Origin of the sequence: Sinomonas flava (genome assembly GCF_039531875.1) — a bacterium.
Taxonomy (GTDB): Bacteria; Actinomycetota; Actinomycetes; order Actinomycetales; family Micrococcaceae; genus Sinomonas; species Sinomonas flava.
Genome location: NZ_BAAAQW010000010.1, coordinates 57,672 through 113,118 on the forward strand (window position 1 = coordinate 57,672; position 55,447 = coordinate 113,118).

The 55,447-nt window shown below is 71.3% G+C and carries 51 protein-coding genes, 1 tRNA gene and 2 riboswitches (1 of these 54 running past the window's edge); of the genes, 31 read left to right on the forward strand and 21 right to left on the reverse strand.

Annotated elements, in window-relative coordinates:
• Positions 1-57, forward strand: partial view of a threonine/serine exporter family protein gene (locus ABD298_RS15340; RefSeq protein ID WP_344300631.1) — the end only. The gene continues 1,671 nt to the left of window position 1, outside the view; 57 of the gene's 1,728 nt are visible here — the last part of the coding sequence; its start codon lies off the left edge, out of view; the stop codon is at positions 55-57.
• An 83-nt stretch (positions 58-140) separates the two neighbouring features.
• Here the strand turns inward: ABD298_RS15340 and ABD298_RS15345 are convergent, their stop codons facing one another.
• Both ABD298_RS15345 and ABD298_RS15350 read right to left on the reverse strand, forming a co-directional pair.
• On the reverse strand, positions 141-1,007 hold the full coding sequence (locus ABD298_RS15345) for a siderophore-interacting protein (protein WP_344300632.1): 867 nt from the start codon (positions 1,005-1,007) through the stop codon (positions 141-143).
• A gap of 58 nt (positions 1,008-1,065) precedes the next feature.
• The gene (locus ABD298_RS15350) at positions 1,066-1,845 is read right to left on the reverse strand and encodes a uracil-DNA glycosylase (RefSeq protein WP_425564457.1); all 780 of its coding nucleotides are present in this window, start codon (positions 1,843-1,845) and stop codon (positions 1,066-1,068) included.
• A 111-nt stretch (positions 1,846-1,956) separates the two neighbouring features.
• On the opposite strand from ABD298_RS15350, the gene ABD298_RS15355 reads away from it, so the two are divergent.
• The 4 genes from ABD298_RS15355 (at position 1,957) to groL (ending at position 6,093) form a co-directional block, all read left to right on the forward strand.
• Complete coding sequence (locus ABD298_RS15355) at positions 1,957-2,280, forward strand: DUF3263 domain-containing protein (RefSeq protein WP_344300633.1); 324 nt, start codon at positions 1,957-1,959, stop codon at positions 2,278-2,280.
• Positions 2,281-2,329: 49 nt separating this feature from the next.
• Positions 2,330-2,932, forward strand: coding sequence for a LytR C-terminal domain-containing protein (locus tag ABD298_RS15360; protein WP_344300634.1), 603 nt, complete (start codon positions 2,330-2,332; stop codon positions 2,930-2,932).
• Positions 2,933-2,967: 35 nt separating this feature from the next.
• The gene (locus ABD298_RS15365; RefSeq protein WP_344300636.1) at positions 2,968-4,191 is read left to right on the forward strand and encodes an ABC transporter substrate-binding protein; all 1,224 of its coding nucleotides are present in this window, start codon (positions 2,968-2,970) and stop codon (positions 4,189-4,191) included.
• A 273-nt stretch (positions 4,192-4,464) separates the two neighbouring features.
• Positions 4,465-6,093 carry a chaperonin GroEL gene (gene groL / locus ABD298_RS15370; protein WP_344300638.1) on the forward strand — a complete coding sequence of 543 codons (1,629 nt, stop codon included), beginning with the start codon at positions 4,465-4,467 and terminating at the stop codon, positions 6,091-6,093.
• A 150-nt stretch (positions 6,094-6,243) separates the two neighbouring features.
• Here the strand turns inward: groL and ABD298_RS15375 are convergent, their stop codons facing one another.
• The 7 genes from ABD298_RS15375 to ABD298_RS15405 all read right to left on the reverse strand — a co-directional run bounded on the left by ABD298_RS15375 (position 6,244) and on the right by ABD298_RS15405 (position 12,289).
• Complete coding sequence (locus ABD298_RS15375; RefSeq protein ID WP_344300639.1) at positions 6,244-6,840, reverse strand: hypothetical protein; 597 nt, start codon at positions 6,838-6,840, stop codon at positions 6,244-6,246.
• A 311-nt stretch (positions 6,841-7,151) separates the two neighbouring features.
• Complete coding sequence (locus ABD298_RS15380; protein WP_344300729.1) at positions 7,152-7,772, reverse strand: DUF6318 family protein; 621 nt, start codon at positions 7,770-7,772, stop codon at positions 7,152-7,154.
• Between the two features lie 294 nt (positions 7,773-8,066).
• On the reverse strand, positions 8,067-8,978 hold the full coding sequence (locus ABD298_RS15385) for an RNase H family protein (RefSeq protein WP_344300640.1): 912 nt from the start codon (positions 8,976-8,978) through the stop codon (positions 8,067-8,069).
• A gap of 79 nt (positions 8,979-9,057) precedes the next feature.
• Positions 9,058-9,348 (reverse strand): WXG100 family type VII secretion target, encoded by a 291-nt coding sequence (locus tag ABD298_RS15390; RefSeq protein WP_208711702.1) that lies wholly within the window; start codon positions 9,346-9,348, stop codon positions 9,058-9,060.
• A gap of 148 nt (positions 9,349-9,496) precedes the next feature.
• Positions 9,497-11,050 (reverse strand): sensor histidine kinase, encoded by a 1,554-nt coding sequence (locus tag ABD298_RS15395; RefSeq protein WP_344300642.1) that lies wholly within the window; start codon positions 11,048-11,050, stop codon positions 9,497-9,499.
• A gap of 2 nt (positions 11,051-11,052) precedes the next feature.
• The gene (locus ABD298_RS15400) at positions 11,053-11,766 is read right to left on the reverse strand and encodes a response regulator transcription factor (protein ID WP_208711704.1); all 714 of its coding nucleotides are present in this window, start codon (positions 11,764-11,766) and stop codon (positions 11,053-11,055) included.
• Between the two features lie 58 nt (positions 11,767-11,824).
• Positions 11,825-12,289, reverse strand: a complete 465-nt coding sequence (locus ABD298_RS15405) for a MarR family winged helix-turn-helix transcriptional regulator (RefSeq protein ID WP_344300644.1) — start codon at positions 12,287-12,289, stop codon at positions 11,825-11,827.
• Positions 12,290-12,330: 41 nt separating this feature from the next.
• Here ABD298_RS15405 and ABD298_RS15410 point away from each other — a divergent pair, with 41 nt between their 5' ends.
• Positions 12,331-13,452 (forward strand): phosphotransferase, encoded by a 1,122-nt coding sequence (locus tag ABD298_RS15410; protein ID WP_344300645.1) that lies wholly within the window; start codon positions 12,331-12,333, stop codon positions 13,450-13,452.
• A gap of 13 nt (positions 13,453-13,465) precedes the next feature.
• On the opposite strand, the gene ABD298_RS15415 is transcribed toward ABD298_RS15410, so the two are convergent.
• The 6 genes from ABD298_RS15415 to ABD298_RS15440 form a co-directional block, all read right to left on the reverse strand.
• On the reverse strand, positions 13,466-15,397 hold the full coding sequence (locus ABD298_RS15415) for a multicopper oxidase family protein (RefSeq protein WP_344300647.1): 1,932 nt from the start codon (positions 15,395-15,397) through the stop codon (positions 13,466-13,468).
• Positions 15,398-15,420: 23 nt separating this feature from the next.
• Positions 15,421-15,882, reverse strand: a complete 462-nt coding sequence (locus tag ABD298_RS15420; RefSeq protein ID WP_344300648.1) for a hypothetical protein — start codon at positions 15,880-15,882, stop codon at positions 15,421-15,423.
• Between the two features lie 246 nt (positions 15,883-16,128).
• Positions 16,129-17,928, reverse strand: coding sequence for a prealbumin-like fold domain-containing protein (locus ABD298_RS15425; RefSeq protein WP_344300649.1), 1,800 nt, complete (start codon positions 17,926-17,928; stop codon positions 16,129-16,131).
• Positions 17,929-18,070: 142 nt separating this feature from the next.
• A complete protein-coding gene (locus ABD298_RS15430) occupies positions 18,071-19,792 on the reverse strand; it encodes a DNA repair helicase XPB (RefSeq protein ID WP_344300650.1) in 1,722 nt (573 codons plus the stop codon).
• A gap of 49 nt (positions 19,793-19,841) precedes the next feature.
• Positions 19,842-22,244: a helicase-associated domain-containing protein gene (locus ABD298_RS15435; RefSeq protein ID WP_344300651.1), complete on the reverse strand. Its 2,403-nt coding sequence runs from the start codon at positions 22,242-22,244 to the stop codon at positions 19,842-19,844.
• 1 nt (position 22,245) lies between these two features.
• The gene (locus ABD298_RS15440; protein ID WP_344300652.1) at positions 22,246-22,527 is read right to left on the reverse strand and encodes a hypothetical protein; all 282 of its coding nucleotides are present in this window, start codon (positions 22,525-22,527) and stop codon (positions 22,246-22,248) included.
• A 184-nt stretch (positions 22,528-22,711) separates the two neighbouring features.
• Here ABD298_RS15440 and ABD298_RS15445 point away from each other — a divergent pair, with 184 nt between their 5' ends.
• Together ABD298_RS15445 and ABD298_RS15450 are read left to right on the forward strand one after the other, a co-directional pair.
• Positions 22,712-23,086: a cold-shock protein gene (locus ABD298_RS15445; RefSeq protein ID WP_208712837.1), complete on the forward strand. Its 375-nt coding sequence runs from the start codon at positions 22,712-22,714 to the stop codon at positions 23,084-23,086.
• A gap of 2 nt (positions 23,087-23,088) precedes the next feature.
• The gene (locus ABD298_RS15450; protein ID WP_344300653.1) at positions 23,089-23,607 is read left to right on the forward strand and encodes a DUF3027 domain-containing protein; all 519 of its coding nucleotides are present in this window, start codon (positions 23,089-23,091) and stop codon (positions 23,605-23,607) included.
• A gap of 74 nt (positions 23,608-23,681) precedes the next feature.
• Here the strand turns inward: ABD298_RS15450 and serC are convergent, their stop codons facing one another.
• Positions 23,682-24,815, reverse strand: coding sequence for a phosphoserine transaminase (gene serC / locus ABD298_RS15455; RefSeq protein ID WP_344300654.1), 1,134 nt, complete (start codon positions 24,813-24,815; stop codon positions 23,682-23,684).
• Positions 24,816-25,013: 198 nt separating this feature from the next.
• Between serC and ABD298_RS15460 the strand changes: the two genes are divergently transcribed.
• From ABD298_RS15460 to ABD298_RS15510, 11 genes are all read left to right on the forward strand, one after another.
• Entirely contained in the window at positions 25,014-25,709 is a 696-nt protein-coding gene (locus tag ABD298_RS15460) for an iron-dependent transcriptional repressor DtxR (protein WP_344300655.1), read from the forward strand.
• A gap of 218 nt (positions 25,710-25,927) precedes the next feature.
• Positions 25,928-26,140: riboswitch (cyclic di-AMP (ydaO/yuaA leader) on the forward strand.
• 6 nt (positions 26,141-26,146) lie between these two features.
• Positions 26,147-26,974 (forward strand): M23 family metallopeptidase, encoded by an 828-nt coding sequence (locus tag ABD298_RS15465; protein ID WP_344300656.1) that lies wholly within the window; start codon positions 26,147-26,149, stop codon positions 26,972-26,974.
• A gap of 191 nt (positions 26,975-27,165) precedes the next feature.
• Positions 27,166-27,330: riboswitch (cyclic di-AMP (ydaO/yuaA leader) on the forward strand.
• Positions 27,331-27,349: 19 nt separating this feature from the next.
• The gene (locus ABD298_RS15470; protein WP_208711716.1) at positions 27,350-28,078 is read left to right on the forward strand and encodes a C40 family peptidase; all 729 of its coding nucleotides are present in this window, start codon (positions 27,350-27,352) and stop codon (positions 28,076-28,078) included.
• Positions 28,079-28,178: 100 nt separating this feature from the next.
• A complete protein-coding gene (locus ABD298_RS15475) occupies positions 28,179-28,943 on the forward strand; it encodes an NlpC/P60 family protein (protein ID WP_344300657.1) in 765 nt (254 codons plus the stop codon).
• A gap of 279 nt (positions 28,944-29,222) precedes the next feature.
• Positions 29,223-29,723, forward strand: coding sequence for an HNH endonuclease (locus ABD298_RS15480; RefSeq protein ID WP_208711718.1), 501 nt, complete (start codon positions 29,223-29,225; stop codon positions 29,721-29,723).
• Positions 29,687-30,406, forward strand: coding sequence for a molybdenum cofactor guanylyltransferase (gene mobA, locus ABD298_RS15485; RefSeq protein ID WP_344300658.1), 720 nt, complete (start codon positions 29,687-29,689; stop codon positions 30,404-30,406). The genes ABD298_RS15480 and mobA overlap by 37 nt, the downstream gene beginning before the upstream one ends.
• Complete coding sequence (locus ABD298_RS15490; RefSeq protein ID WP_344300659.1) at positions 30,406-30,738, forward strand: DUF6457 domain-containing protein; 333 nt, start codon at positions 30,406-30,408, stop codon at positions 30,736-30,738. Before mobA ends, ABD298_RS15490 begins: the two co-directional genes overlap by 1 nt.
• A complete protein-coding gene (locus tag ABD298_RS15495) occupies positions 30,735-32,081 on the forward strand; it encodes a molybdopterin molybdotransferase MoeA (RefSeq protein WP_344300660.1) in 1,347 nt (448 codons plus the stop codon). The genes ABD298_RS15490 and ABD298_RS15495 overlap by 4 nt, the downstream gene beginning before the upstream one ends.
• Positions 32,082-32,147: 66 nt before the next feature.
• Positions 32,148-34,475: an FdhF/YdeP family oxidoreductase gene (locus tag ABD298_RS15500; RefSeq protein ID WP_344300661.1), complete on the forward strand. Its 2,328-nt coding sequence runs from the start codon at positions 32,148-32,150 to the stop codon at positions 34,473-34,475.
• Between the two features lie 32 nt (positions 34,476-34,507).
• Positions 34,508-35,365: a formate dehydrogenase accessory sulfurtransferase FdhD gene (gene fdhD, locus ABD298_RS15505; protein WP_344300662.1), complete on the forward strand. Its 858-nt coding sequence runs from the start codon at positions 34,508-34,510 to the stop codon at positions 35,363-35,365.
• Between the two features lie 104 nt (positions 35,366-35,469).
• Positions 35,470-38,505 (forward strand): alpha-mannosidase, encoded by a 3,036-nt coding sequence (locus ABD298_RS15510; RefSeq protein ID WP_344300663.1) that lies wholly within the window; start codon positions 35,470-35,472, stop codon positions 38,503-38,505.
• 180 nt (positions 38,506-38,685) lie between these two features.
• Here ABD298_RS15510 and ABD298_RS15515 read toward each other — a convergent pair whose 3' ends face one another.
• Together ABD298_RS15515 and ABD298_RS15520 are read right to left on the reverse strand one after the other, a co-directional pair.
• Positions 38,686-39,405 carry a hypothetical protein gene (locus ABD298_RS15515; RefSeq protein ID WP_344300665.1) on the reverse strand — a complete coding sequence of 240 codons (720 nt, stop codon included), beginning with the start codon at positions 39,403-39,405 and terminating at the stop codon, positions 38,686-38,688.
• Positions 39,402-40,133, reverse strand: a complete 732-nt coding sequence (locus ABD298_RS15520; RefSeq protein ID WP_344300666.1) for a hypothetical protein — start codon at positions 40,131-40,133, stop codon at positions 39,402-39,404. Before ABD298_RS15520 ends, ABD298_RS15515 begins: the two co-directional genes overlap by 4 nt.
• A gap of 168 nt (positions 40,134-40,301) precedes the next feature.
• Between ABD298_RS15520 and ABD298_RS15525 the strand changes: the two genes are divergently transcribed.
• The 4 genes from ABD298_RS15525 (at position 40,302) to ABD298_RS15540 (ending at position 45,230) form a co-directional block, all read left to right on the forward strand.
• Positions 40,302-42,194: an ABC transporter ATP-binding protein gene (locus tag ABD298_RS15525; protein WP_344300667.1), complete on the forward strand. Its 1,893-nt coding sequence runs from the start codon at positions 40,302-40,304 to the stop codon at positions 42,192-42,194.
• Positions 42,195-42,252: 58 nt separating this feature from the next.
• Positions 42,253-42,690, forward strand: a complete 438-nt coding sequence (locus ABD298_RS15530) for an NUDIX hydrolase (RefSeq protein WP_344300668.1) — start codon at positions 42,253-42,255, stop codon at positions 42,688-42,690.
• A gap of 93 nt (positions 42,691-42,783) precedes the next feature.
• Complete coding sequence (locus tag ABD298_RS15535; RefSeq protein WP_344300669.1) at positions 42,784-44,067, forward strand: alkaline phosphatase family protein; 1,284 nt, start codon at positions 42,784-42,786, stop codon at positions 44,065-44,067.
• A complete protein-coding gene (locus tag ABD298_RS15540) occupies positions 44,064-45,230 on the forward strand; it encodes an alkaline phosphatase family protein (RefSeq protein WP_344300670.1) in 1,167 nt (388 codons plus the stop codon). Before ABD298_RS15535 ends, ABD298_RS15540 begins: the two co-directional genes overlap by 4 nt.
• 27 nt (positions 45,231-45,257) lie before the next feature.
• Here the strand turns inward: ABD298_RS15540 and ABD298_RS15545 are convergent, their stop codons facing one another.
• Together ABD298_RS15545 and ABD298_RS15550 are read right to left on the reverse strand one after the other, a co-directional pair.
• Positions 45,258-45,695 carry a DUF6314 family protein gene (locus tag ABD298_RS15545; protein WP_344300671.1) on the reverse strand — a complete coding sequence of 146 codons (438 nt, stop codon included), beginning with the start codon at positions 45,693-45,695 and terminating at the stop codon, positions 45,258-45,260.
• 13 nt (positions 45,696-45,708) lie between these two features.
• Positions 45,709-45,782 (reverse strand) — tRNA-Arg (locus ABD298_RS15550).
• A 57-nt stretch (positions 45,783-45,839) separates the two neighbouring features.
• Between ABD298_RS15550 and ABD298_RS15555 the strand changes: the two genes are divergently transcribed.
• Positions 45,840-46,655, forward strand: coding sequence for a DUF998 domain-containing protein (locus tag ABD298_RS15555; protein WP_344300672.1), 816 nt, complete (start codon positions 45,840-45,842; stop codon positions 46,653-46,655).
• Between the two features lie 24 nt (positions 46,656-46,679).
• On the opposite strand, the gene ABD298_RS15560 is transcribed toward ABD298_RS15555, so the two are convergent.
• A complete protein-coding gene (locus ABD298_RS15560; protein WP_344300673.1) occupies positions 46,680-47,306 on the reverse strand; it encodes a hypothetical protein in 627 nt (208 codons plus the stop codon).
• Positions 47,307-47,371: 65 nt separating this feature from the next.
• Here ABD298_RS15560 and ABD298_RS15565 point away from each other — a divergent pair, with 65 nt between their 5' ends.
• The 7 genes from ABD298_RS15565 (at position 47,372) to sucD (ending at position 55,430) form a co-directional block, all read left to right on the forward strand.
• Positions 47,372-48,202 (forward strand): inositol monophosphatase family protein, encoded by an 831-nt coding sequence (locus tag ABD298_RS15565; protein ID WP_344300730.1) that lies wholly within the window; start codon positions 47,372-47,374, stop codon positions 48,200-48,202.
• A gap of 154 nt (positions 48,203-48,356) precedes the next feature.
• Positions 48,357-48,866 (forward strand): DUF892 family protein, encoded by a 510-nt coding sequence (locus tag ABD298_RS15570; RefSeq protein ID WP_208711731.1) that lies wholly within the window; start codon positions 48,357-48,359, stop codon positions 48,864-48,866.
• Between the two features lie 56 nt (positions 48,867-48,922).
• Positions 48,923-49,171 (forward strand): hypothetical protein, encoded by a 249-nt coding sequence (locus tag ABD298_RS15575; RefSeq protein ID WP_344300674.1) that lies wholly within the window; start codon positions 48,923-48,925, stop codon positions 49,169-49,171.
• A 50-nt stretch (positions 49,172-49,221) separates the two neighbouring features.
• On the forward strand, positions 49,222-51,756 hold the full coding sequence (pcrA, locus tag ABD298_RS15580; RefSeq protein ID WP_344300675.1) for a DNA helicase PcrA: 2,535 nt from the start codon (positions 49,222-49,224) through the stop codon (positions 51,754-51,756).
• Between the two features lie 83 nt (positions 51,757-51,839).
• The gene (locus ABD298_RS15585) at positions 51,840-53,135 is read left to right on the forward strand and encodes a glycosyltransferase (protein WP_344300677.1); all 1,296 of its coding nucleotides are present in this window, start codon (positions 51,840-51,842) and stop codon (positions 53,133-53,135) included.
• A gap of 169 nt (positions 53,136-53,304) precedes the next feature.
• Positions 53,305-54,480: an ADP-forming succinate--CoA ligase subunit beta gene (gene sucC / locus ABD298_RS15590; RefSeq protein ID WP_344300678.1), complete on the forward strand. Its 1,176-nt coding sequence runs from the start codon at positions 53,305-53,307 to the stop codon at positions 54,478-54,480.
• Between the two features lie 14 nt (positions 54,481-54,494).
• The gene (gene sucD, locus ABD298_RS15595) at positions 54,495-55,430 is read left to right on the forward strand and encodes a succinate--CoA ligase subunit alpha (RefSeq protein WP_344300679.1); all 936 of its coding nucleotides are present in this window, start codon (positions 54,495-54,497) and stop codon (positions 55,428-55,430) included.
• Positions 55,431-55,447 lie beyond the last annotated feature (17 nt).

Sequence of the window (55,447 nt, forward strand, 5' to 3'; positions counted from 1 at the left end):
CCGTTCACCCGCGGCGGGGCGTCCCTCGAGCGGCGCCGCCGCTCCCGCCGGAGGTGACCCCCGGGAGGTGACCCCCGGGAGGTGACCCCCGGGAGGTGACCCCCAGAGGTACCCCGGGGGGTGGCCCCCGGGACGCCGGTTCAGATCTGGCCGATGGGGAGCTTCTTCTCCGCCTGGAACTGGTCCTCCGCCCGGCCCAGGGCCCAGTAGCCGGAGAGGGACAGGCGTTCGCGCGGCACCTCGCGCTGCTTGAACACGGCGCGGAGCTCCTTCATGGCCCCCCGCTCGCCATGGGCGAAGACGTGGGGAATGCCCTCGGGCCACGTTGACTCGGCGACGGCCTCGGCGAGCACCAGGGTCTCGCCCGCGGGGAAGCCCTCGCGGGAGAGCCACCGGACATCGATCCCGGAGGGCGCGCGCAGCTCGATGACGTCGTCTCCGCTTCCGACTTCGAGGAACGCGATCCCGGTCGCGTCTGCCGGCAGCGCCTCGAGCGCCGCTCCGATGGCGGGAAGGGCGGACTCGTCCCCGGCGAAGAGGTACCACGGCGCGTCCGGAGCCGGCGAGTAGGCGCCCCCGGGGCCCGTGCACACGAGCCGGTCACCCGGCTGCGCCTTTGCGGCCCACGGCCCGGCGAGGCCCTCGTCGCCGTGGACCACGAAGTCGATCGCGAGCTCTCTGGCCGCAGGGTCGAACCAGCGCACCGTGTAGGTGCGGGAAACGGGCCACTGCGCGCGCGGGAGGGACTCCTTGAGCGCCTGCAGGTCCACAGGGCCGTCCGGCCAGCGACCGCCGGGCAGCTCGGTCGGGAAGGCGATCTTCACGTATCTGTCGGTGAACCCGTTGTCGACGAAGGCGTCGAACCCGGGCCCGCCTACCACGACCCGGACCATGTGGGAGGTCAGCTGTTCGGTGCGCGCGACCACGAGGTCGAGCGTGGGCCGGGCCCTCTTCGCGGGGGCGGCGGCGGGTCCCTGCGGCACTGGGCTCTCGGCGGGCGAAGTCATGGGCCCCAGACTACCGGGTGGCCCGCTCCGGCCCGACTCCCGTGACGCGGGGCCCGGGTCAGGCCCAGTGGACCGGGGCGGCGCCCTGCTCGGCGAGGAGCTCGTTCGCCCGGCTGAACGGCCGCGAGCCGAAGAAGCCGCGGGACGCGCTCAGCGGCGACGGGTGCGCCGAGGCGATGACCGGCGTCGCCCCCAGGAGAGGCGCGACGGACTGCGCGTCCCTGCCCCACAGGATCGCCACGAGCGGGGCCCCGCGGGCGACCACCGCGCGCACCGCCGCGTCGGTGACCTCCTCCCAGCCGAGCCGGCGGTGCGACCCGGCCGCGCCGGCGCGCACCGACAGGACCCGGTTGAGCAGCAGGACGCCCTCCTCGGCCCACGGGGACAGGTCGCCGTCACTGGGAGCAGGCACGCCGAGGTCCGCAGCCAGCTCCCGGTAGATGTTGGCGAGGCTGCGGGGGAGGGGCCGGACGTGGGCGTCGCACGCGAAGGAGAGGCCGATCGCGTGGCCGGGCGTGGGGTACGGGTCTTGGCCGATCACGATCACCTTCACCTCGTGCAGCGGGCGGGCGAAGGCCCGCAGGAGGCGCGCCGGGGCTGGGAGGATGACGGCGCCGTCGTGCGCCTGGCGGGCGAGGGCCGAGAGCGCGGCGCGCAGGGTCGGCTCGCAGGGCGCGAGGGCCACAGCCCACTCGGGGTGGACGAGCTCGGCGAGCGGGGCGGCCGCCATCCGCTCGAGTTCGCTGGCGGCCTCCTCGCACGACGTCGCGCGCTCGCCGGCGGCGGACCCGCTCGCCGCGGGGGCCGGCAGGTCGAAGAGGGGTTCCGCGTCCATCATCCACGCCAGTGTGCCAGAGGGAGCTCCCCGGCGCCCCCCGGACTACGCTGAGGGCGCAGCGCCGGGCGCGCCGGAATGACACTCCTGTAGTTCCCTCTTAAACTGGAACCCATGTCGGCAGCAGCGCACCAGACCCATGTCAGGGCCCATGATCTCGAGCGGGCGGCGGCAGGCCGCCCCGTGGAGGGGCTCAGCGAGCGGGACGTGAAGATGCTGGCCCTCGAGCGCGGGTGGTGGAAGTACGCGGGCGCCAAGGAACAGGCCATCCGCGACCTCTTCGACCTCTCGGCTACGCACTACTACCAGCAGCTCAATACCCTCATCGACACCGAGGCCGCACTGGCCCACGACCCGATGCTCGTGAAGAGGTTGCGTAGACTGAGGACGTCGCGGCAGCGCGCGCGCACCGCCCGCCGGCTCGGTGGGGGCGCCTGACGCTGCCCGCTGTCCCCAGCAGGCCACCGACAAGGACCCTGACCCAGGCATGAGAACGTACCCCCGCGACGAATTCGATGCAGTACCCGAGTCTCCCCGCAGGCAGGGCGTGCACAGGACGCGGGAGGGGGAGGAGCCGCAGCGGCGGTCGGGTCTCGGGTGGATCCTCGCCGCGGGCATCCTCGCCCTCGTGATCGGGGCCGTGGCCTTCTTCCTGCTCCCCCGCCTCGGGATCGGCGGGTCCGAATCCGCCGTGGCGTCGGCGCCGTCGACCTCGCAGCCCGCCCCCGAGGCCTCCCAACCCGTGGCCTCCGCGCCTGCCCCGGCGCCGACTTCAGCTGCGCCCACCTCGGCCCCCCCGCCTACAGAGAGCGCCAACAAGGCCCTCGAGGTGGGCGTGTACAACGCGACCGGCACGGCGGGGCTCGGCAACCGCGTCGCGACCACCGCTCGCGCCGCCGGCTGGACGGTCACGGACGTGGGCAACTGGGCCGGCGCCCCCGTCAACTCGTCCGTGGTGTACTACCGCTCGGCGGCCGACGCCGGGTCCGCGAAGGCCCTGGCGGCGGACCTCGGGATCCAGACCGTGCTCGAGGCGCCGGCGCTCGGGCTGCCGCTGGCCGCGGTGGTGGGCCCCGGGTACGCCGGGTGAGGTGCCGCGGCGCCGCACTGCGACGGCTTGCTGCCGTGGCCGCCGCAGGCCTCGCGTCTCTTGCCCTTGCGGCCTGCGGGCCCAGCGGCGACGCGCGTACCGCCCAGCCGGGGCCATCCGGCGACGGCGTCCTGAGGCTCGGCCTCATCCTGGACTCCGCCGGCCAGTCCGCCTATCTGAACGACGCCCAGCGCGCCGCCGTCGTGCTCGCGGTGCAGGAGGCGAATGCCGCCGGCGGGTTCAAGGGGAAGCCGGTCGAGCTGCTGGACGCAGCCGTCGGCGAGGACACGGGCAGTGGGGCGAAGCGCCTCGCGGAGGCAGGCGCCGACGTCGTCGTCGGGCCCACGGACTCGAGCCGTGCGCCTGCCGCCATCGACGCGCTCGCCGCGGCAAAGGTCCCGCTCGTCTCGCCAGCGGCCTCCGCTGCCAGCCTGAGCGACTACCGGAGCGGCGGCTTCTTCTTCCGCACGGCCGCCCCCGAGGGCGCGGAGGGCGCCGCCCTCGTCGAGCTCGCCAAGCGCGCCGGAGCCCACCGCATTGCGGTGCTGCACGAGGACAGCGCGTACGGGAAGGCCGTCGCGGCCGGCGCGGCGGGAGCGGCCTCGGCCGCCGGGCTCGAGGAGTCGGCGAGCGCCGAGTTCGGACGCGGCGACGTCCGGTCCAAGGCCGCGGGAGCGAAGGACGCCGACGCCGTTCTCGTCGTCGCGCGCTCGGACGGCAGGTCGGTGCTCACCCAGCTCGCCGAGGCCGGGATCCCCGGGAGCAGGCTCCTTCTCTCCGACGGGCTCGTGGACCAGTACGGCTCGGCGCTCGCGAACGGCGCGCTCGACGGCGCCCGGGCCGCCGTCCCGGGTGCCTTCCCGAGCATCGACTTCCAGACCGCGGTCCTCGAGCATGAGCCCGGCCTGAAGGACATGACCTTCGCCGCCGAGGCCTACGACGCCGCCGCCCTCGCGATCCTCGCTGCCGGTGCGGCCGGCGACGACGCCGGCGCCTCCATCGCCTCCCGCCTCACCTCCGTCTCGGGCGGGGAGGCCGCCGGGCAGGGCCCGGGCCAGGCCGCCGGACGCGAGAAGTGCTCGGGCCTGGCCGCATGCCTCGCGGCGCAGGGCCGCGGGACCGCGGTGGACTACGAGGGGGAGTCCGGGCCCATCGACTTCGACGGGCACGGTGATGTCACCACTGGCCGGTTCATGGTGCTCGCCTTCCATGCGGACAACTTGGCCGCGCACGACGGCGAGGTCACCGTCGCGCGATAGCTGCGCGCGCGCCGTCGTGCGCTTGCCGCGAACACGCTGGCGGGGGGGGGCGTCGGAGACGGGCTGCACGCTTGCACTCGGGTGGGCCGAGTGCTAAACATTGACTTAGCACTCCCGCGCTCTGACTGCTAACGCTCTCGGTCGCGGGAGACAGGAACACCTCGCTGTGGTGAGGCTTCCGCGGCCCGTCCGTACGGGCCGGGATGCCGGCCGTCGCGGGCGCTGCAGCAGGTGGCCCACCGACAGACACGTCCCGAAAGGACCGAAGCCGTCATGGCCAAGATCATTGCATTCGACGAGGAGGCCCGTCGCGGCCTCGAGCGCGGCCTGAACCAGCTGGCCGACGCCGTCAAGGTGACCCTCGGCCCGCGTGGCCGCAACGTCGTGCTCGAGAAGAAGTGGGGCGCCCCCACGATCACGAACGACGGCGTCTCCATCGCCAAGGAGATCGAGCTCGACGACCCGTACGAGAAGATCGGCGCGGAGCTCGTCAAGGAGGTCGCCAAGAAGACCGACGACGTCGCCGGCGACGGAACCACCACCGCCACCGTGCTCGCCCAGGCGCTCGTCCGCGAGGGCCTCCGCAACGTCGCCGCCGGCGCCGACCCGCTCTCGCTCAAGCGCGGCATCGAGAAGGCCGTCGCCGCCGTCACCGAGGAGCTCCTCGCTTCCGCGAAGGAGATCGAGACCAAGGAGGAGATCGCCGCCACCGCGTCCATCTCCGCCGGCGACACCCAGATCGGCGAGCTCATCTCCGAGGCCCTCGACAAGGTGGGCAAGGAGGGTGTCATCACCGTCGAGGAGTCCAACACCTTCGGCCTCGAGCTCGAGCTCACCGAGGGCATGCGCTTCGACAAGGGCTACATCTCGGCCTACTTCGTCACCGACGCGGAGCGCCAGGAGACGGTCCTCGAGGACCCGTACATCCTCATCGTGAACTCCAAGATCTCCTCGGTGAAGGACCTCGTCGCGGTCCTCGAGAAGGTCATGCAGACCAACAAGCCGCTCCTCATCATCGCCGAGGACGTCGAGGGCGAGGCCCTGGCCACGCTCATCGTCAACAAGATCCGCGGCACCTTCAAGTCCGTCGCCGTCAAGGCCCCGGGCTTCGGCGACCGTCGCAAGGCCATGCTGACCGACATCGCCATCCTCACCGGTGGCCAGGTCATCGCGGAGGAGGTCGGCCTCAAGCTCGAGAACGCCACGGTCGAGCTGCTCGGCAAGGCCCGCAAGGTCGTCGTGACCAAGGACGAGACCACGATCGTGGAGGGTGCCGGCGACGCCGACCAGATCGCGGGCCGCGTGTCGCAGATCCGCGCCGAGATCGAGAACTCCGACTCGGACTACGACCGCGAGAAGCTCCAGGAGCGCCTCGCCAAGCTCGCCGGCGGCGTGGCCGTCATCAAGGCGGGCGCGGCCACCGAGGTCGAGCTCAAGGAGCGCAAGCACCGCATCGAGGACGCCGTCCGCAACGCGAAGGCTGCCGTCGAGGAGGGCATCGTCGCCGGTGGTGGCGTGGCCCTCATCCAGGCCGGTGCCAAGGCGTTCGCGAACCTCCAGGTCGAGGGCGATGAGGCCACCGGTGCGAACATCGTCAAGGTCGCCATCGACGCCCCGCTGAAGCAGATCGCCTTCAACGCGGGCCTCGAGCCGGGCGTCGTCGTGGACAAGGTCCGCGGACTGCCCGCCGGCCACGGCCTCAACGCCGCCACGGGCGTCTACGAGGACCTCCTGGCCGCCGGCGTCAACGACCCGGTCAAGGTCACCCGCTCGGCGCTGCAGAACGCCGCGTCCATCGCCGGCCTCTTCCTCACCACCGAGGCCGTCGTCGCCGACAAGCCCGAGAAGGCCGCTCCGGCCGGCCCCGGTGCCGACGACATGGGTGGCATGGGCGGCTTCTAACCCCCCCGTTTCGGGTACGGGCAATTCGCGTATCTGACGTTCCGGGTACGCGGAATGTCCGCCCGGACACCCCACGCACGACGGCGGGGTCCCCACTTCGGTGGGGGCCCCGCCGCCCGCGTTTCTGTCTCGGGTACGCGCGGTGTGTGCCTAGGAGCAGCCGTCGCCTGCCGGATTGACGTTGCAGTCGTCGGCGTAGCGTTTGACCTCCGAGCGCCAGATGCTCAGCGTGCGCGGAAGCGAGGGGACCTCGGCGGTGCCGACGATCGCCTGGAACGGGCCGCCGTTGACGGAGTATTCGCCGGTGAAGATCGTGGTGAGTCCGACGGCGACGGTGCCGGTAGCTGCGTAGGCGTGGCTCGTGACGGTCTTCTCGCCCCAGCGGCTCTCCGGGATGGGGCCACCGGGCGCTGGGGTGGTGAGTGCTGCGCCGTCGCCGTAGGTCCACCGGTACTCTGCGGGACGGGCCCTGATGACGAAGCCATGACCTGCGAGGGTGAGATTGAACGTCTGGTCCTTGGCATCGGCGTAGATGTTGGTCTCGGCGCCCTTGAGCGTGTGCCGGCCGGGCTGGGACCCGATGATCGCGGCGGCCAAAGGCAGCTCGCGGAACTCCTTCTGGGTGAAGGGAGGAATCGCAGCTGGTCCTTGCGCCGGCATCGGCTGGTCCGGGAACTGGCACGTCGGGGTGCCCGACTTCGCGTAGCGGGCAGGCGTGGCCCCCGGGACGGGCACCATGAGCTGCATCAGCTCACCGTCTCCGCCGCAGCGATCCTGCTGAGGAAGGCACTTGGTTGCCACCTCGTTCGGGTCAGTCAGACACGCTCGGTCCCAGTAGGGTTGGGGGGCTCCGGCGACGAGGCCTCCGGGCAAGTCGACCGCATTCTTAGTTGAAGCCCTTGTATCCTTTGTCCGCTTCCGGGCTTCAACGACGATTGAGGCGTCGGTTGCGCCTGCGGACGTCGAGGGCGGGGAGGGCGCTGGCTCCCGAGGGATTTGAGAGTGAATTGGGGACAAGAAGCATGCGCCCGCGGCGAGGAGGCTGAGCACCCGCGTCATCATGACTTGTCGCCCTTGACCTTGCCTAGGTCCCACATTCGCCAGGCGCCACCAGAGAATTCGCCGCTTGCCCCAATGTTCGCGACTCCCCCTGACGCTGATCCGCCAGGCCCGTCAGTGCTGAAATCAGTGAACGAACGCTGGCTGATCTTGAGATAAGCAAACCAAATCTCGTCCAGGTCTGGGGTGCCGTCGGAGGCGTAACTCTCGAGAGTCAACTCGCCCCCGACGATCCACTTGCCGGTCGTGTAGGTCTTCTTCACGTCGCTGGTAATCGTGTTGCACATGGTGCAGTCGGGCGCAGCCACCGCCAGGGCCGGCTTCGTATCCCCGGTCTGGTACGCGTAGTCCAGAAGGTCGATATAGTGCCGGACGAAGGCTTCGAATCCCTCCCGCGTGTTCTGCTTCGCAGCTTCCGGCAGCGCAGGAACCGGAACGTTGCGCGCCGGTGCGGTGGAGCTTGCCGGCGTCGGTCGAGGGTCAGCTGTTGCGGTCCCTGAAGAGGGCGCTCCCGTCGAGCTCGGTCCGGCGGTCGCGCCGCCTCCGCAGCCTGAGACAAGTAGCGAACCGCTGAGAAGCAGGGCGGGCAGGGCATAACGAAGTGCGCGATGGTGCGCCATGGACACCCCCGAAGTCGTTGGTCGGCCGCCACACGGGCGACCGGTGCGATGGGGCCAGTCTATAGGCCTATGACGCCGTCCGTCGCAAGTTATCCACAGGGCTAATCGGGGGCGTCTTTGGCGTACCTGAGAGGCCCGGAGCGCAGAGCTTGCTGTACCCGAAAGGTGGCTGGGAGGGGAATAGCTGTACCCGAAACGTGGGTGGGGAAGGCTGGCAGGCTGGCAGGCTGGCAGGGGGAAGGCTGGGAGGGGGAGGGGGAAGGGAGCAGGGGGTAGGGAGGGGAGGGGAGGGGCTCAGGATTCTGGGGTGCCCTGGTGGAAGCGGAGGCGCCACCGGTCGTCGCTCCGTTGCCAGAGGGAGCTCCTCAGAGTCGCCCCCGTCGCCCCGACGGCGCGGTAGAGCACCTGGATCGCGTCCTCCGAGATGGGGGCCGCGTCGATGAGCTCGAACCGGACCTGCAGGTCCGGCGCATCGACCAGTTCCTCGATCAGCTCCTCTCGGCCCCAGATCCGGCCAGACGAGCCGATCTCCCGGTATTCCGGGTGGAGGAGGTAGGCGAGCTGGCCGTAGTCGGCCCGGACCGCGGGGTTGAGCAGTTCCTGCTCGAGTTCTACGACTGCGGTGACGTCACGGTCGTCCCCGCGGTCGGCCGGTTCGTCGTCGGGGCCGGCGAAGAGCTCGGGCTGGTCGATGGACGGAGCCGGGGCGGCCGCGCGGGCCGGGGCCTCCGGGTGGCGTGCGGCGGCAAATCCCGGTCCCTGGGCCGGTTCCGCTCCCGACTGGTAGGCGAGGGCAACGGCCCGCGCGCGCCCGTCGGCGGCCTCGTTCAGCTCGTGACCCGCGTGGCCCCGCACCCACTCGAAGGTGTACTTCCGGCCGACCAGCTCGGCGTCGATCTGCCGCAGGAGGTCGACGTTGAGCACAGGCTTCCCGTCGGCCTTCTTCCAGCCGCGCCGCTTCCACCCGGGAATCCACTTCGTCACGCAGTTGATGACGTACTGGCTGTCGCACAGGACGTGGAGCGGCTCGTCCGGAACGTGGGCCGTGGACCGGAACAGGTCCAGGACGGCCATGAGCTCGCCCTGGTTGTTCGTCCCGTGCGGCCAGCCGCCGGCGTGCCAGCGCTCCTCGTCGATGTACCAGGCCCAGCCGGCCGGGCCCGGGTTGCCGAGGGCGGAGCCGTCGGCGGCGGCGGTAATGGTCATGGCCTCCATCCTGCCAGACACGGCCGACAGCCCGGGCGGCCCGTCCCCAGCTGCGGAGCGGGCCGCCGCGGAGGCAGGATCACCCGGCGAAGCGCCGCGCGTTGTCGGTCTCGATGGCGCCGTAGGCCGACCCGGCGCTGCGCAGCGCCGCGCCGATCTGGCCGAGGGACGTCTCGACCTGCGCCTGGGTGCGCGCCCAGTCCCCGGCCAGGATCTGGAAGCTGTTCGACGCCTGGCCCTCCCAGCTCCCACGGAGGGCCTCGAGGTTGTTCCGCAGGGCCTGGACCTCCGCCCTCACCCGTTCCGAGGTCGCCAGCACCGCCTGGGCGCTCGAGTCGATCGCCTCGGTGTCCACCTTCATGATCGCCATCTCACTCCGCCTTCCGTCGGGATCCGCGGCCCTCGCCGCGCCTACCCTGCCGAGCCTAGGAAGGCCTCCCACCGGAGATCAGCCCAAGGGACGCCTATGTGGACAAATGGCGCGAGTCCTGGCCTGTGGAGGACCAGTGGGAGGCGCGCTATGAGCCCCGGCCGCCACCCGCAGTCGTGCGCGGCGCCGTCTCGGGGCTGCCGGCGTCCTCGCGCGCGACGCCGGTGGATGTGGGCGGTTCGGCCGGGCGGTCGGGCACGACGACGTACGGCAGCTCGATCACGAACGTTGCACCGCCGCCGGGGGTGTCTTTATGCCGTACCGAACCGCCGTGCGAGGCCACGATGGCGGCGACAATCGCGAGCCCGAGGCCGGTCCCACCGGTATCGCGCGCCCTCGAGGTGTCGGCCCGGTAGAACCGCTCGAAGATCTTCGCGGCGTCCTTCTCGGCGATCCCGGGCCCGTGGTCCCTCAGCTCGACGGCGGCGACGTACCGGCCTCCGGTCGCCCGCGTCCCGACGGCGATCTCGAGCGGCGAGCCGCCCGGGGTGTACCGGAGGGCGTTCCCCACGAGGTTTCCGATGACCTGGCGCAGCCGGGCCTCGTCGCCCAGCGTCGGGGCGGCAGCCGCCCTCGCGCCGTCCTCGAGCCCCACCAGCCGGATTGTGCGCTGGGGGGCGGAGGCCTGGGCGTCCACGACGGCGTCGTGCGCGAGAGGCAGGAGGTCTACCGGCCGGAGCTGGAGCGGGCGCTGCTCGTCGAGGCGGGCGAGCGTGAGGAGGTCCTCGACCATGGTCCCCATCCGCTTCGCCTCGCTCTCGATGCGGCCCATCGCGGTGGCCACGTCCTCCTCCTTGGCGAGGGCCCCGTGGCGGTAGAGCTCGGAGAACCCGCGGATGGTCACGAGGGGCGTGCGCAGCTCGTGGGAGGCGTCGGAGATGAAGCGGCGCATGCGGGCCTCGGAGGCCATCCGGGCTTGGAAGGCCACCTCGATGTGGGACAGCATCGCGTTCAGCGACGAGGAGAGCCGTCCCAGCTCGGTGCCGGGCGCCTCCTCGTCGACGCGCTGCGAGAGGTCCCCGGCGGCGATCGCGGCGGCCGTCTTCTCGACCCGCCGCAGCGGCCGGAAGGCCCGGGTCACCGTCCAGGTGGCGATCACGAACGCCGTGGCGAGCGTGATGATCCCGACGCCCGCGGTGAGCGAGAGCGTGTGCGCCACGGCCTGGTCCACGCTCGTCAGCGGCAGGCCGATGATCATCGCCGCGGGCTGGTTGGTCTCGATGATCCGCACGGGGATCGCTGTGTAGCGCCAGTCGATGGCCCGGTCGGTGCCGCGCGTCTGCAGCACCTGCCCCGACTTCTGGATGGCTGCGGCGTCGGCGACGCTCATCGCGGGGACGTCGGGGCGCCCCTCGGTGTCCTCAGGCTGGATGTACGTCTGCGGAGACCCGCCCTCGGGGTACAGCACGAGGATGTAGTCCTGCGGGATGAGGGGATTGACCTCGGTCAGGAGCTGGATGTTCTGGTTGTCCCGCGCGAACCCGGAGGCGGTCGCGAGCTTGAGGTCCAGCTGGCCGATCAGGTAGGTCTTCAGCTGCGTGACGGTGGCCGCGGCCGTGAAGAAGATGGCGCTCGTGAGCAAGACCATCATGATCGCGACGAGCTGCGTGCGCAGCGACGTCCTCTTCCACGCGGCCAGCACAGTCAGCGCTTCTCCGCCGTCCGCAGCACGTACCCCACTCCTCGCTTGGTCTGGATGAGGCTCGGCCCGTTCGCGTCGACCTTGCGGCGCAGGTAGGAGATGTACGACTCCACGATGGAGGCGTCGCCGTTGAAGTCGTACTCCCACACGTGGTCCAGGATCTGGGACTTGGACAGCACCCGGTTCGGGTTGAGCATCAGGTAGCGCAGGAGCTTGAACTCGGTGGGGGAGAGGTCGATCGTGACCCCGCCGCGGCGCACCTCGTGGGCGTCGTCGTCGAGCTCGAGGTCGTCGACGCGGAGCACGGCGTCGTCGTCCAGCAGCGGCTGGGTGCGACGGAGGACGGCCCGGATGCGCGCGACGACCTCGTCGAGGCTGAACGGCTTGGTGACGTAGTCGTCGCCGCCGACGGTGAGCCCCTGGACCTTGTCCTCCGTCTCGTCCTTGGCGGTGAGGAACAGGACGGGCACGTGGCGCCCGGCCGCGCGGAGCTTCCGCGTGACGGTGAAGCCGTCCATGTCCGGGAGCATGACGTCCAGCACGACGAGGTCCGGAGCCTGCTCCTCCGCCGCAGTGAGCGCCTCCCGGCCGTTGCCGGCGGCGATGACCTCGAAGCCGGCGAAGCGCAGGGATGTGGACAGGAGCTCGCGGATGTTCGGCTCGTCGTCGACAACGAGCAGCTTCGCCTCGGGTTCGGTCTTCTTCACGCTTCCCATGGTGCGTTCAGTTTCTGAGAATCGTCTGGATGTCCGCTGTGCGCTGATTGCGACTGGGCTATACGGCAGGCGTCTGTGGCGCCGACGATGCCGCGTTCGGCTCGGCGGGCGACGGCGTCTGGCTGAGGCCGGCGATCTCCTCGAGGGCGGCGCGCATCGCCGTGTACCGCTCGGCGCCGATCGACGCGCTCCATGCCGCCTCGATCTCGGCGACGGCGGAGAGCGCGTTCGACGCGATGCGGCGTCCGGCGTCGGTGCGCCGGACAATCTTGGCCCGGGAGTCGGCGGGGTCGGTGAGCATCTCGACGAGTCCCTGCTCCTCGAGCGCGGCCGCGAACTGCCCCGCCCCGGCCTTGCTCATGCTGGCCAGCGCAGCCATGTCGCCCACCCTCACGCCGTCGTCCGGAACGAGGGTCAGGTAGCGCAGCTGTGACGACCTCAATCCGCTGCGGTCCCTCGCGTAGAGCTCGGCGCGGAACGCTTCGAAGACCGCCCCGAGGAGATTCGCGATGTTCTCGCCCATCCCCCTAGTGTAGGGGAAAGTAAACGTGCTTTACTTTCGGCATGGATGCCTCTCAGGAGGCTCAGGCGGCGAAGTTGGGCCGGGCACAGATCGACCTCGATGAGCTCGCGGCCATAGCGGCCCGCGCGGCGGGGGCGTACGACGGCGCGCCGCAGCTTGAGTGCCTGACGGTCGAGCCGGTGCCGGGCGAGGTCTACAACATGACCACCGAATGCCTCCACCGCGTCGGCGGGATCGTCGACGGGCTACCGTTCTCCCTCATCGTCAAGGTCTGCCGCAGCCCGCTCTACTGGCCCGGCATCGCCCAGGTGCCCGAGGCTCTCCGGGAGTACCTGACCAGCGTGATCAACTGGCGCACCGAGCTCGACGCCTATACCGGCCTGTTGGCCGCGACCCTCCCGGAGGGTATGGCCATGCCTGTCATCTATCTCGTCCGCGAACTGCCCGGGGAGTACGCCGCGATCTGGATGCAGGACGTCCTCGACGGTCCCGAGCCGTGGGAGGAGGCCCGCTTCGCCCGGGCCGCCTACCTCCTGGGCCGCTTCGCCGGCACCCCGGCCACGCCACCCCCTGCCGAGCGGCCACTCCGGTTTTTCTACGAAGGCGCGGCGCGGCACGTGTTCATCCCGCGGCTCCTCAGCCGGGAGCCGGAGGACAACCCGGTCATCGCCCAGGCCGCCGACCCGGCGCTGCTGGCGGACCTGCGCGCCTTCGCGCTCCGCGCCGAGGACTACCTTGCCGAGCTTGAGGCCCTGCCCCGGCTCCGCGCGCATGGGGACGCCAGCCCGCAGAACCTCTTCGCGTCGAACGGCTCGATGACCGCCATCGACTGGGGCTCCTACTCGCTCCAGCCGGTGGGCTTCGACCTCGGCCAGCTGCTCGCGGGACGCATCAACAGCGGCGAGCTCGGACCCGATGCCCTCCCGGCACTGGCTCCTCTCGTCCAGGACGAGTACGCCCGCGGGCTGGAGGAGGCGGGCGCGAGGATCCCGCGCGCCGTCGTGCGCCGCGGCCACGTGCTCTCGATGGCGATCTTCAACTGCCTGTCCGCGCTCTCGCCGCGCGAGCTGGCCGACGGCGACTCGCCGGCCCTGCGCGAGCGCCTGCGCACGCGCGCGGGGATGGCCCGGTTCCTCCTCGATGCAGTGCGCGAGACCGCGTAGGCCTGGGCGTGCACTACTCCGGGCGGTTCGCGGAGCCGGCGTCGTGTCGGAAGGGGGTCTCGACGCCGTCGTAGGCGAGGTGGAAGACCATCCCCTCGCGGGCGTGCTGCAGGTTGTGGCAGTGGTCCATCCAGATGCCGGGGTTGTCCGCGGTGAGGAGGACGGTCCAGATCTGGCCCGGCCGGATGTCGAGGCTGTCCATCCGCAGGTCCGCGGCGACTGCCCGGCCGTCGATGCTCAGCACGCGCACGTGGTGGCCGTGCGGATGCATCGGGTGGACCTCGCTGCTGCGGTTGACGACTATGACCTGGACGCGCTCGCCCTCGCGGACTACCAGGGGCGGGATGTTCGGGTACACCGCGCCGTCCACGGTGAAGGCGAACCGGGGCATGCCGTCCACGAAGCGCAGGAGCCGGTCCACCGTGTAGGCCGCTGTCCGGTCCGGTGCCGGTGCGGGCTGCGCCGCGGGCGCCCCGTACCCGGCCAGGTCGATCTCAGGCCCCTGGACGAACCGGGGCACGGACGCGGGCGCCGGCGTTCCGTCCGGTGCGAGCACGAGGGCGCCGCCGCGTGAGCCCTCCACGGCCACCTGGACTGGGTGCTCGGGCATGGTGAGCACGACGTCGTAGCGGCCTCCCGCCGCGAGCGGCAGGACCGTCTGGGCCAGCTCCGCGCCGCCGGGGAGTTCGCCGCCGTCGACTGCCGCGAGCCGGAAGGGGGCTCCCGCGACGCTGAAGCGCTGGGTGAGCTGGTCCGTGTTGATGAGCCGGACGCGCACCTGGCGGCCTGCAGCGACGGTCTCCGTCCACACGCCGGCATGGCCGCCGAACAGGGTGGCCCCGCCGACGGTGTGCACAGGAACGGTGAGGTCGGCGACGGAGGGGTCGCGCCCGTCGGCAGGGTCGACGACGAGGCTGCCGTAGAGGCCGAGCGGCTCGTTCGCGGCCGCGTTCTGGTGCGTGTGGTACCAGTAGGTGCCGGTCTGCACGGCCGGGAACTCGTAGGTGAACGACTGGCCCGGCATCACCGCGTCCTGCGTCACGCCCGGTACACCGTCCATGGCGTTGGGGACGTCGTAGCCGTGCCAGTGGAGCGTCACGCCGTCGGGGACGCCGTCGTTGACCAGGGTGACCCGGACCGTGTCGCCCTCGGTCGCGCGCAGTGCGGGGCCGGGGAGGGAGCCGAACGTGAGGGCGTCGACGGTCTGGCCGCTGTCGAGGGTGACCCGCTCGCTCCTGGCGTGGAGCGTGTAGTCGCGCACTGGCCCCTGCGGCGCCCCCGCGCGGAGCGTGTCGACGCCGCGCGGGGTTGCCTCCGTGGATGTGGTGGTGGAGGCAAGGGTCGAGTGATGGGACGCGGCATGGAAGGCCGACGGCGCGGCCGCGCGGCTGTCCATCCACGCCACCGCGAGCGACCCGGCGATGAGGGCCACGCCGAGGACGCCCCCGGCCTTGATGGCGCGATGCCGCCACCCCCGGGCGAAGCCCGTGGCCGCGGCGGCCGCGCCCAGGAGCGCGACCGCCGCCAGAACGACGGCCGGAAGCCAGCCGGCCGGCGTCCCGAGTGTCACGACGGCGAGGAACCCTGCTGTCGTCAGGGCCGCCGCCAAGGCCAGAGCAGGGAGCTTCAGATGCGGGGCCCGCCGGGGGATCAGCGGCGGAAGCACGACGGCGGCGAGGCCGGCCAGGCAGCCCGGGGCGGTGAGCGCTGCGGCCCCCAGGAGGCGGTCGCCCACGAGGGCCGGGACGGCTGCCAGCAGGAGCCCGAACCGCAGGACCCCGAGGGCGACCGCGAGCATCGCGACCGCGGTGGGTGCCCAAACGGGGAGCCAGCCCGGCGCCGTCGGGCTGCGCCTGAGCACCGCTGCGGCCAGCGCCCCCGCCCACGCCGCCGCGCAGGCGGCGGCGAGGACGAGGTCGATGCCGAGGACGGCCGATCCGGCCATGGCGTGCCTCCTGGTGCCGCCGGTCAGGCGGCGGCTGTCTCGGCGGGAGTCGCGGCCGGCCGAGGCGTGGCGCCCGTCTTGTCGAGACGGCGGGCCCGCAGCAGCAGCCAGTAGCAGCAGAAGATGATCAGCAGGCCCGTGACCGCGTGGGTCGCGACGGCCCACGCGCCGGCGACGGTGGGGTTGTCCGGGCCGGCGCCGGTGAGCAGGCCGCCGACAATGAAGACCAGCAGCTGGACCCAGGTGAGTGCGAAGATCCCGACGGTGAGCCAGATGGTGTTCTTGCCCGCCTTCGCGAGCGCGGCGCACAGGATCGCGACGAGGGCCAGGAGGCGCAGGACGACCTGTCCGTTGAACGCGTGGTAGTCGAAGGACTCGTGATTCGGGATGAGGTCCAAGGCGAAGGTGCCGAACGCGGCGAGGTAGAGCTGGGCGATGGTGTCGAGGAAGAGCAGGGCGGCGACAACGAGGAATGCCTTGCGCATGGGAGGCTCCAGAGGAGAGTGCGAGTGTCCGGTATGGGCCGTCGGCCGAGGCCTCGCGCTCCGGCCAGAGCGCTCATGACGAGGCCTCAGAACTTTCCCAGCACCTCAAGGGTAGGCCGCTCAAGGCTGACTGTAAAGCAGATTTAGCTAATTGATTGAAAAATCGATCTCCGACGTCCTGCGTATGGCACAGCGCCCCCGGCTCATGGGCCGGGGGCGCTGTCCTTTCGGGTGTTCTAGACGGACTCAGCCATTGGTGATGGTGAAGTTCTCAACACCGCATGCGGACGAGGCCGCCAGGTTGTTGGCATCGCCCGAGTAGCTCGATGCCCAGCGCCAGGTTCCCGTCGTGGCGGCGTGGAACGTGCTGTTGGTGGTGCTGTACGTGCCGTTGCCATTGACGGTCACCGTCTGGGTCAGGGCCGGAGTCCCGGAGCAGGTCGCGTCACTCGGCGCGTACAGGTTGAAGATGATCGTGCCGGTCGGGGTGCCGAATCCGCTAGACAGGGTGAAGTTGTCGTTCGGGATCAGGTCCTGCGCGGTGGCGACGGTGGGCTGCGCCTTGGTGACCACGAGATGCTCCTCCGTGCAGGTGCTCGTGGCGCCGTTGTTGTTCGCGTCGCCGCTGTAGACCGCCTGCCAGTAGTAGTCACCCGCAGTGCTGAAGGTGACCGCATCCGAGTCGGGAATGACACCGTTCGTGACGGTCTTGGTCCCGGCCGCCTGGGCGCCCGTGGTGCACGCACTGTTGCTGTAGACCGTGTAGGTCACGGTGCCGCCAGCGTTGGACGTCGCCCCAGTGAGGGCGGCGGAGTCAGTGACCGATCCGCCGACAGTGACCGTGGCCGGCTTCAACGTCGTCGCGATAGTGGGGCTGGCGTTGATGTGGTTCGTGTAGGTGCAGTCAACGTTGCCGCCCAAGCCCATCTGGATGTTCACCGTTGCGCCGCTGGGTGTGGCGCTCGTGCCCGAGCCGGTGGCGGTGCAGGCGAGGCTCTTGAGCGTCCAGCCTGCCGCAGTCTGGGCGGAGGTGAGATTCTCTGTCACCGACGACGCCCCGGTTGGGACGCCCGTGTAGCTCTGGGATCCGCCGTTGCTCAGGCTGAAGGTGGCCGGGGTCAGCCCGCCGGTGGTCGTGTAGGCGAAGCTCGAGTCTCCGTTCTCCGTGACCTTGTGGATCGTGATCGTCCCGCAGTTCGAGATGTTGACAGGGATCGGCGCGATGAAGTCCTTGATCTCAGCAGTGAACGAGGACGACGACCGGCTCTTGACGAAGGCGCTGCCGAACGCCTCGCACGTTCCCTCGGGAATCACTTTTGCCGCCGTCAGGTCGATCGCTGCCTCGCCGAAGAGGCCGACGCCGAGGCTGCCGGGGGCGGGCAGGAAGGGATCGGTGACCTGCACTGTGTTGACGGCGCCTTCGGACGCCGAGCCGAGGACAACACGCTTGCCCCAGCAGGGCAGGGCGTTGGCGGAGAAGCAATCGCTCACATTGTCCTTGGCCGACGTGAGCCACGTCAGGATGCCCAGCGTCGGTGTGCCGCTGCCGCCGAAGTCGTAGGTGACTAGGAGATCGCCTGCTGTCCGGTTGAGGGCCACGCCACCCTTCGTATCAGCCGTGAAGCCTGCGGTGGGGTTCTGGCTGATTTCGAAGTCGAGGTTCGCGTTGCCGATGTTGACCAGGCGTTCCCAGCCCAAGTACAGGTAGATGTGGCCGTTGGTTCCCGTCTCGGACGCCTCGTAGAACCTCGTGAGGTCGTTCTTGTTCGGCGGGATAGAGCCGGTCACGACCGTCGCGTTCGGGTCGTCTTCCTTGGTGCCCTGGCCGAATGAGTTGTCGGTGTTGCCCGATGCCTTGTCGATGCCTGTGTTGAGGCCGGCTACGTTGGCCCAGTCCGTGTTCCCTGAGGTGTTGACGATGAGGTTCCCGTCGCCCCCTTCGAAGGAGCTGCCGCTCAGATTTGCCTGCGCCGATGTTGCCCCAGCTGTGACGAGGGCCGTCACGGCCAGACACGCACCCCAACGGGTGCGATGGATGAGTTTCATGGGGATGTGCTTTCGCGGGTTTCTTCACGAGAAGCGGTCCGGCCCCAGCTGCCGTCCGTAGGACCGCCGAAGCGGTACGTCCCAGCCATCGGCCATCATACTCACCTGTGACCTAGCTCACAATGAGCTGGGAAAACGCCTGTTATGCAATCTCTCTGGCGTCGAGGATCCGGTAGGCGTACCCCTGCTCGGCGAGGAAGCGCTGCCGCTTCGCGGCGAAGTCCGCATCGAGGGTGTCCCGTGCCACAAGCGCGTAGAACCGGGCGCCGCGGCCGTCAGCCTTGGGCCTCAGAAGCCGCCCGAGCCGCTGCGCCTCCTCCTGCCGCGACCCGAACGAGCCCGACACCTGGATCGCCACCGACGCCTCCGGCAGGTCAATGGAGAAGTTGGCCACCTTCGACACCACCAGCCGCCGCTCCTCGCCCGCGCGGAACGCGTCAAAAAGGCGCTGCCGCTCCTTGACACTGGTCGCCCCCGTGATCACGGGCGCTCCGATGCGCTCGCCGATCTCCGCCAGCTGGTCCAGGAACTGCCCGATCACGAGCAGCTGCTCGCCCTCGTGCTTGGCCACGAGCCGCTCCACGACGTCCGTCTTCGACTCGCTCGCGGCGCAGAGCCGGTACTTGTCCGCCTCCTCGGCCATCGCATACGCCATGCGCTCGTCGCGCGGCAGGTCCACCCGGACCTCGACGCAGTCCGCCGGCGCGATGTACCCCTGCGCCTCGATGTCCTTCCACGGCGCGTCGTACCTCTTCGGCCCGATGAGGGAGAACACCTCGCCCTCGCGGCCGTCCTCCCGCACGAGGGTGGCCGTGAGGCCCAGGCGCCTCCGGGCCTGCAGGTCCGCCGTCATCCGGAAGATGGGCGCGGGGAGCAGGTGCACCTCGTCGTAGACGATGAGGCCCCAGTCGTTCGCGTCCAGCAGCTCGAGGTGCGGGTAGAGGCCGCCGCGCTTGGCCGTGAGCACCTGGTAGGTCGCGATCGTGACCGGCTTGACCTCCTTCACCGCGCCCGAGTACTCGCCGATCTCGTCCTCGGTCAGCGTCGTGCGCTTGAGGAGCTCGTCCCGCCACTGCCGCGCTGAGACGGTGTTCGTCACCAGGATGAGCGTGGTCGTCGAGGACTGCGCCATCGCCGCCGCCCCCACGAGGGTCTTCCCGGCACCGCACGGAAGCACGACGACGCCGCTGCCGCCCGCCCAGAAGTTCTCCGCCGCCACGCGCTGGTACGGCCTGAGTGACCACCCGCCGCCCGCACGCGCGGACGACGCCGGCGACCCGCCGCCGTCGTGCGTCCCACCGGTGGCGTCGGTGCCGGGGGCGGCCGGCACGGTCTCGGTGAGCGCGATGGGATGCGGGGTCCCGTCCACGTACCCGGCACGGTCCTCGGCCGGCCACCCGAGCTTGAGCAGCGCCTGCTTGAGCGCCCCGCGCTGGGAGGAGTGCACCACGGTGGTCTGGGGGTCGATCCGCGGGCCCAGCATGGGGGCGATCTTCTTGGCCCGGTGGACCTCCTCGAGCACGGGGAAGTCATCCGAGCGGAGCACGAGCCCGTGCACCGGGTCCTTCTCGAGCCGCAGCCGCCCGTAGCGCGACATCGTCTCCTCGACGTCGATGAGGAGGGCGTGCGGGACGGGATAGCGCGAGAAGCGCAGGAGCGTGTCGAGGACCTGCTCGGCGTCGAGGCCCGCCGCGCGCGCGTTCCAGAGCCCCAGCGGCGTCAGCCGGTACGTGTGCACGTGCTCGGGCGCGCGCTCGAGCTCGGCGAACGCCGCGATCTCGTGGCGCGCCTCGGTGGCCTGCGGGTGGTCGACCTCGAGGAGGATCGACTTGTCGCTCTGGACGATGAGCGGTCCGTCGCCCATGCGGGCCTCCTTCCGGCGATCGCGGCGGCGGTCCGGCGCCCGCGGCCGGTCAGGCCAGCTCGACGTCGATGATCCGGTGCACGCTCAGCACGCGTTCGGTCTCTCGTTCTGGGTCGAAGACGCGCACGCGGCCGGCAGAGATCGACACTGGCCGGAGCTCCTCGACGCTCGAATTGCCGAGCGCGTCGACGATGTTCAAGCGTACCGCCCGCTTGAGCCGGATCGCCTTCTGCAGCGTTTCGATGCCCATCAGCGGAGCTGCCTCGTCCCCGTTGAGGCCGATCGGGGACTGCGTGCGCAGGATCGCGAGCTGGGCCTCCACGGTTTCGCTGTCCGGCTGCTTCTGCCGGGGAGCGGGGGTGGGGAGGGGGCTCGCCGCGGTGCGGCGCCGCAGCCGGACCACCGGGTCCAGCGACGCGTCGACGGCGGGGGAGAGCCCCAGCTCGCGGAGCACCGCGGCGACCTCGCTCGGTGAGGCATTGCTCACGACGACCGTCGGCGCGATCTGCGTCAGGCCCAGCGGGCGCGCAGCCGGGTCGGCGAGGAGGCCCGCGAGGGCTGCCTCGTCGTCGCTGGCGATGAAGCTGCCCGCACGGCCGACGCGGATCCGCCCGTGGCGCGCTGCCGTGTCGTCCACGAGGTAGGCGAGGGGCTGGGGGACCGGGGTCGACGAGTGCTCGGCGAGGAAGGCGTGGATCGACGCCCCGTCCTCGCCGGCATCGAGGGCCCGGCGCAGGCTCGCGGCAGAGAAGCGGTAGATCGTCGCGGGACCGCGTCCCTCGGGCACCGCCAGCAGCGCGAGGCGCCGCGCGAGGACGGGGTCGAGGTAGCCGGGCGCGACGGCGGTGAGGTCCGCCTGCAGCAGGACCTTGTCCACCCCGGCGGGCAGGAACTCCTCGAGGCACTCGCGTGCTGCGTCGAAGTCGTCCCGGAGCACGGCCTCGCCTACGGACGTGAGCGCCCCAGAGCCGGTGAAGCCCAGGAGCGCCGCCTCGCCCAGGACCATCTCGAGCAGGCCGCGCAGCCTGCGCCCCAGCCGCGGCTGGAGCCAGTCGATCCGCTGTCGCAGGGCCTCCGGCCCGGCCACCGCGCACCGGCCCCTGGCCTGCGCTGTGCCGCGCGCGCCGGACTCTGCCGCGATCTGCGCCATGACCTCGAGCACGCGGCGCCGCACGACTGGGGCGTCTGGGCGCTGGCCCTCCCCGGAGAGCGGGGAGAGCTGGTCGCTGCCCTCGGCGGACATCGCGAGGGAGGGCACCCGGTGCGTGTCGAGCCAGACGGTCGCAAGGATGAGCCACTGCTCGGGCCGCGACAGCGCGAGCCACGCCTCCGCGCCCGTGGCACGCCACGTCGAGGTGTCCGGGTCGAGGCTGAGCACGCCGGCCTCCGAGGCGAGCTCGAGGGCGAACACCGCGGGGTCCGGATCAGTGCGCAGCGCGGTCGCCAGCCGGCGCAGCTCCCTCGTGCCGACGCCGCCGGCACGGAGCGTCTCGATGGGGCGCTCGGAGGCCTCGACCGCGAGTGCGCTCACCGTCCGCAGGACGTCCCCGATCGCCCCGAGGGCGGCGTTGCGGCGGAGCGCCTCGGTCGTCGTCGTGGTCTCCACAGGGGGCGGCGTGAGCGAGAGCCCGGGCACGATCCTGCCCCCGCGCAGCGCGAGGCCTACCGGGCGCGGAAGCTCCACGTGCTCGTCGTCGAGCGGGACCAGGAGGCCGCGGGAAAGGAGCCAGTCCACCGGGTTGTCGGTGCGGCGGCCGGGGCGGATGCGGGCGAGCGCGTGAGGCACCGCGCCCACCGGCCAGTTCTCGAACTTCGCCAGGACCTCGGCGGTCCGCGGCGGAGCGCCCTCGAGGGCCTCCGGAAGCCCCGCCCACCGCTCGAGGGCGTACGCGGCCGCGATGTGGTGTTCCACAGGCTGCTGCTGGACGGCGCCGGGGATTGCGTTCACGATCGCGGCGGCCCGGTCCGAGAACAGGGCCGACGCCGTGGTCAGGTCCGTGTAGGAGCGGCCGAGCCCGGCCGGGTAGCTTCCGAGCACCTCACGGATCCTGGCGACGGGCAGGTAGTAGCGGCGCCGGCTCCCGGAGGCCGAGTGGATGGTGTCCGGCGGGTCCGCACGATAGATGAGGGCGAGCTGGGAGAGGGCGGCCAGGACGGACTCGAGAGTCCCCAGCGTCGCGTTGCCCACGGCGTGGCGGAGCTCGACGGCGCTTCCGCTGCGGCCCTCGTCCTCGTTGGTGGTCAGAACAAGCGCCTCGAGCACCTGGAGCTCGGGCTTGGACAGCCCTTCAAGGGCGCGCTGCAGGCTGACCCTCGCGCAGGCCCGCGCGGCGAGCGCTGCGAAGTCCGGCACCCCAGGCATGATGAGGTCCGGCCGTGCCGCGAACAGGTGCCTCAGGGAGTCGTTGCCCCGTGCGGAGAGCTCTTCGGCGAGCGCGCGGATCGAGGACATCTCAGCGCCGCTTCCTCTCGAGGACCGTCCAGACGACGGCCGCGGCCATGATCAGGAAGGCGACCGGCAGCCCGTACAGGGCGACCGAGGCGACCCATGGCGGCGCCGCACTCCCGGACGCCGCCAGGCCGAGGGTCACCGCCCAGGCTCCCAGTGAGACCACCGCGAGGACTCCGCCGACCACGGTGAGGAGGCGCAGCCGTCCGCGCACGTCGTCGTGCATCCCCGGGCCCGCCCCTGCCGGTCTGTCGGCGGGTCCCCCGTCCGAGTGAGAAGGCACCATGGCCTAAACCTAACAGTGAGTTGCCCGGCCGACGGGCAAGGGGCCTACTTTGCGCGCGTGAGCCAGTAACCTAGGAGCAGTACAGCAAGCGCCCGTGACGGGCCCGGGCAGGCCTCTGCGCCCGCCGACCCGCCGTGCCACGGCGGCGCTTTCCTTCGAGTCCTCACAGATGGGGGTTGTGGCAGTGCCCACTGGCAAGGTCAAGTTCTTCGACAAGGCGAAAGGCTTCGGCTTCATCGCCGGCGACGACGGTCAGGAGGTCTTCCTGCCGGGGTCCGCCGTGCCCGCCGACGCCGAGATCAAGACCGGGACGAGGCTCGAGTACGGCATCGCCGACGGCCGCCGCGGGCCGCAGGCGCTGTCCGCGAGGGTCCTCGAGAAGCTGCCCTCCGTCGCCCGGGCCAAGCGGATGCCGGCCCGTGAGCTCGCCCCGATCGTCCAGGACCTCGTCAGCGTCCTGGACAACCTCTCCGGCCAGCTGTCCAAGGGCACGTACCCGGACAAGGGTGCCTCCATCGCCGCCGTGCTCCGCCGGGTCGCGGACCAGCTCGAAGCGTAGACATGGCCGACGCGAGGAGAACCGCCCCGAAGGGCCTGCCGACCACCGCCGATGGCATCCCCATCTGGCGGATCGGCAAGCCGGATGCCTTCCTGGCCGCCGCCGTGGGTGAGGCGCGCGCGGCCCTCGCCGACGTGGCCCGTCCCGAGGACATCGGGGAGCACGTCGCGGCCAAGAGCGAGGGCGAGCGCGTGGTCACCCACCTGTTCGAATCGCTGCTGCCGGGCTACCGCGGCTGGCAGTGGTTCGTGACGGTCGCGCGCACCTCCCGCTCCAAGGTGGTGACCGTGAGCGAGGTGGGCCTGGTCCCGTCCAAGGACTCCGTCCTCGCTCCCGAGTGGGTGCCGTGGGCGGACCGCGTGCGCCCGGAGGACCGCGCCCGCGCCGAGGCGGAGGCCGCCGAGGCTGCCCCGGCTCAGCAGGCGCATGACGGCGACGGCTCGCCTGAGGCTGAGGGCTCGCCTGCCGAGGCCGGACCGGAGGGCGGCTCCGAGGAGGCCGCGCCTGCCACCGAGGACTGAGCGGCCCCGACCCCGACGGACGGCGGGCCCCCACCTGCGAAGGTGGAGGCCCGCCGTCGTGCGTCGGAGGGTGCTCAGCCCTGGAGCTGGCCCACGATCCAGTCGATGGACTGGGTGAGCTTGGTGACGTCGTCCGGCTCGATCGCCACGAAGGTGGCGATGCGCAGCTGGTTGCGGCCGAGCTTGCGGTACGGCTCGGTGTCCACGATCCCGTTGGCGCGGAGGACCTTGGCGACCTGCGCGGCGTCGACCGAGTCGTCGAAGTCGACGGTCGCGATGACGTTCGAGCGCTCCTCGGGGTCGGCCACGAACGGCGTGGCGAAGGCGGAGGCCTCGGCCCAGGAGTAGACGCGGCCCGCGGAGTCCGCAGTGCGCTTGGCGGCCCAGTCGAGGCCGCCCTGGCCGTTGAGCCACTCGACCTGGGCGTTCAGGCCCACGAGGGTCGTGAGGCTGGGCGTGTTGTACGTCTGGTTCAGCTTCGAGTTGTCGATTGCCGTCTTGAGGTCCAGGAAGTCCGGGATCCAGCGGCCTGAGGCCTTGATCTCCTCGGCGCGTTCGAGGGCGGCGGGAGAGAACAGCGCGAGCCAGAGCCCGCCGTCGGACGCGAAGTTCTTCTGCGGGGCGAAGTAGTACACGTCGCTCTCAGAGACGTCGACGGCGAGGCCGCCCGCGGCGCTCGTGGCGTCGATGACGACGAGCGAGCCGGCGTCGGCGCCTTCGACCCGCTTCACGGGGGCGGCGACGCCGGTGGAGGTCTCGTTCTGCGGCCACGCGTAGACGTCGACGCCGGCCTCGGCCTTCGGGGAGGGGCGCGTCCCCGGCTCCGAGGTGATGATCGAGGAGCGCTCGAGGAACGGCGCCTTGTCCGTGGCCTTGGCGAACTTCGAGCCGAACTCGCCGAAGGAGAGGTGCTGGGCCTTGGCGCGGACGAGGCCGAAGGAGGCGACATCCCAGAACGCCGTCGAGCCGCCGACGCCGAGGACCACCTCGTAGCCCTCGGGCGCGGAGAAGAACTGCTTGAGGCCCTCGCGGACGCTGCCGACGAGGTTCTTGACGGGCGCCTGACGGTGGGAGGTGCCGAGCAGCTTCTCACCCGCCGCCGCGATCGCGTCGACCTGCTCTCGGCGGACCTTGGATGGACCTGCTCCGAAGCGTCCATCGGAAGGCAGGAGTTCGGCGGGGATCTGAAGCTGGCTGGATTCGGCCACGGTGAAGCCTCCTTGTGGGTCAGGGTGGAGGCGGAGGCCGTGCCCTTCGCCCCGGGTCAAGTCTGCCGCACCGGCATTGGTGTCGCGAACCATTGCGCCCGGGAGTCCCCGTCTAATCTGAGCGGTTCAAAATAAGCTAGAATTGCGGCAGCGACGCCGTCCGCACCGCCCCACCGCCCGAGGAGCTCGAAGCACCGCATGTCCGACCTCATCGACACCACCGAGATGTACCTGCGCACCATCCTCGAACTCGAGGAGGAGGGCATTACCCCACTGCGCGCGCGCATCGCCGAGCGGCTCCGCCACTCCGGCCCCACCGTCTCCCAGACCGTGGCCCGCATGGAGCGGGACGGCCTCGTGGTCGTCTCGGGCGACCGGCACTTGCAGCTGACCCTCGACGGCCGCAGGCGGGCGGTCGAGGTCATGCGCAAGCACCGGCTCGCGGAGCGCCTCCTCTCCGACGTGATCGGGCTGGACTGGCCCTACGTCCATGACGAGGCGTGCCGCTGGGAGCACGTCATGAGCGAGCGTGTCGAGCGCCGGCTCTACGAACTGCTCGGGCGGCCCACCGAGTCGCCCTACGGGAACCCCATTCCCGGCCTCGAGGCACTGGGCGGCACCCCTTCTGAAGGGTTCGCCGACGGCGTCGTCACGCTCGTGGAGGCGATGGACACCTATGCCCCGGGTTCCCGGGTGGTGGTGAGCCGGCTCGCCGAGCCCATCCAGGTGGACCCGGAGCTGCTGGCCCAGCTCGACGAGGGCGGCATCCGTCCGGGCGCCAAGGTCGCCCTCGAGCGGGTGGGGGACTACATCTCGGTGCGCGTGGCAATGGTCGACGGCGCGCTGGAACTGCCGCTCGAGGTTGCGGCACACGTCTTCGTCTCGGTGGCATAGCTGGCCCGCCAGCCGCGTAGTTACTGGGGAGTCGCACAAGGCCTCACACAAGAGGACAAAACCTCTACTCGGTGGAGTAAACCGTTCGACGCCAATTCCGTGTGAGCTTCCTCTCACTAAAGGTCACGAAAGCGTTACATCGGGTTTGAGTTCCTCTATGCTGGAAGACAAGCGCCGAGACTTCGGCGTGATCCCAGCCGCACGCCGAGCTCTGCCAGCGGACCGGGATGCAGCAATCCAAGGCAGAGGCGGGGGAACCACCAGCGGCGGCCGAGGCCGCCTTGGGGTGAAGCCCGCAGCACGCTCGGGACACTGGCATGCAGGATCCATCCGTGGATACCCGTGTGCCCAGACCCGTGCGGCTGGGCCGAGTCCGGACTCTCTGGCTCGAACCCGACAGCTAACTTCGCAGGCGCTTGACGAGAGAGGGAATTCGCTTGAGCCAGCAAGCTGTCCGCGGTCGACGTCGCGCCCAGTCGCCGTCGTTCGCTGATGTCGACCATGCCGCGGGCCTCCGCCCGCGGGACGCCAGTAGGCGCGGCCGCCGCGCCGCCGAGCGCCAGAGCCCCGTCCGCCAGCTCGCCGAGATCGCCTCGGTTGCCGGGGTCGGGCAGAAGGCCGGGGTCGCGCTCGCCGCGACGGGCCTTGTCCTGACCGTGACGGTCCCCACCGCCACCGGTGCCATCGAGGCCGGCGCCGCCTCGAAGGCTTCCCAGGTCGTCGACACGGCCGTCCTGCCTGAGGTCACGGCGCCCGAGGACGCCCCCGTCGCCTTCAGCCGGGCCTCCGTGGGCAGCGCGCTCAACCCCGACGGCCAGCTCCAGCAGATGCTCACGGCCGAGTCCGCCAAGGGTGTCACTCCCGCCCAGGCCCAGCACTCCCTCGGCGCCCCCCTGGACTCCATGGTGAAGTCCTCACCGTTCGGCTACCGCGTGAGCCCCATCAGCGGGTGGGCCGGCGAGTTCCACCGCGGGCAGGACTTCGCGGCCCAGTGCGGGACCGCCGTCAAGGCAGCCGCCGGCGGAACCGTGACCTTCGCCGGATGGCACCCCTACGGCGGCGGGAACCGGGTCGTGATCGACCACGGCAACGGGCTCGAGACCACCTACAACCACCTCTCCTCGTTCTCGGTCTCGGTGGGCCAGAAGGTGGACCGCGGGGCGCTCATCGCCCTCAGCGGCACGACCGGTGCCTCCACCGGATGCCACCTCCACTTCGAGGTGATGGTCAACGGCGACGTCGTCGACCCCAACGGCTGGCTCTGAGCCGCGTTAGCGGCCCTCTCCTGCCCTCCAGGGCGCGTGCTTTCGGGCGCGCGCCCTTCGTCGTGTCCTTTTCGTGACCCTCGATAAACACACCGTGATCCGAATGTGACATATGGTCCGGTGTCCTGTAGGGTCGTTCCTGTTCCAGCTCCTACCAAGTTGGAACATTCGGAGGGAATGCCTAGCTCTGCCACTCTCCGAAGCCGTTCGCACACACCGCTTGGCAGAGGCGGGGGAACCACTTTTGGTCCTCCTCAGGGAGGGCCTTGGGGTTAAGCAGCCCGGCGCGAGCCGGGAGGCCGGATACTTCCAATCCGAACCCGACAGCTCACCTCGTAGGCACTGGGAGAGGCTACTTCTGTGTCGTCACGCACCATGACTGCGCGCCATCGCGCCGTACCGGTCCGCACCCGTCCGCTCGAGGCTGTCGCGCAGGCAGTGTCCGACAATGCAGGCACCATCGGCCGCCAGGCGGCCGTCATCGCCGCGGCGTCCGGCCTGATCATCAGCGCCGGGCTCCCCGCGCAGGCTGCAGAAGCCCAGCGCGAGGCTTCCGCCCTCTCCGACGTGGCCAGCACTGCTGTGCCGAGCGTCGTCGCGTCCACCGATGCCCAGGTCTCCTTCGAGCGCCCCGCCGTTGAGTCGGTCGCCGCGCCCGTCGTCGAGCCCGTCAAGACCCAGTCCACCGCTCCGGCCGCGCAGACGCAGACCGCTACCGCGCAGGCCGCGGTCGCGACGAAGTCGTCGCCCGCTGTGGACGCCACCGTGAACGCCGCCGGCTCGAGCCTCGCGGCGATCGCCTACACGGGCATCGGCCACCCCTACGTCTGGGGCGGCAACACCCCTGCTGGCTGGGACTGCTCGGGTTTCACCCAGTGGGTCTACGCCCAGGCAGGCATCAGCATCCCGCGTGTCCAGGCATGGAGCATCATGCGCCAGACCGCCACTCCGGCCCCCGGTGACCTCGTGGTCCAGAACGGCGGCGCCCATGTTGGCATCTACGTCGGCAACGGGATGATGATCAGCGCGCTCAACCCCTCGCAGGGCACGCTGCTGCACGCCGTGGCCGCGACCGGCTCGTCCGTCTTCTACACCCTCAGCTGAGAACCATCCACTTCCGGGCGCGGCGGTGACCCCCGCTGCGGCGCCCTCCGAGGGCCGTCCCCCTGCGGCCTGAGGGACACGAGAGAGAGAACTCACCCGTATGACCACCCGTGCAGGAATCGGGCGCCACCGCGCCGACAACACCTCCTCCCTTGCCATCATCGCCAAGGCTGTCACCGAGAACGCCGGCGGTGTCGGACGTCAGGCCGCCGTCATCGCGGCTGCCAGCGGCCTCGTCCTGACCAGCGGCGTCGCCGCCAACGCTGCTGAGGTCTCGTCCCAGCGCGAGGCGTCGGCCCCGGTTGCCCTCGAGGTCGAGAGCGCCGTCCAGGCGCCGATCTCGGCCGAGACGACGGCCGCCGTCACCTTCGAGCGTCCCGCCGTCGAGTCCGTCGCCGCCCCGGTCGTCGAGAAGCCGGCCCCGGCCCCCGTCGCCCAGGCTGCCCCGCAGGCCCCGGCTCCGGCTCCCGCCAAGGTGCAGGCCGCGGCCAGCACCGCGGTGCAGGCCCCCGCCCCGGCCCCCGCCGCCGCGAGCGGCCAGGGTGCCGCCATCGCCGCCGCCGCGTACGCCCAGCTGGGTGTCGCCCAGGACTGCACGATGCTCGTGACCAACTCGCTGGCCGCCGTCGGCATCCACTACCACGGCTGGCCGGCCGGCTACCTCTCCCTCGGCCGCACGGTCAGCGCCGCCGAGGCCCAGCCCGGCGACCTCGCCTACTACGCCAACGGCGGCATGGGCCTGGCCCACATCGCCGTGTACGTCGGCAACGGCATGGCCGTCCACGGCGGCTGGAACGGCGGCACCACCGCGCTGTTCAGCGTGAACGTGGGCTCCGGCCCGGTCTTCATCCGCGTCGGCGGCTGACCCACACGACACCGCACTCCCGGGCACTGCGAACGGCCCCGGGAACGCGCGCCTCAGGCGCCCCATACCGCGAGGAATGGGGCGCCTGAGGGTTTAATCCGCCGTCGGCCAGCACATGACGCGCGGGTGAACTTCGGCCGACGGTTGGGGCGCCGCATGCCGTCTGTTCGTCTAATCACGCAACCGTTCAGTACGCTTGGAGAGTCGATCCAGCCCGGCTACGCACAGGGCAGCCGGCCCTGTGCCCCTGACCGGGTGCGGCCGTGAAGAGGAACGCGCATGCGCACACTCGTTCTGAATGCTGGTTATGAACCGCTCGCGGTGGTCACGTTCCGCCGCGCCCTCGTGCTGGTGCTCGCCGGGAAGGCGAGCGTCGTGGCGGAAGACGGCGATCCAGTCGTCGGACCGCGCGAAGTGCTGGGGCGCCCGTCCGTGATCCTGCTGAACCGGTACATCAGGCCCCGCCGGACCTACACGACCGCCGTCAGCAGACGCGGAGTGCTCCGACGGGACGCGCATGCCTGCGCGTACTGCGGCAAGTCAGCCCACACCGTCGACCACGTGCTCCCGCGCTCGCGCGGCGGAGCGGACTCGTGGGAGAACCTGGTGGCCTGCTGCCTGCGGTGCAACAACGTCAAGGGCGACCACACGCCCGCGGAGATGGGGTGGAAGCTGCGCTTCAGCCCCTCTCCGCCCGTCGGCGTGGTCTGGCAGATCAAGGAACTCGAGAAGCCGGCAGCCCAATGGAGCCCGTTCCTCGTCCCGGAGTCGGCAGCCTGAGCCAGGAAGCCCCTCCGCCGTTCGACGCCGTCGTCCTCGCGGGCGGCCGCGCCACGCGCCTCGGCGGCTTCCCCAAGCCACTCCTGGTCTTCGAAGGAGCCACCCTCCTCGAGCGCGCCCTCGCTGCGGTCTCCGCCGCCCGGCAGGCCGTCGTCGTGGGCCCGGTCCCGGACGCCGTCGGCGCGCCGCCAGCGGCGCGCTACGTCCTCGAGGAGCCCCGCTTCGGCGGCCCGCTCGCCGCGCTCGGCGCCGGAGTCGCGGAGCTGGAGCGAGGCGCACGGGACGGTGCAGTGTGGGTGGTCGTGCTCGCGGTCGACGTCCCCCGGTCCGCCGATGCGGTGCCCCTCCTCCTCGACGCAGCGGTGGGCTCCGCGCGGGAGGCGGCCGCTGCCGAGGGCGGGCGGGGGCCCGACGCGATCGTCGCGGAGGACGACGCCGGGCGCCTCCAGCCGCTCCTCGGCGCCTACCGCCGTGGTCCCCTCACGCAGGTGCTCGCCGGACTCGCCCGCGACGGCGGGCTCGCCGACCGCCCGATGCGGGACCTCGTTGCTAGGCTGGACCTGCTGCCCCTGCGCCTCCCAGCAGGCCTCTCCGACGACGTCGACACGTGGGACGCCGCGGAGCGCTGGGGCATCGGACGCCCGGATGCCCCGGGCGGGACGGCACGGCAGGAGGACCTGTGATGACTGAGCCCTCGACAGCGGGCGGGCCGGAGGGCGGCCGCCAGGACGGTGCCCCGGACCAGGACGCGGTGCTGCGGACCTGGTGCGCCGAGCTGGCGCAGGCGCTGGGGCTCGAGATCGACGTCGACATCGATGCCGTCCTCGGACTGGCCGGGGTCGCGGCGCATTCGATCGTCCGCCCGGCCGCGCCTCTGACCACGTACCTCGTCGGCTACGCGGCGGGCCTCGCCGCCACCAGCGCCGATGCCGAGCTGGGCCCGGAGGCCGAGACCCCCGGTGAGATCGCCCTGCGGCTGGCCAAGGCACACGGGACGGCCGGGACCGAGGGATGACGCCCGGCCCGCAAGCGGCCGATTCCCACCACGCGCTCCGGCACTCCTGGGCCGAGGCCCGGGCGGCAGCGGCCGCCGCGGCAGGCCCGCTCCCGCCGTCGTCCGCCCCCCTTGCACGGGCCTCGGGCCGCACGCTCGCCGGGGACCTGGTGGCGCTGCGCGACATGCCGCACTACGCCTCGTCCGCGATGGACGGGTGGGCCGTGTCCGGAACCGGCCCGTGGATCCTCGCCGAGCCGGGCGAGCCGCTGCACGCGCACCAGGCGAGCACCATCGTGACCGGCGGCGCGCTCCCGCCCGGTGCGCGCGCCGTCCTCCGCCGCGAGCACGGAGAGGTGGTCCCGGACGACGACGGCCTCCCGCACCTGCGCCTCGGCCCCGCCGCGCCGCCCGGCTCGCCGTCCGGCGGCGCGGACATCCGGCCCGCGGGGGAGGAAGCCCGCGAGGGCGAGGTGCTCCTTCGCTCCGGCACAGATCTCGGCCCGGCGCAGGTCGCGCTCGCCGCGCTCGCCGGCTACGACGAGGTCCCCGTCACGGGCCGCCCCCTGGTCAAGCTCGTGCGCACCGGCGGCGAGGTCACCGAGGCGGGCCTGCCCGGGCCGGGCCGTGTGCGGGACGTGTTCAGCTATCTCATCCCGCCCCTTGTCGAGGCCTACGGCGGGATCCTCGCCGCCCACGAGAAGATCGGCGACGGTGCTGACGAGTGGGCGGCGGCGCTCGCTGACACGTCCTCCGCCAGCGGCGCGCCCGGGGAGCACGACGACGACGCCCCGCCGGCCGACGTCGTGATCACGACGGGCGGCACCGGGCTCGGCGGCTCGGACTACTTCCGTGCCACGGTCGCCGAGCTCGGCGGCCGGCTCCTCATCGACGGCGTGGCCATGCGTCCGGGCCACCCCACGGTGCTGGCCGAACTCCCCGACGGCCGCTTCTTCCTCGGCCTGCCGGGCAACCCGCTGGCCGCCGTCGTCGGGCTCGTGACGGTTGGCGAGCCGCTGTTCGCCGCGCTGTGCGGGCGGGAGCCGCTCGCCGCCGTCGAGCTTCCCTCGGGGGAGGCGTTCGAGGCTGAGCTCAAGCGCACCCGGGTGCTCCCGTTCCGCCGGATGTACGGCATGGCCTCTCCGGCCACCGGCATCGGGTCGGGCATGCTGCGCGGGCTCGCGCGCGCGGACGGCTTCATGGTCGTGCCTCCGCACGGGCTCGAGCTCGCCCAGCCGGTGGCGTGCCTGCCCCTGCCGTGGGGCCGGACCCTGGACACGCCGGCCAAGCCTGCGGCCGCGAAGGGCAGACGGCGCTCCGTGGCGGCGAAGGAGCCCGTCGACTGGAGCGGCCTGGACGCTTGACCGCGCCGCTGCCCGCATCGTGGGCGGCGATTCGCCTTCTCCTGTGGCGTACAGCACGATGGTGCCATGACGCACGACTCGCCGGTGACGGACATCAACGAGGATTCCCTGCACGTCGAGGCCCCCGAGACGGCGGCCGCCGGGCTGAAGGCGGTGACGGTCGCCCTCCAGCGCGGGCTCGAGCAGGCCGGCCCGTGGCGCACCGCCCGTTCGTTGCTGCGCATCAACCAGCGCGGCGGGTTCGACTGCCCGGGCTGCGCCTGGCCTGAATCCGACGGCAAGCGCAAGACCGCGGAGTTCTGCGAGAACGGGGCGAAGGCAGTCGCGGAGGAGGCCTCGGTCTCCGCCGTGACGCCCGAGTGGTGGGAATCCCACCCGATCGAGACGCTGCGCGACAAGACGGACTACTGGCTCTCCAAGCAGGGGCGCATCACCGAGCCCGTCGTCCTGCGCCCGGGCGACGACCGCTACCGCCGCATCTCCTGGACCGAGGCGTTCGACCTCGTGGGCGAGCACATCCGGGCCACGACGCCGGACCGCTGCGTCTTCTACACCTCGGGCCGGACGGCCAACGAAACCGCCTTCATGTACCAGCTGTTCGCCCGGAGCCTCGGGACGAACAACCTCCCCGACTGCTCCAACATGTGCCACGAGTCGTCCGGCTCTGCCCTCAACCCCACCATCGGGATCGGCAAGGGCACGGTGTCCCTCGAGGACATCCACGAGGCGGAGCTCATCCTCGTCGTGGGGCAGAACCCCGGCACCAACCACCCCCGCATGCTGTCGGCCCTGGCCGAGTGCCGTGCGAAGGGCGGGAAGGTCGTGGCCGTGAACCCGCTGCCCGAGGCCGGCCTCCTGCACTTCAAGGACCCGCAGAACCTCTCGGGCTACGTCGGCGAGGGCGCGACGATCTCGGACGAGTTCCTGCAGATCAAGGTCGGCGGCGACCTCGCGCTGTTCCAGGCCCTCGGCCACCTCCTCCTGGAGGAGGAGAAGCGTGCGCCCGGGACGGTCGTCGACCACGCATTCATCGAGGCGCAGACCGAGGGCTTCGAGGCGTACGCGGCCGCGCGCGCCCAGATCGACTGGGATGAGACGGAACGGGCCACCGGCCTGTCCCGCCTCGAGATCGCCACGGTAGCCAACCTCCTCGCCAAGTCCAAGGCCACCGTGGTGTGCTGGGCGCTCGGCCTGACGCAGCAGCCGCACTCGGTGGACACGATCCGCGAGATCATCAACCTGCTCCTGCTCCAGGGCAACTTCGGCAAGCCCGGCGCCGGCGCGTGCCCGGTCCGCGGCCACTCGAACGTCCAGGGCGACCGGACGATGGGCATCTGGGAGAAGCCCAAGGAGTGGCTCCTCGCGGCGCTGGACAAGGAGTTCGGGATCGCCTCCCCGCGTGAGCACGGCTTCGACTCCACGGAGACGCTGCACGCGTTCGAGAAGGACGAGGTGGACGTGTTCGTGGCGCTGGGCGGCAACTTCGCCCAGGCCAACTCGGACACCGAGGCGCTCGAGGCGGGCATGCAGCGCGCCGGCCTCACCGTGCACATCTCGACCAAGCCGAACCGCTCCCACGTGGTGCACGGGAAGACCTCGCTGATCCTTCCGACGCTCGGCCGCACCGACCGCGACGACAAGCACCCGAAGGGCCGCCAGTTCCTCTCCGTCGAGGACTCCATGTCCATGGTCCACGCGACCCAGGGCCGGCTCGAGCCGATCTCGGACCACCTGCTGGCCGAGCCCGTCATCGTCGCGCGCATGGCCGTCGCGGCCCTCGGCGAGGACCACGCCGTGGACTGGCGCGCCATGGCGGAGGACTACGACGTGATCCGCGACCACATCTCCCGCGTGCTGCCCGGCTTCGAGGACTTCAACGCCAGGATCCGCACGAAGAACGGCTTCGTCCTGCCGAACCCTCCGCGGGACACGCGGACGTTCGCCACCGAGGCCGGCAAGGGCCAGTTCACGGTGAGCCCCCTCGAGTACCTCGAGGCGCCCGAGGGGCATCTGGTCCTCCAGACCATCCGCAGCCACGACCAGTACAACACGACGTTCTACGGGCTCGACGACCGCTACCGGGGCATCCGCGACGGACGCCGCGTGGTCCTCGTCCACCCCGAGGACCTCGCGGAGCTGGGCTTCGCGGACCGTGAGCTCGTCGACGTCGTGAGCGTGTTCCGCGGCGAGAAGCGCCGGGCCGAGCGGTTCCGGCTCGTCGCCTACCCCACCGCGAGGGGCTGCGCGGCGGCCTACTTCCCGGAGGCGAACGCGCTCGTGCACCGCGACAACGTGGCCAGGGAGTCCAACACGCCGGGCTTCAAGGCCATCACCGTCCGCTTCGAGCGCCACGCGGCTGCTGAGGACGAGGCACGCGCGGGACAATTGAGCTGACGCCGCCGCGAGAACCGAGCTAGGAGGCCGTGATGGGCCGGTTGAGCCAGCGCCGCAAGGTGCACAAGTACGTCCTGGGCAGCGAGCACCCCGTGCGCCACAAGGAGGACGTGCTCGCAGTCGAGGAGCCGCTCGAGATCCGGCTGTCCACGCCGCTGGGCGGCATGACCTACAGCGTGACCATGCGCACGCCCGGGGACGACTTCGACCTCGTGGCCGGCTTCCTCGTCTCCGAGGGCGTCGTGTGGGAGTCCGGGCAGATCGTCTCCGAGCGCTTCTGCGCGGGGGAGGACGAGCAGGGCCGGCAGACGTTCAACGTCGTCGACGCCCAGCTGCGGCCCGGCGTGCCGCTGCCCGACACCGGCCGCCACGTGTACACGTCGAGCTCGTGCGGGATCTGCGGGACCGAGTCGATCGAGGCGGTGCGGCGCTCCTCCCACCACAGCCCCGCGCACGACGGCGTGCGGCTGCTCCCCGAGCTCGTCGCCGGCCTGCCTGCCCGCCTGCGCGCGGCCCAGGCGCTCTTCGACCGGACCGGCGGGGTGCACGCCGCCGGGCTGTTCTCGGTCGGCGACGACGGGACCTCGGCTGAGCTGCTCTGCCTCCGGGAGGACGTGGGGCGCCACAACGCCGTGGACAAGGTCGTGGGCTGGGCCCTCCGCGAGAGCCGGCTGCCGCTCGCCGGGACGGTCCTGCAGGTCTCCGGGCGTGCCTCCTTCGAGCTCGTGCAGAAGGCAGCGATGGCAGGCATCCCGGTCCTGGCGGCCGTGAGCGCTCCGTCGACGCTGGCGGTGGAGCTGGCCGAAGAGTCCGGGGTCACCCTCATCGGCTTCAGCCGCGGGGACGGTTTCAACGTCTACGCGGGACACGAGCGGCTGGCCACTTCCTAGCACCTCTCGGATCTGTACCGAAATGAGACCGGCCGTCCGTTCCGCCGCGGGATACGGCGGAGTAGCTTTGGTATCCACAGGTTTGTCAACTGATTGGATATTCCGTGCATGACGACCGCCGGATCATCGAGGCGCGCATCGACAGGTTCATCCGGGAGCGCCTGCAGCGCGCGGTCTACCGCCGCTCCATCCCCCTGACGGCGGCACGCTGGGATGCCCCGGGGGAACCCGTGCCCGTCGCGGAAGCCCTCCGGCAGGCCTTCGTCCCGGTCGCAGAAGGAGCCCCGTGGGGTCCGCCGTGGAGCACGACATGGCTGCGCCTCACTGCAGAGGTTCCCCCCGGGTGGGGAGGCCGGGGCACCGACCTCGAGGCCGTCGTCGACCTCGGATTCACGACCGAACTGCCCGGCTTCCAGTGCGAAGGGCTCGTATGGCGCGCCGACGGCACGACCGTCAAGGCACTGAACCCGCGCAACCACTACGTCCCGCTCGCCGCGCTGGGAGGAGGGCGCGATGTCGAGTTCTACGTCGAGGCGGCGGCGAATCCTGACATCGCCCAGGGGTGGACGTTCCAGCCGACCCCGCTGGGCGACCTTGCCACGGCCGGCACCGAACCCCTCTACCGGCTCGGCCGCATGGTCCTCGCCGAGCGGGACACCACCGCGTGGGAGCTCCTCCAGGACGCCTCGGCCCTCAACTCCCTGATGCACGAGCTTCCCGACGACCGGCCCCGGCGGCACCTGATCCTGCGCGCGCTCGAGCGCATGGCGGACGCGGTGGACCCCTCCGACGTCGCAGGCACGGCGCCCGCCGGACGCGACGCGCTCGCCGGCGTCCTCGCGCAGCCGGCGACGGCGAGCGCCCACCGGATCGTCGGCACGGGCCACGCCCACATCGACGCGGCGTGGCTGTGGCCGGTGCGGGAGACGCAGCGCAAGTGCGCCCGCACGTTCTCCAACGTGGTCGCGCTCATGGACGAGGACCCGGACCTGGTCTTCGCCTGCTCGCAGGCCCAGGAGCTCGCATGGATCCGCGACGGCTACCCTCAGCTGTTCGAGCGGATCAAGGAGAAGGTCGCCGAGGGGCGCTTCGTCCTCGTCGGAGGGATGTGGGTCGAGTCGGACACGAACATGCCTGGCGGGGAGGCCCTGGTCCGCCAGTTCCTCGAGGGCAAGCGGTTCCTGCTCGAGGAGTTCGGTGCCGAATGCGAGGAGACCTGGCTCCCGGACACCTTCGGCTACTCGGCCGCGCTCCCGCAGATTGCCCGCTTGGCGGGAAACCGGTGGTTCCTGACCCAGAAGATCTCCTGGAACCAGGTCAACCGCTTCCCCCACCACACCTTCCTCTGGGAGGGGATCGACGGCACCCGGGTGTTCACGCACTTCCCGCCCGCGGACACCTACAACTCGGACCTGCGCGCCTCTGACCTTGCCCACGCCGAGCGGAACTTCCGCGAGCACGGACGCGCCACGGTGTCCCTCCTCCCGTTCGGCTACGGCGACGGCGGCGGCGGCCCCACGCGGGAGATGATGGCGGCCGCGCGGCGCTGGGAAGACCTCGAGGGCTCGCCCCGCTTCGAAGTGGCCTCGCCGCGGCGGTTCTTCACCGAGGCCGAGGCGGACTACGCGTCTCCCCCCGTGTGGGTGGGGGAGATGTACCTCGAGAAGCACCGCGGCACCTACACCGCCCAGGCGCGCACCAAGCGGGGGAACCGGCGCTCGGAGCACCTCCTGCGCGAGGCCGAGCTGTGGTGCGCCACGGCGTCTGTCCGGGTGGGGGCGCCCTACCCGGCGCACGAGCTCCAGCGCCTGTGGCGGCTCACCCTCCTCCAGCAGTTCCACGACATCCTCCCCGGCAGCGCAATCGCATGGGTGCACCGCGACGCCGAGCGGAACTACGCCGCGATCGAGCACGGCCTCGAGGAACTCATCGCGAGTGCGGCCGAATCGCTCGTGGGCGCGGGAGACCGCGAGATCCTGCTCAACGCCGCACCCCGGGCCCGGGCGGGCGTCCGCGCCCTGGCCGCGGGCGCCGTCGTGCGCCCCGAGCGGGCGGCGACCCTCGCCGCGAGGGGCGGGGGCTGGGTCCTCGAGAACGGCGCGGTGCGCGCGGAGGTCGACGGCGAGGGGTTCCTCGTGGGGCTCGTCGACGCGGAGTCGGGGCGCGACGCGATCGCCCCGGGCACGCGCTCGAACCTGTTCGAGCTGCACCGGGACACCCCCAACGAGTGGGACGCCTGGGACCTGGACGAGTTCTACCGCAACAGCGTCGAGGCGATCACGGACGCTGACGCGGTGGGGCCGGGAGACGCGGCGGAGGGGGAGGCGGTGCTCGTGGTCGAGCGGTCCTTTGGCGCATCGCGGGTGCGCCAGCGCCTCGTGCTCACCCCCGGCGCGACGTCCCTGCGCATCGAGACCGAGGTCGACTGGCACGAGCGCCAGAAGCTCCTCAAGCTCGGCTTCGGCCTCGACCTCCGCGCCGAGCACAGTTCCTCGGAGACGCAGTTCGGCCATGTGCGGCGCCCCGTCGCGGTGAACACGTCGTGGGACGCGGCCAGGTTCGAGATCTGCGCGCACCGCTGGATCCACGTGGGCGAGCCGGGCTACGGCGTCGCTCTCGCGAACGACGCGACCTACGGCCACGACGTCACGCGCACGGTCCGCAGCGACGGGGGCACGACGACGACCGTGCGGCTCTCCCTGCTGAAGTCGCCGCTCTACCCGGACCCGGCAGCTGATTCCGGACTGCACCGGTTCACGGTCGTCCTCGCGCCGGGGGCGGGGATCGCCGACGCGCTGCGCGAGGGCTACGAGGTCAACCTGCCCGAGCGGACGGTGCGGGGCGCGCGCGACGTCGAGGCCCTGGTGTCCGTCCCGGAGTCCTCGCTCGTGGTGGAGGCCGTGAAGCTCGCCGCCGACGGTTCCGGCGACGTCGTCGTGCGGCTCTACGAGTCCCTCGGTGCCAGGGCGGAGGCCGAGGTCGCGGCGGGGTTCGAGTGTGCGGGGATCGATGCGGTCGACCTGCTCGAGCGTCCGCTCGCGCCGGGAGCGCCCTCGCCCATCGCGGGCGGGGGCGGCGGGACGGTCCGGCTCAGAGTGCGGCCGTTCGAGCTCGTCACGCTCCGCTTCCGCCGTCCGTGAGGCGCGGGTCCGCGCGTGAGCTTGCCCTTAAATGGCTGAGTGGTGGCGGCCCGAAGGCCGCCGCCACTCATCCCCCCAATGAAGAACCACCCTGTCCCCCTGACAGGCCGTGTTCACACAATCATGATTGTGGCATGTCCTAATGAAAATGTGAATTCAGTTCCTCAAGGTGCTGGATTTTTACCTTGTGAGACGCCGCGGCGCGGATGCAGCACGTCGCCGGGCCTGCAGGCTGGCGACCCAGATCACCGTCAGCCCGGCGAAGAGCAGCAGGAGCACCGAGTAGTTCATCGTCTGCATGACGGGCACCCAGGAGAGCGGCATGAGCGGGAAGAGGTTCGTGAAGATCAGCAGGGTGTAACCTGCGCCGATCAGCCCGGCGGCAACGCGCAGCGCCGGCAGCGCCGCGCCGACCGTTGCCCGGAAGAGCGAGGGAATGAGGACCACCCCGGTGAACGTGGGGTACACGCGCCCCAAGGCGGCGTAGACGCCGAACCAGACCTCGTCGGTGCCCTCGTGCAGCCCCACGCTCGAGGGCTGCAGGCCCATCAGGAGGAAGGACGCCACCGTCCCCGCGGCCACGACCCCCAGCGCGCCCAGGCCCCAGGGGCCGTACAGGGCCTGCTCGGCCCCGCGGGACCCGAAGGCCCGCGCGATCCGCACGGCCAGCAGCAGGCACACCGCGTAGATGAAGAAGCGCAGGAGGAGGTTGGCGAGGTTCACTCCGCCGAGGAGGGCGTCGATGGCGAGGTAGGGCCGCTCGATGCTGAGGAGGATCGTGGCGGCGAACAGGGTGAAGAGCCACATCATCAGGCGGTTCTCCCCGCGGAGGGCGGCGGGGATCCGCACGACGGCGAGCAGGACGGCGATGCCGAACGTGATCCAGGCGAGCCAGGTCATCCGAGGTGCTCCCAGACGCGCGTCGCGGCGCGCTCGTCGGTGGCGGCGCGCCGCAGGTTCTTGCCCAGGGCCGCGAGCCGCTCGGAGGCCATGAGGACGAGTTCGGCGTCGGGGAGCCGCCTGAGCGCGCCCTCGGCGGCCTCGGGCGGCCATCCCGCCTCGCCTGCCGTCACCAGCCCGGTGACCACGAGGCCGTTCCGGAGGCCGACCCCGGCCTCCCTCGCCGTGCTGACGGCGAGCTCGGGGCTCAGGCGGTTCGCGCTCAGCTGGGCCGAGAAGTTCTGGGGGGCCACGCCGGAGGCGATGCTCACACGCTGGCGCAGCTCGCCGTCGTCGATCGCCTCGACCCACTGGCGCACCGCCGCGTCCGGATGGCCCGGCGCGCCCGACACCGGGTGCGTGCCGTTGGGGGCCAGCTCGCCGCTGCGGACCAGCAGCTCGCGCAGGAAGCGGGCCGTGGGGACCTGGCTGAGAAGTTCGGCGTCGGTCGGAGGCGCAGTGCTCGCCGCGAGCTCGCGGTACGGGTCGAAGCGCGCGAGGCCGAGGACGGGGTTCTGACCGTATGCGCGGGCGACGGCGACGACAGTCGCCTCGGGGACCTTCCCGCGGACCAGCTGCTGGGCGAGGGTGCTCCGCTTGACGCCTGACCTGCGGCAGATGTCGGCGGCGGACTTGCCTGGCGCGAGTTCCTGCATCCAGTGGCGGAAGTCCAACGCTGAGACAGGCACGGAACCCCTCCTTCCATTTCAGCCGCGCGAGAGCTCCCCGGGCGGGCGGCTTGGTCCTGCGTGTCGATTTTACGTTGTCCGGGGGCTGCCCTATGCTGGTCTTAGCCCGCCGGCTCGCGCACCCCCCAATCGCGAGTCGGCGGGTCTTTCACTTTCTCGGGAGAGTTCATGAGCAGCATGTACAGCGCGGCGTGGAGCTCGCTGCATCAGATCACGCGGGCCAAGGACGGCAGGAACCCGTTCAACCGCGAGACCCTCCGCCGGGTCCTCGGCTTCGCGAGGCCGCACCGCGGGCGGCTCGTCGCGTTCGTGCTCGCCTCGGTCGTCGCGGCAGTGCTCGCAGTCGCGACCCCGGTCCTGGCCGGGCAGGTGGTCGACGCGATCGTCGCTCGCGAAGAGGTCTCCACCGTCGTGTGGCTCGCCGTCCTCATCGCCGTCGTGGCGGTGGCCGACGCCGGGTTCGGGCTCCTGACCCGGTGGCTGTCCGCGACCATCGGCGAAGGCGTGATCCTCGACCTCCGCCGGGCCGTCTTCGACCACGTGCAGAAGATGCCCATCGCGTTCTTCACCCGGACCCGCACCGGCGCGCTCGTGAGCCGGCTCAACAACGACGTCATCGGGGCCCAGTCGGCGTTCGCGGGCACCCTCTCCGGCGTCGTCAGCAACGCCGTCGCGCTCGTCCTCACTGTCGCCGTCATGGCACAGAAGTCATGGCTCGTGACGGTCCTCGCGCTCATCCTCCTGCCGATCTTCCTCGTTCCCGCACGGCGCATGGGCGGCCGGGTCGCCGACCTGCGGCGCGAGGCCGCGGCGCACAACGCCGCCATGAGCACGCAGATGACCGAGCGCTTCTCCGCCCCCGGCGCCACGCTCATCAAGCTGTTCGGCCGCCCCGACGAGGAGTCGCGCGAGTTCGCCGTGCGCGCCAGGCGCGTGCGGGACATCGGGATCCGCTCCTCGATGCTCACCTTCACGTTCATCACCGCGCTCACCCTCGTCTCCTCGCTCGCCCTCGCGCTCGTCTACGGGGTGGGCGGGTGGCTCGCGATCGGCGGGCAGCTCGCGGCGGGCGACGTCGTCGTGCTCGCCCTGCTCCTGACCCGCCTCTACGCGCCGATCACCAACCTCTCCAACGCGCGCGTGGAGATCATGGGCGCGCTCGTGAGCTTCGAGCGGGTGTTCGAGGTGCTCGACCTCGCACCGCTCATCACCGAGAAGCCCGACGCCAAGGCGCTGCCCTCGGGCGCGGTGCCCGTCGAGTTCGACGACGTCCGCTTCGCCTACCCGAGCGCCGAGAAGGTCTCCCTCGCGTCCCTCGAGGAGGTCGCGGTGCTCGACACGCGCGGCGGCGAGGAGGTGCTCCACGGCATCTCGTTCCGGGTCGACCCGGGGCAGACGGTGGCGCTGGTCGGCTCCTCGGGCGCGGGCAAGTCCACAGTCGCCCAGCTCGTGGCCCGGCTGTACGACGTCGACTCAGGCGCCGTGCGCATCGGCGGCGTCGACGTGCGGGACACGACCTTCGAGTCCATGCGCGGCACGGTCGGGATGGTCACCCAGGACGGGCACCTGTTCCACGAGACCATCGCCGAGAACCTGCGGCTGGTCCGCCCCGGCGCCTCTGACGAGGATCTGTGGGACGTGCTGCGCCGCGCGAGGCTCGAGGCCATGGTGCGCTCGCTGCCCGACGGCCTGGGCACCATCGTGGGGGAGCGCGGCTACCGGCTCTCCGGCGGCGAGCGCCAGCGGCTGACGATCGCGCGGCTCCTGCTCGCGGCGCCGCGGGTCGTGATCCTCGATGAGGCCACCGCCGCCCTGGACTCGACCAACGAGGCGGCCGTGCAGGCGGCCCTCGCCGAGGCGCTCGAGGGGCGCACCGCCCTCGTGATCGCCCACCGGCTCTCAACGGTCCGGGCCGCGGACCAGATCCTCGTGGTGGAGGATGGCCGGATCGTGGAGCGCGGGACGCATGCCGAACTCCTCGCGGCCGGCGGCCGCTACGCCGAGCTGTACACGACCCAGTTCGCGGAGGCATCCGCGGTGGCGGACGAATTCGCCCAGTAGAGCAGACCGTTGAGGGGTCATGTCCCTGCGCCGACGGTCCTCGGGATAGTCTCTGACTGTGCCTGCCCGGATCACCGTCTCTGCCGTGTGCGTCTACTCGCCGGAGGGGCGCCTCCTGACCGTCCGCAAACGGGGGACCGACCGCTTCATGCATCCGGGCGGCAAGCCCGAGCCTGGCGAGTCCGCGGCGGAGGCCGCGAGCCGCGAGCTGTCCGAAGAGGTGGGCATCGACGTCCCGGCCGAGGACCTCGTGCTGCTGGGCGCGTGGATTGCGCTCGCCGCGAATGAAGCCGCCACCGACATCGAGGCGACGGTGTTCACCGCGCCAGGGGAGCACAACCCGAGCGAGGTCCATCCCGCTGCCGAGATCGAGGAGCTCCGCTGGATCGATCCCGACGCCGAGCCGTCGGCAGATCTGGCGCCGCTCCTGACGGACCACGTCCTTCCCCTGCTCGTGCGGCAGGGACATGACCGCTCGACGCGGCCAGCCTCCTGAAGCTGGGCGCGGGGTGGGAAGTCCGTGAACCAGCGGTGAACAATGGATGAAGTCCGGCGCCCGCGGTAATACCCGCCGGTAACTTGGTGGGCCGTGACCACTACCCGCCGCAGCTTCCTCTCAGCAGCGTCCCTCGCCGCCCTCGGCGCCGCAGCCCTCACCGGGGCCGCCGCGCCGTCCGCCGCCCGGGGCGTCGCCCCTTCCGCCCTCCCCACCGACCCGGCCGCGTCCGGGATCGACCACATCATCGTCGTCATGATGGAGAACCGCTCTTTCGACCACTTCCTCGGATGGCTCCCCGGCGCCGACGGGAAGCAGAGCGGCCTCACCTACACCGACCGCTACGGCGTCCCGCACGGAACGCACCACCTCACCGACTACCAGGGCTGCAGCCACCCCGACCCCGACCACTCCCAGGAGGGCGGGCTCATCGAGTACAACAACGGCAAGTGCGACGGCTGGCTCCGCGCCGGCGACAACGACGACTTCGCCATCGGCTACTACACGGACGCCGACCTCGCGTTCTTCGCCCAGGCCGCGCCCGGCTGGACCGTCTGCGACAACTACTTCGCGGCGGTGATGGCAGAGACGTACCCGAATCGCTTCTACCAGCACGCCGCCCAGACGGACCGCATCCACAACTCCTCCGCGAACGCGACCATCCCCACCATCTGGGACCGTCTCGCTGCCGCCGGGGTCAGCGGGAAGTACTACTACTCCGACGTGCCGTTCCTCGCGCTGTGGGGGACCAAGTACATGCCGATCTCCTCGCCGTACTCGGCGTTCCTCAGCGACTGCGCCGCCGGCACCCTGCCGTCGGTGAGCTTCGTCGACCCGCGCTTCATGGACGAGGGCTCGGGAACGTCCGGCGACGACCACCCCCACGCGGACGTCCGCTCGGGAGAGCTCTTCCTCAACGAGGTCTACCGCGCCGTGACGACGTCGCCGGCGTGGTCCCGCACCATGCTCGTGGTCAACTTCGACGAGTGGGGCGGCTTCTACGACCACGTCGCGCCGACCACGGCGCCCGACACCAGCCAGACGACGGCGCTGCGCGGCTTCCGGGTTCCCGCCCTCGTCGTCTCGCCCTTCGCCCGCCGCGGCGCGGTCGCGTCCGGCACCTACGACCACACCTCGGTCCTCAAGGCCATCGAGTGGCGCTGGAACCTCCAGGCCCTCACCCCGCGCGACGCCAACGCCGCCAACATCGCCGAGGTCCTCGACTTCGCCTCGGCGCCCAACCTCGCCGCCCCGGCCTACACGGTCCCTCCCTTCGCCGCCGGCCCGCCCTGCACACCCCTCCCCGGCGGAGACCCGGAGGACGAGTGGCACCCGCTCAAGAACCGCGCCATCGCGGAAGGATGGAAGCTCGCATGAACCGCCCACAGCTCGCCCCTGCCGCCCTTGCCCTCTCCGCACGACGGCGCCCGCTCGCCGTCGTCCTCGCAGCCGTCGCCGTGCTGGTGCTCGCCGCCGTCGTGCTCGTGCGCACGGGAGCCGGCCAGGAGGCCAGCGCGGCCGACACCGCTCCGCAGTACCTGCCCTCGAGCTCGCACGTGTTCGTCATCAACCTCGAGAACAAGGGCTACGACGAGACCTGGGGCTCGTCCTCGCAGGCGCCCTACCTCTCGCAGACGCTGCGCTCGCAGGGGGTCCTGCTGAACAGCTACTACGGCACCGGCCACAATTCGCTGGACAACTACATCTCCCAGATCTCGGGCCAGGGCCCGAACAGCCAGACCCAGGCCGACTGCCAGACCTACTCGCCGTTCGTCCAGACCGGCACCGCTGCGCAGGGCCAGGCCGTGGGCAGCGGATGCGTGTACCCGGCGGGCGTGCCCACGGTCGCGGACCAGCTCACGGCGGCCGGCAAGACGTGGAAGGGCTACATGGAGGACATGGGCACGCCCTGCCGCCACCCGCAGATCGGCGCAGTGGACGACACGCAGAAGGCCCGCGTCGGCGACCAATACGCCGCCCGCCACAACCCCTTCGTGTACTTCGCCGGCATCACCGGCTCGCCGGACTGTGCCAAGAACGACGTCGACCTGACCGCCCTGAGCGGCGACCTCGCCTCGGTCTCGACCACCCCGGCGGTCTCCTTCATCACGCCCAACCTCTGCCACGACGGGCACGACTCGCCGTGCGTGGACGGCCAGCCCGGCGGCCTCGTCTCGGCCGACGCGTGGCTGAAGCAGTGGGTCCCCGCGATCACGGACTCGCCCGCATTCAAGAAGGACGGTGTGCTGGTCATCACGTTCGACGAGTCGGACGGCCCGCAGCAGGACGCGAGCGCGTGCTGCGGCGAGGGGCCCGGTCCCAACGCTGCCCTGCCCGGCATCACCGGGATGGGCGGCGGCCGCGTCGGTGCGCTCGTGCTCTCGCCGTTCACGGCCGGCGGCACGTGGTCCACGACCCCGTACAACCACTACAGCCTGCTCGCGAGCATCGAGGACCTCAACGGGCTGCCCTACCTCGGGTACGCGGGCACCCCGGGCCTGAACCGCTTCGGGCTGGACGTGTACAACAAGGGCGTCTGAGCCCCTCAGCGTGAAGGGACGGCAGGGTCAGCGGGCCCGGCGCAGGACGCTCTCCAGGAGCAGGTCCTTCGCCGGGCCCGTGACGTCCCACGTCCAGCGCAGCTCGTCGGGGCCCGCCGCCTCGTAGCGCACGCGGTAGTCGTCGGGGGAGCACCAGTGGGTGCCGTCGGAGGCCGCGCCCGTGAGGTCGACCGAGTGGAAGGGCCGCCCATCGGGGAAGAAGACCTCCATCGCGCCCGGGTGCGCTCCGGGCCGCCAGATGTACTCCCGCGTCGCCGGTCCCTCATGGGCACCCCAGCGGACGGTGCCCTCCTCGCGCTGCTGCAGGGCGCCGTCGTCCTTGTCCGCGCCGAGGGGCGTGAAGGTGACCGTGCCCGAGAAGCGGCCCCGCGCGCCGGTCGCACGGTCCAGCATCGTCCGTTCGACGAACCACCTGCCGCGGAGGAACGCGTACAGGTCAGGCACTGGATACGACAAGTGCCCCCGACCGGAATCGAACCGATGGCCTGCCCTTTAGGAGAGGGCCGCTCTATCCTACTGAGCTACGGGGGCCCGCCCGCGAGAGCGGGCACGCACCAGCATACAAGGTCGTGAGGCTAGGCTGGCGACGTGGCACAGGCACGGTCTCGGCAGGGTTCGGGCAACGGCAACCGGACGGAACGCATCCGGCTCTACCTCGGCGCGTGGTCGGCCGTGAGCGTCCTGCAGTTCTTCGCAGCCGAGGCGGCCACGATCGCACGGTGGGCCGGCCCCGCGCCGTACAGCCGCAGGCTCGGCTTCATCTCGGACCTCGGCCAGGTGGGCTGCGGCCTCCACGGCACCCGCGACATCTGCTCGCCGCTGCACGCCCTCATGGACTTCTCCTTCGTGCTGCAGGGGATCGGCATGGTCATCGCCGCGCTGCTCCTGACATCCCCGGTGCTCCGGGTCGCCGCCGAATGGCCTGCCGTGCTCGCCGAGCGCCGCCTCACCGCCGCCTTGGTGCGCACGACGCCGTCGCCCGCCTCCCACGCGAAGGTCGCCGTCCCGCGGCTCGCCACGCTCGCGGTCCGGCTCCTGCTCGGGGCCGCGGGGATCGGCGTGGCGGTCGTGGGGCTCTTCCCGCAGGATTCGGTGGAGGCCGTCCATCTGGCGGGCGCCACCGCCTACTTCCTGGGCGGCTCGAGCGCGCTCGTGGTCCTCGGACTCCTCTGGCTGCGCCGCACGGCCGCCGCCTGGCCGGTCCTGCTCCTGGGCGCGACGGCGCTCACCTCGACCCTCGTGGGCGGGGCGCTGCAGATGCGTGTGCCCGAGCCCGGCACGCTCGAGCGGCTCATGGGCTACCCGGTCACGATCGGCATCGCCATCGTGGGCGCCGTCCTCGCGTGGCGCCTGGGCGTGCCCAGCCGGGCCGCGCGGGCGCTCGCCAGGGCGGCCCGGGCCTGAGGCGGGCGGGCCCCGGCGCCGGGATCACGCCGTCGTGCGCCGCCTCCTGGCCAGCAGGACGGCCGCGGCGGCCGCCGCGAGCATGAGGACCAGCAGCACCCACCCGGCGACGACGAGCACCGACGCGAGCACGGCTGCCCCGGTGTCGGTGGGGGAGCCGAGCGCGGTGTCGACGGCGACGTTGCCCGACAGGCGCACGACGACGAACGCGGCCACGAGCGCGAAGGCGGACCACCGCTGGGCCTTGGCCTTGAGCCAGGAGCCGAACACCAACAGGAACGTGAACCCGGCCGCGAGCGGGAAGATGGTCCCCGCGGTCTTGTGCACGTAGTTGAGCTGGCCGAGGGCGTCGTCGTCCATCGCCCCGCGCAGCTGGGAGATGTAGTCGGGGGAGAATCCGCCGATGAGCGAGTCCGGCATGGCCAGGCCGCCGGAGAGCTGGGTCATCTGCGTCAGGGTCAGCAGGTGGAGGTACCAGAACATGAAGACGCTCGCCACGAGGCCTGCGATGATGATGAGCTTCGCGTTGCCCTGGGCCTGCTCGGGCGTCCGCTGGGTCGTCGGGTTCACGGGCTGGCCGGCACGGGCTCCCGGCGCGGCCGCAGCCCGGTCGCCGTGCTTGCGTGCCCGCTGGGCGGGGGTCTTGGACATGGTCCCATTATCGTCTCCCGGGCGCCGGCGGACTGGGCGCCGGTAGGCTGGGGCCCGTGGCTGAGATGAGCGAGCACCTCGATTCCCTTCCCGACCTCGACCCCGGTCTGAACGACGCCGAGCTGGCCGCCGCCCTCGTGCGGGCTGCGGGCGACCTCGCGCTGCGGATGCGGCAGGACGGACTCGACGCCGAGCGCAAGACCTCTGTCTCGGACATCGTCACCGCCGCCGACAAGGCCGCCGAGGCCTACGTCCTGGCCCAGCTGCGGCGCTGCCGCCCGGACGACGGCGTGTTCGGCGAGGAGGGCGCCCAGATGCCCTCGGCCTCGGGGCGCACGTGGGTGATCGACCCCGTGGACGGGACGCTCAACTTCTTCTCGGGCTCGAGCTACTGGTGCTCGGCGCTCGCCCTGCGCGGCGAGGCGGCCGACAGCGACGCCGACCCGGAGTCCCTCCTCGGCGCGATCTACCAGCCCCAGGAGGACAAGCTGTGGGTGGGAGGCGACGCCACGCCGGCGACTCTCAACGGCGAGGCGCTCGCTGGGCCGGCCGACGCGCGGCTCGGGCTCCTCGGCGCGGCGACGTCCATCCAGCCGCGCTGGCTCGAGCAGCCGCTGTCTGCGATGCCCTGGCACGCCGCGGCCGTCCAGGCTGCATCGATCCGCATCCTCGGCTCCGGGTCGTGCGACCTCGCGCGGGTCGCCACCGGCGAGATCGGCGTCTGGTTCCAGCACTCCTGCCCGCAGTGGGACTGGCTGCCCGGCAAGGCGATTGTGACCGCGGCGGGCGGCTCGACCGCCACCGTGGAGGTCAACGGGCTCACCTGGTTCGCGGCGGGGGGCACGACGGCGGTGCGGGAGGTCGTGGCAGCGCTCGCCTCGGCGCGGGTCGGCTGAGGCGGGGCCGGCCGCCCGCATGGGCGATGGCGCGTCCATTGCAGCCCCTGTGAGGCGGCGGGACAATGGACCCAAGGACTGAGGCGGACGCCCCGCAAGAAGTGCCAACAGGCTTCGCGCCCGCCGCACGCCAGCTGGGAGGCGACGGACTGCCATGTTTGAGCACTTTTCCGAGGCCCATGAACTCTTCGTGTACCGGATGGGCATCGCCCGGGGAACCACCCGGCGGGCGATCGTGACCCTGGGGACCCTTGAGCAGCACGCGCAGCGCGCGGAGGTCGGGGCCCTCATGCGGGACCTGTCCGAGGAGGCCAGGGCCCATACTGCCGCCCTCGAGGACCTCTTCGCCGAACTCGAGCGCAACGTCGCCGTGCCGGTCGCGCATACGGCGGACGGACTCGACAAGGAGGTCCACTCCGTGGTCCGCAAGACCGACGAGGGCATCCTCGACCTCGCGGTCCTGCCGCTCGCGCTCGAGATCCAGTACGCGGCCATCGCGGCGTACGAGCCGCTCGCCGTCTACGCCAGGGAGTGGCTCGAAGGGGACGTCGCGGACCGCCTCGAGAAGTGCGTCGCGGAGCAGCTCTCCTCGCGCAACCAGGTGCTCGGGCTCATGCGCACCGTCTTCGCCAGCGGGGACACGGTCCAGGCCAGGCCCGACTGACCGGACCCTGAGGGCCGGGCGCGCCACTGAGCGGGGGAGCCACGACGGGAGGAACGATGAGACACCACAACGAGAACCAGCACGAGCCAGGCGTCCCGGAGACGCGCGTCAGCACGTTCATGCGTGTCATGGGCCGGCTGCGGGATGTCTACGGGCCCGCGAACCGGCGCATCGCCCAAGAGGAGCTGCGGCACCGGCCCAACCCGGAGGACCTCAGGACCCAGCACGAGGTCGACGGGATCGAGGTCGAGGTGGACAGCGAGGGGCACCGGTACGGGGTGCGCAGGGACGGCGCCGGCGGGTGATCCCGCAGGCTGCCGCTCCGCCGGCACCGGCGGCCTAAAATAGAGGGATCATGGATATGCTCTTCGATCCCTATGCCCACGTGCCCAAGCCCGGTGTGCCCGGGGGCGCGCAGGAACCGGATCCCGACGAGCTGCCGCCGGTGCCCGACGAGGAATACGGCGCGCCCGAGGACATGCCTGCCGGCTGGCTGCCGGCCTCCGACCCCGCCGAGGACGCCCGGCGCGAGGCCGAGGAGTCGGCGGCCCGCCTGCTCGAGGGCCTCAACCCCCAGCAGCTCGAGGCGGTGACCCATGCGGGGAGCCCCCTGCTCATCGTCGCCGGCGCCGGCTCGGGCAAGACGCGGGTGCTCTCGCACCGCATCGCCTACCTCATCGCGACGCGCCGGGCGCACCACGGCGAGATCCTCGCCATCACGTTCACCAACAAGGCCGCGGCGGAGATGCGCGAGCGCATCGAGGCGCTCGTGGGCGAGCGGGCCCAGCGGATGTGGATCTCGACCTTCCACTCCTCGTGCGTGCGGATCCTGCGCCGCGAGGCGAAGTCCGTGGGCCTGAACTCCAACTTCTCGATCTACGACTCGGCGGATTCCCTCCGCCTCATCACCCTCGTGCACAAGGGCCTCGAGCTCGACCCCAAGAAGGTGGCCCCCAAGGCCGTCCAGCACAAGATCTCCTCGCTCAAGAACGAGCTCATCGACGCGGACGACTTCGCCGGGCGCGCCAACCTGAACGACCCCTTCGAAGCCGGGGTGGCCGAGGTATACAAGGGCTACACGCAGCGCCTGCGCCAGGCCAACGCGATGGACTTCGACGACCTCATCGCCGAGACCGTGTACATGTTCCGGGCCTTCCCGGCGCTCGCGCAGATGTACCGCCGCCGCTTCCGCCACGTCCTCGTGGACGAGTACCAGGACACCAACCACGCCCAGTACGCGCTCGTCCGGGAGATCGTCGGGGAGGGGGACGAGGCGTCCGAGCTGACCGTGGTCGGCGACTCGGACCAGTCGATCTACGCCTTCCGCGGCGCGGACATCCGCAACATCGTCGAGTTCGAGAAGGACTACCCCGAGGCCCGCACCATCAAGCTCGAGCAGAACTACCGCTCGACCCAGACCATCCTCTCCGCCGCCAACGCCGTGATCTCGCGCAACCCGAACCGGCCCGAGAAGCGGCTCTGGACCTCGGAGGGCGACGGCGAGAAGATCATCGGCTACGCCGCCGAGAACGAGCATGAGGAAGCGCGCTTCATCGCCAAGGAGATCGACAGGCTCACCGACTCCGGCGAGTTCCGCCCCGGCGACGTCGCGGTCTTCTACCGCACCAACGCCCAGTCCCGCAGCCTCGAGGAGATCCTCATGCGCGTCGGGCTGCCGTACAAGGTCGTGGGCGGCACGCGCTTCTACGAGCGCAAGGAGATCAAGGACGCGCTCGCCTACCTGCGCGTGCTCGTCAACCCGGACGACGACGTCAACCTCCGCCGCGTGCTCAACGAGCCGAAGCGCGGCATCGGCGAGCGGGCCGAGGGGACGATCGCCGCCCTCGCGGAGCGGGACCGCGTCCCATTCATGGCGGCGATGCGGCGCGCCGACGAGGCGCCCGGCATGGCGGCCCGCTCGCTCAACGCGGTGAACGCCTTCGTCAAGCTCCTCGACGACCTGGCCGCCGTCGCGGAGGGCTCCGGCGCCGCCGAGGCGCTCGAGGCCGTGCTCGAGCAGACGGGGTATCTCGCCGGCCTCCGTTCCTCGACGGACCCCCAGGACGAGTCGCGCGTCGAGAACCTGGCCGAGCTCGTCGCCGTCGTGCGCGAGTACGAGCGCGAGAACCCCGAGGGCAGCCTCGAGGAGTTCCTCGAGCAGGTCTCGCTCGTGGCGGACGCGGACCAGATCCCGGACACGCCCGACGGCGCCTCCCAGGCCGAGGTCGACGCGGCGGTCGCCGAGGCGAGGCGGCAGGGCGTCGTGACGCTGATGACCCTCCACACAGCCAAGGGGCTCGAGTTCCCGGTGGTGTTCCTGACCGGCATGGAGCACGGCGTGTTCCCGCATCGTCGCGCAGCCACGGACCCCGACGAGCTCGCCGAGGAGCGGCGCCTCGCGTACGTGGGCCTCACCCGGGCCCGCAAGCGCCTCTACCTCACGCGCTCGGAGGTCCGCAGCCTGTGGGGCCAGAGCGAGTACTACCCGGCGAGCCAGTTCCTCGGCGAGGTCCCGGCCGAGCTCATCCAGTGGAAGCGCGAGGGTTCCAAGCGGCCCCCGGCCGTGGGCGTCGCCGGAGACGGCTTCACCGGCCGGTACGGGGGCGCGGGGTCCCGGTACGGCGGTTCCTCGTGGGGCGCCGGGGCGAGCCGGAACGCGAGCTTCGCCACGATCTCGCCCGCGTCGGCGGCCACGAAGACGGGCCGTGTGCAGCCGCAGAAGGAGGTCATCTCCGTCAGCGTGGGGGACAAGGTGAACCACACCGCGTTCGGCAACGGCACCGTGATCGGGGTCGAGGGCGCGGGCGACAAGACGGTCGCGAAGGTGAGCTTCGACGTCGGCGAGAAGCGACTCCTGCTGCGGTACGCGCCCCTGACGAAGGTGGGCTGAGGCGGCACGCCCCGCAGCCCTTCTCACGGGCGCAGACCCGGCCTACCGTAGGAGTGGTCTCTGGGCGTGAACGGAGCCGTGCCATGAAGATCCTCTTCGCCAGCCTCACCCAGGACGGCCACTTCAACCCGCTCACCGGGATCGCCGCGGCCGCTCAGGACGCGGGCCACGAGGTCGCGTTCTACACCGGAAGCCTCTACGCGGGGAAGCTCGGGCGCATGGGCGTCCGGCATGAGCCCTACCGGCGGGCCGTCGAGATCACGGCGGAGAACATCAACGAGGTCTTCCCCGAGCGCGTGAAACTCAGCGGGCCTCGGCAGATCGCCTTCGACGGCCGGGCCATCTTCGCCGACAACGTGGGCCGGTTCTTCGAGGACCTGCGCGAGATCCACGGCGAGTTCCCCTTCACGGTCCTCGTCCACGACACCGGGTTCTTCGCTGCCGAGCTCGCCGTGCGGCTGCTCGGCGTCCACTCCGTGCCGGTCAATGTGATCGGGAACATCGAGAGCGACCCGGACGTGCCCCCGATGTTCTTCGGCTTCGGGCAGGCACGGAATCGGCTCGACCGCGCCAAGCACGCCGCGGCGCGCTACGTGTCCAACCAGGTGGTGTTCCGCCCGGCCAAGGTCCGCTACCGCGAGATCCTCGCACAGCACGGGGTGCCCTTCAGCCTGCGGACTGTCATGACGGACCTGCCCTATCGCTACGCGACCGCTGTCATCCAGACCGGCACGCAGAGCCTCGACTTCCCGCGCAGCCGCGTCAACCCCAAGGTGCGGCACGTGGGTGCGCTCCTGCCGTGGCGGGACCCGGGCGGAGACCGGGGCGCCGATGTCCCGCTCGGCGGGTACCGGCGTCGTGCGCTCATCTCGCAGGGGACCATCGACACCGCCGACTTCGCCAAGCTCGTGTACCCGGCCGTCGAGGCGCTGCGGGGGAGCGGCATGCAGCTGGTCGTGTCGACGGGACGGCAGCCGGCGGCGCCGGTGCGGGAGCGGATCGGGGGACCGGACGTCGTGGTCGAGGAGTTCGTCGACTTCGACGCCGTCCTGCCCGTCTCCGACGTCTACATCACCAATGGCGGACAGGGCGGGGTGCTCATGGCGATCGCGCACGGCGTGCCGATGGTGGTCGCCGGGCTCAACGAGGGCAAGGGGGACGTCAACGCCCGGCTCGCCTTCCGCGGCCTCGCCGAGGACCTGCGCACCGAGCGCCCGCGCGCCGAGGCGATCCGGGCCGCCGTCGACCGTGTGCTCGCCGACGACGCGATGCGCGCCCGCGTCGCGGCCGTGCGGGCCGAGCTCGCGGCGCACGACCCGCTCGCGGAGAGCATCGAGGTCATCGAATCCGTCGGCTCCCGCCTACAGCACCGCCCCTGATTTCTACCAATTGTAGAGCTGTGCGGTTGGTCACGAACGGCTCCCGGGGCGGACTGGTGCGGGGCGGAGGGACTAGAGTTGCCCCTTGGAGCATCAGGCCCGCCGTGGGGAGGCTCTCTGCGGCGCGTGCTCCGAGTCAGAACTACTTCGACGTAGAGGACACTGAACCGTGGACCTGTTTGAATACCAGGCGCGCGATCTGTTCGAGGCACACGGCGTTCCCGTGCTGGCCGGGATCGTTGCGCACACCCCCGAGGAAGCCAAGGCTGCTGCCGAGAAGATCGGCGGGGTTACCGTTGTCAAGGCCCAGGTGAAGATCGGCGGCCGCGGCAAGGCCGGCGGTGTCAAGGTCGCGAAGACCGCTGACGAGGCATTCGAGCACGCCACCAACATCCTCGGCATGGACATCAAGGGCCACACGGTCAAGAAGGTCATGATCGCCGCCGGCGCGGACATCGCCGAGGAGTACTACTTCTCGGTCCTCCTCGACCGCGCCAACCGCAACTACCTCGCCATGTGCTCGGTCGAGGGCGGCATGGAGATCGAGCAGCTCGCCGTCGAGCGCCCCGAGGCCCTCGCCAAGGTTCCCGTCGACCCGGCCGTCGGCATCGACGCCGCCAAGGCCGCCGAGATCGTCGAGGCCGCCGGCTTCGCCCCCGAGCTGCGCGAGAAGGTCGCGGCTGTCCTGGTCAAGCTGTGGGACGTCTTCAAGGGCGAGGACGCCACGCTCGTCGAGGTCAACCCGCTGGTCAAGACCGGTGCCGGGGACATCATCGCCCTGGACGGCAAGGTCTCCATCGACGAGAACGCCGGCTTCCGCCACCCCGAGCACGAGGAGCTCGTGGACAAGGAGTCCGAGGACCCGCTCGAGGCCAAGGCCAAGGCCCTGGACCTGAACTACGTCAAGCTCGACGGCGAAGTCGGCATCATCGGCAACGGCGCCGGCCTCGTGATGTCCACCCTCGACGTCGTGGCCTACGCCGGCGAGCGGCACGGCAATGTCAAGCCCGCGAACTTCCTCGACATCGGGGGCGGCGCGTCCGCCGAGGTCATGGCCAACGGCCTCGGGATCATCCTCGGCGACGAGCAGGTCAAGAGCGTCTTCGTGAACGTCTTCGGCGGCATCACCGCGTGCGACGCCGTCGCGAACGGCATCGTGGGCGCGCTCGACAAGCTCGGCGACTCGGCGAACAAGCCGCTCGTCGTGCGCCTCGACGGCAACAACGTCGACGAGGGCCGCCGCATCCTCCACGAGGCGAACCACCCGCTGGTGACCCTCGCCGAGAACATGGACCAGGGCGCCGACAAGGCCGCCGAGCTCGCCAACTCGGGCGCTGCGAAGTAAGGGACGAGAGAAAAATGTCGATCTTCCTCAACAAGGACAACAAGGTCATCGTCCAGGGCATCACCGGCGGCGAGGGCTCCAAGCACACCGCCCGCATGCTCGCGGCCGGCACCAACATCGTGGGCGGCGTGAACGCCCGCAAGGCCGGCACCACGGTCTCCCACAACGACCAGCACGGCAACCCGGTCGAGCTTCCGGTCTTCGGCTCCGTCAAGGAGGCCATGGCGGAGACGGGCGCGGACACCTCGATCGTGTTCGTGCCGCCGGCCTTCACCAAGGACGCCGTGGTCGAGGCCATCGAGGCCGAGATCGGCCTCGTCGTGGTCATCACCGAGGGCGTGCCCGTCCAGGACTCCGCCGAGTTCTGGGCGCTCGCGCAGTCCAAGAAGGACGCCGAGGGCAACCAGACCACGCGCATCATCGGCCCGAACTGCCCCGGCATCATCACCCCGGGCGAGGCCCTCGTGGGCATCACCCCGGCCAACATCACCGGCAAGGGCGGCGTGGGCCTGGTCTCCAAGTCCGGCACGCTGACCTACCAGATGATGTACGAGCTGCGTGACCTCGGCTTCTCGACCGCCATCGGCATCGGCGGCGACCCGGTCATCGGCACCACGCACATCGACGCCCTCGCCGCGTTCGAGGCCGACCCGGACACGAAGGCGATCGTCATGATCGGCGAGATCGGCGGCGACGCCGAGGAGCGCGCGGCCGAGTTCATCAAGAACAACGTCACCAAGCCGGTCGTCGGCTACGTCGCGGGCTTCACCGCACCCGAGGGCAAGACCATGGGCCACGCCGGCGCCATCGTCTCCGGCTCCTCCGGCACCGCCCAGGCGAAGAAGGAAGCTCTCGAGGCCGCCGGCGTCAAGGTCGGCAAGACGCCGTCCGAGACCGCCCACCTCCTCCGCTCCGTCTACCCGGTGCACCTCCCGGACAGCAACCTCTGAGGTTCTGACCCGGCCCA

What these genes read in the sequence shown, in the direction of transcription:
- pcrA (WP_344300675.1), top strand. Translation starts at nt 49,222, where the DNA reads ATGGATATGCTCTTCGATCCCTATGCCCACGTGCCCAAGCCCGGTGTG.
- ABD298_RS15425 (WP_344300649.1), bottom strand. Translation starts at nt 17,928, where the DNA reads ATGAAACTCATCCATCGCACCCGTTGGGGTGCGTGTCTGGCCGTGACG.
- mobA (WP_344300658.1), top strand. Translation starts at nt 29,687, where the DNA reads ATGGAGCCCGTTCCTCGTCCCGGAGTCGGCAGCCTGAGCCAGGAAGCC.
- ABD298_RS15430 (WP_344300650.1), bottom strand. Translation starts at nt 19,792, where the DNA reads ATGGGCGACGGACCGCTCATCGTCCAGAGCGACAAGTCGATCCTCCTC.
- ABD298_RS15495 (WP_344300660.1), top strand. Translation starts at nt 30,735, where the DNA reads ATGACGCCCGGCCCGCAAGCGGCCGATTCCCACCACGCGCTCCGGCAC.
- ABD298_RS15435 (WP_344300651.1), bottom strand. Translation starts at nt 22,244, where the DNA reads ATGTCCTCGATCCGCGCGCTCGCCGAAGAGCTCTCCGCACGGGGCAAC.
- ABD298_RS15515 (WP_344300665.1), bottom strand. Translation starts at nt 39,405, where the DNA reads ATGACCTGGCTCGCCTGGATCACGTTCGGCATCGCCGTCCTGCTCGCC.
- ABD298_RS15350 (WP_425564457.1), bottom strand. Translation starts at nt 1,845, where the DNA reads ATGATGGACGCGGAACCCCTCTTCGACCTGCCGGCCCCCGCGGCGAGC.
- fdhD (WP_344300662.1), top strand. Translation starts at nt 34,508, where the DNA reads ATGGGCCGGTTGAGCCAGCGCCGCAAGGTGCACAAGTACGTCCTGGGC.
- ABD298_RS15390 (WP_208711702.1), bottom strand. Translation starts at nt 9,348, where the DNA reads ATGGCGATCATGAAGGTGGACACCGAGGCGATCGACTCGAGCGCCCAG.
- ABD298_RS15575 (WP_344300674.1), top strand. Translation starts at nt 48,923, where the DNA reads ATGAGACACCACAACGAGAACCAGCACGAGCCAGGCGTCCCGGAGACG.
- ABD298_RS15480 (WP_208711718.1), top strand. Translation starts at nt 29,223, where the DNA reads ATGCGCACACTCGTTCTGAATGCTGGTTATGAACCGCTCGCGGTGGTC.
- ABD298_RS15410 (WP_344300645.1), top strand. Translation starts at nt 12,331, where the DNA reads ATGGATGCCTCTCAGGAGGCTCAGGCGGCGAAGTTGGGCCGGGCACAG.
- ABD298_RS15440 (WP_344300652.1), bottom strand. Translation starts at nt 22,527, where the DNA reads ATGGTGCCTTCTCACTCGGACGGGGGACCCGCCGACAGACCGGCAGGG.
- ABD298_RS15525 (WP_344300667.1), top strand. Translation starts at nt 40,302, where the DNA reads ATGAGCAGCATGTACAGCGCGGCGTGGAGCTCGCTGCATCAGATCACG.
- ABD298_RS15565 (WP_344300730.1), top strand. Translation starts at nt 47,372, where the DNA reads ATGAGCGAGCACCTCGATTCCCTTCCCGACCTCGACCCCGGTCTGAAC.
- ABD298_RS15570 (WP_208711731.1), top strand. Translation starts at nt 48,357, where the DNA reads ATGTTTGAGCACTTTTCCGAGGCCCATGAACTCTTCGTGTACCGGATG.
- ABD298_RS15385 (WP_344300640.1), bottom strand. Translation starts at nt 8,978, where the DNA reads ATGACCATTACCGCCGCCGCCGACGGCTCCGCCCTCGGCAACCCGGGC.
- ABD298_RS15500 (WP_344300661.1), top strand. Translation starts at nt 32,148, where the DNA reads ATGACGCACGACTCGCCGGTGACGGACATCAACGAGGATTCCCTGCAC.
- ABD298_RS15420 (WP_344300648.1), bottom strand. Translation starts at nt 15,882, where the DNA reads ATGCGCAAGGCATTCCTCGTTGTCGCCGCCCTGCTCTTCCTCGACACC.
- ABD298_RS15450 (WP_344300653.1), top strand. Translation starts at nt 23,089, where the DNA reads ATGGCCGACGCGAGGAGAACCGCCCCGAAGGGCCTGCCGACCACCGCC.
- ABD298_RS15345 (WP_344300632.1), bottom strand. Translation starts at nt 1,007, where the DNA reads ATGACTTCGCCCGCCGAGAGCCCAGTGCCGCAGGGACCCGCCGCCGCC.
- ABD298_RS15540 (WP_344300670.1), top strand. Translation starts at nt 44,064, where the DNA reads ATGAACCGCCCACAGCTCGCCCCTGCCGCCCTTGCCCTCTCCGCACGA.
- ABD298_RS15585 (WP_344300677.1), top strand. Translation starts at nt 51,840, where the DNA reads ATGAAGATCCTCTTCGCCAGCCTCACCCAGGACGGCCACTTCAACCCG.
- ABD298_RS15380 (WP_344300729.1), bottom strand. Translation starts at nt 7,772, where the DNA reads ATGGCGCACCATCGCGCACTTCGTTATGCCCTGCCCGCCCTGCTTCTC.
- sucD (WP_344300679.1), top strand. Translation starts at nt 54,495, where the DNA reads ATGTCGATCTTCCTCAACAAGGACAACAAGGTCATCGTCCAGGGCATC.
- ABD298_RS15460 (WP_344300655.1), top strand. Translation starts at nt 25,014, where the DNA reads ATGTCCGACCTCATCGACACCACCGAGATGTACCTGCGCACCATCCTC.
- ABD298_RS15360 (WP_344300634.1), top strand. Translation starts at nt 2,330, where the DNA reads ATGAGAACGTACCCCCGCGACGAATTCGATGCAGTACCCGAGTCTCCC.
- ABD298_RS15475 (WP_344300657.1), top strand. Translation starts at nt 28,179, where the DNA reads ATGACCACCCGTGCAGGAATCGGGCGCCACCGCGCCGACAACACCTCC.
- ABD298_RS15490 (WP_344300659.1), top strand. Translation starts at nt 30,406, where the DNA reads ATGACTGAGCCCTCGACAGCGGGCGGGCCGGAGGGCGGCCGCCAGGAC.
- groL (WP_344300638.1), top strand. Translation starts at nt 4,465, where the DNA reads ATGGCCAAGATCATTGCATTCGACGAGGAGGCCCGTCGCGGCCTCGAG.
- ABD298_RS15405 (WP_344300644.1), bottom strand. Translation starts at nt 12,289, where the DNA reads ATGGGCGAGAACATCGCGAATCTCCTCGGGGCGGTCTTCGAAGCGTTC.
- ABD298_RS15400 (WP_208711704.1), bottom strand. Translation starts at nt 11,766, where the DNA reads ATGGGAAGCGTGAAGAAGACCGAACCCGAGGCGAAGCTGCTCGTTGTC.
- ABD298_RS15470 (WP_208711716.1), top strand. Translation starts at nt 27,350, where the DNA reads ATGACTGCGCGCCATCGCGCCGTACCGGTCCGCACCCGTCCGCTCGAG.
- ABD298_RS15415 (WP_344300647.1), bottom strand. Translation starts at nt 15,397, where the DNA reads ATGGCCGGATCGGCCGTCCTCGGCATCGACCTCGTCCTCGCCGCCGCC.
- ABD298_RS15375 (WP_344300639.1), bottom strand. Translation starts at nt 6,840, where the DNA reads ATGCAGCTCATGGTGCCCGTCCCGGGGGCCACGCCTGCCCGCTACGCG.
- ABD298_RS15355 (WP_344300633.1), top strand. Translation starts at nt 1,957, where the DNA reads ATGTCGGCAGCAGCGCACCAGACCCATGTCAGGGCCCATGATCTCGAG.
- ABD298_RS15560 (WP_344300673.1), bottom strand. Translation starts at nt 47,306, where the DNA reads ATGTCCAAGACCCCCGCCCAGCGGGCACGCAAGCACGGCGACCGGGCT.